The following is a 55,167-nucleotide window of genomic DNA, read 5'->3' as shown; positions in this document are numbered from 1 at the left end:
GACAGCGGCTTCGTCGCTAGATCCCGTGCTGCGTGGGAACGCGGAGGCCGCATATCCCTTGGCGTGTGCTGTTGTCAGGGTTTTTCCTTTCCAGGTGAACAGAACAGGCACTTCCGATTCGACTGTTTCGCTCGAACCGTCAGTAAATGTAGGCATCAAACCAGAACGGTTTCAAGACACGAGAAATGAATCATTCGATTTCACGCCGTTCTGGCGGATCGAAGTGCCGTCGAACTCATCGAGGAGCGCGGCCCGTGTATGAAGGTCCAGGCGGGTGCCGGGTGAAAAGCAAGGCGCCGGGCATCGTCTTCGTCGATGCGGGCATAGTCGAAAGTCTTGGCCATGCGCGAGGAGAGATAGGCAAGCGTCGAGCCCGGCCGATCGATGACGGCGATCGGAACCGTGCGGGCGATTTTCTGCCAATTCTGCCAGCGGTGAAAGCTGCGCAGGTTGTCGGCCCCCATGATCCAGACGAAGCGGATATCGCGGTTGCGGGCCTTTACCATCTCGAGCGTGCGAGCGGTATAGCTCTGCCCCAGCGCCTTTTCGAAGGCGGTCACCTTGATGCGCGGATTCGGGGCGATCTTCTCGCTGAGCGCGATGCGATCGGCAAGCGGCGCCAGATTATTGTGGTTCTTCAGCGGGTTTCCGGGGGTGACCATCCACCAGAGCTGGTTGAGGCCGAGGCGCTGGATCGCCGTTTCGGCGACCAGCACATGCCCCTGATGCGGCGGATTGAACGAGCCGCCGAACAGGCCGACCACCATGCCGCTTTCGACATGGGGCATGCGCAGATAGCGGCCGTTCACTTCGCTGGACGTCACGTCAGGGCCTGACCTGTCCGGCGCCGCGCACGCGATACTTGAACGATGTCAGCTGCTCGACGCCAACGGGGCCGCGGGCGTGCATCTTGCCGGTGGCAATGCCGATCTCGCCGCCCATGCCGAATTCGCCGCCATCGGCAAACTGGGTGGAGGCATTGTGCAGCAGGATGGCGGAATCGATTTCGGCGAAGAAGCGCTCGACGACATCGGCATCCTCGGCGATTACCGCCTCGGTATGCGCCGAGGACCAGGTGTTGATATGTTCGATCGCGCCGGAAATCCCGTCCACCAGTCGGACAGAGATGATCGCGTCGAGATATTCCGTCGACCAATCCGCGTCCGTCGCCGGCCGCAAGCCATCGATGGTTCCGGCAAGCTCTTCGGACACCCGCACTTCGCAGCCGGCTGCGAGCAGCGCCTGAAGTAGCGGCCTTGCCAGCTTGTCCGCAGCATTGCTGTCGATCAGCAGTGTCTCGGCGGCACCGCAGATACCAGTGCGGCGCATCTTGGCATTGACGACGATCTTTTCGGCCATGGCGAGATCAGCGGATGCGTCGACATAGATGTGGCAGAGGCCTTCGAGGTGGGCGAACACCGGCACGCGCGCCTCGTTCTGGACCCGTGCGACGAGGCTTTTTCCGCCGCGCGGAACGATGACGTCGATCGTGCCACCGAGGCCCGAGAGCATGGCGCCGACGGCAGCGCGATCGGCAACCGGCACCATCTGGATCGCATGCTCGGGCAGGCCAGCAGCCTTCAGGCCTTCGACGAGGCAGGCATGGATGGCGCGCGAGGAATGGAAGCTGTCGGAGCCGCCCCGCAGGATGACGGCATTGCCCGCCTTCAGGCACAGTGCACCGGCATCTGCCGTCACGTTCGGGCGGCTTTCGTAGATCACGCCGATGACGCCGAGCGGCGTACGCACGCGCTCGATGTGCAGGCCATTGGGGCGATCCCACTCGGCAATGACGTCGCCAACCGGATCCTTGAGGTCGGCAATCGCGCGAATGCCGTTGGCCATGTCGCGGATCCGGCTCTCCGTCAGCGTCAGGCGGTCGATGAAGGACGCGGCGATGCCGGACTGGCGGGCGTTTTCAAGATCGATCGCGTTGGCGGCAAGAATCTCGTCGCGGCGATTGACGATGATCTCGGCCATGGCAACGAGGGCCGCATGCTTGCGTTCGGCGGTGGCGACGGCAAGCGGCCGGCTTGCCGCCTTCGCCTGGCGGCCGATCTCCAGCATGACGCCTTCGACGTCATCCTTATTCCTGACTTCATCAAGCATGGACTTCATCCCTCCGGCCGTCCTTCTCGTCGGCGCGCTTGCCGGTCATCACCAGATCGTCGCGATGCACCATGGCGGCGCGGCCGGCATAGCCGAGGATCGCCGCGATCTCTGCGGATTTCTTGCCGGCGATCTGGCGAGCCTCGTCGGCGTCATAGCCGGCAAGACCACGGGCGATTTCGCGGCCCGCTGCGCCGAGAATGGCAATGGTGTCGCCGCGGCTGAAGGTGCCCTTCACTTCGCGCACGCCGGCAGGCAGCAGGCTCTTGCCGGAGCGCAGCGCCTCCTCGGCGCCGGCATCGATGGCGAGCGTGCCGGCCGGCAGCAGCTGCCCGGCAATCCAGGTCTTGCGTGCGGTCACCGGTGAGCCCGATGGTGCAAACCAGGACGAGCGAGCGCCTTCCTCGATGGCCGCCAGCGGATGGTTGGGTTTGCCCGAGGCGATGATCATGGAGCAGCCGGCGGTGGTTGCGATCTTGCCGGCATCAATCTTGGTGCGCATGCCGCCGCGCGACAGCTCGGAGGCAGCCCCCCCTGCCATCGCCTCGATCTCGGGCGTGATCTCCGCGATCGTGTCGAGGAAACGGGCATCGGGGTCGAGATGCGGCGGCGCCGTATAGAGGCCGTCGATGTCGGAAAGCAGCACCAGGAGGTCAGCGCCGACCATGGTGGCGACGCGGGCGGCCAGGCGGTCGTTGTCGCCATAGCGGATTTCGGTGGTCGCCACCGTATCGTTCTCGTTGATGATCGGCACGGCGCCGAGCTTCAGCAGCTGGTTGATCGTGGCGCGGGCATTCAAATAGCGTCGACGCTCCTCGGTGTCGCCGAGCGTCAGTAGCACCTGGCCGGCGACGATCGCGTCTGTCGAAAGACTTTCCGACCAGGCGCGGGCAAGCGCGATCTGGCCGACGGCCGCGGCCGCCTGGCTTTCCTCGAGTTTTAGCGCGCCAGAAGGGAGTTTCAGTACGGTGCGGCCGAGCGCGATGGCGCCGGAGGAGACGACGAGCACGTCGACGCCCTTGGCCCTGAGGGCGGCGATGTCGGCACACATGGCGTCGAGCCAGGCCTTTTTCAGCCCGGTCGCGCGATCGACCAACAGGGCCGACCCGATCTTGATGACGACCCGGCGATACTTCTGAAGCGGCTTGCGGGTCTTCGTCATGTCAGGCGGTCTCTTCTCCGGACTTTGCCGCGACAATGACGGTGCGTAGCGCCCGCAATGCCTCGGTCATGCCCTTGCTGGTGGCGGCCGAAAGCAGGAGAGGCTGCTCGCCGCAGGCCTTTGCCAGCGCCTTGGCCTTCACCTTCAATTCGTCCTCGTCGAGCACGTCGATCTGCGACAGCGCGACGATCTCGGGTTTGTCTTCGAGCCCGCCGCCATAGGCTACGAGTTCGTGTTTCACGGTCTTGTAGGCCTTGGCGACGTCTTCTTCCTGGGCCGAGACGAGGTGAAGCAGCACGCGCGTGCGCTCGACATGGCCGAGGAAACGGTCCCCGATACCAACGCCTTCATGCGCGCCTTCGATCAGGCCGGGAATGTCGGCGATGATGAACTCGTTGCCGTCGATGGTGGCGACGCCGAGGTTCGGGTGCAGCGTGGTGAAGGGGTAATTGGCGATCTTCGGCCGCGCCCGGGTGCAGGCGGCAAGGAAGGTCGATTTGCCGGCATTGGGCAGGCCGACGAGGCCGGCATCGGCGATCAGCTTCAGCCGCAGCCAGATGGTTTTTTCTTCGCCTTCGAGGCCGGGGTTGGCCCAGCTTGGCGCCTGGTTGGTGGCGGACTTGAAATGGGCATTGCCGAAGCCGCCATTGCCGCCGGCGGCAAGCCGGTAGCGCTGGCCTTCGGCGACCATGTCGACGATCAGCGTCTCGCTGTCTTCCTCGAAGATCTGGGTGCCGACCGGAACCTTCAGCGTCACGTCGGCGCCGCCGGCGCCCGTGCGGTTGCGGCCCATGCCGTGCGTGCCGGTCTTGGCCTTGAAGTGCTGCTGGTAGCGGAAGTCGATCAGGGTATTGAGGCCGTTGACCGCCTCGACCCAGACGTCGCCGCCGCGGCCGCCGTCGCCGCCATCAGGTCCACCGAATTCGATGAATTTTTCACGACGGAACGACACGGCGCCTGCGCCGCCGTCGCCGGAGCGTATGTAGACTTTCGTTTCGTCTAGAAATTTCATTGGACTGCCATCTGTTCGGTGTATTTGCGCGGTCGTATTTTGCCGCCATCGATATAGGCGGTTCATCCGGAGGTCAAAGAATATCGTGCGTTTTGCCAGCTACAACATCCAATACGGCATCGGTCTTGACGGCCAGTTTGAACCCGAGCGCATTGCTGCGTCGCTTGGCGGCGCCGACATCATCGCGCTGCAGGAAGTGACACGCGGTTTTCACCGCAACGGCCACGTCGATCTGGTTGCCCGTTTCGAAGCGCTCTTCCCCGGTCATTTCTCAGCCTTTCATGCCCCTTGCGACATCGATATCGGCTCTTCGATCGAGGGCGGCCGCGTCGTCAACCGGCGCTTCCAGTTCGGCAACATGATCCTGTCGCGCTGGCCGATCCTGTCGACCCGGTTGATATCGCTGCCGCGCACCCGGACCATCAGCCCGATGAACCTGCAGCGCGGCGCCACCGAAGCGCTGGTCGCCACGCCGGGCGGGCCGCTGCGCGTCTATTCCGTGCATCTCGACCATGTGCTTCCCGCCGAGCGCATCGCCCAGATCCGCTTCCTCAAGGAGCGGCTGCTCGGCTATCCGCTTGAGGGCGGCGGCATTACCGGGGCTGCCGATTTCGGTCTTGCTGAGCCGCCGCATCCGGAGGATTTCGTCGTCATGGGCGACTTCAACATGGAGCCGGAGACGCCGGAATATTGCGCGATGGCCGGCTCGCGCGACGCTTATTACGGACGCTCGCTTCGGCTCGAAAATCCGGTCGACGTGCTCGCCCATCTCAACCGGCTGACGCCGGAAAGCTATAGCTGGGTTCATCCCGACAATCCTCAAAAGCGCATGCATCTCGACTATGGCTTCATCAGCACCGGCCTGGTGCCGCAGCTGAAGGACGCCTGGACCGATTACGACGCCAAGGGGTCCGATCATCTTCCTGTTGGTTTTGAACTCGCTTGACGAATATCCCCGCAAAGGCATGGCTTCGCGGGGATTGTTTCTTCAGTGTGGCCGGCGCAGATCTGCCGCGCTCAGCCGGGTCTCGATATGGGCGACCATGGCATTGCGGGCGAGCGCATAGATCTGGCTGCAGCCGGTGATCTGGAAGCCGAGCTTTTCCTGGACCTTGAGCGACCCCGGATTGTCGGCGAAGACGCCGGAATGCAGGGTCGTTTCCGGCATGCGCCGGAAGAAGCGCTCGATCGCCGCATAGGCTGCTTCGCTCGCCAGGCCCTTGCCCCAGTAGAACCGGTTCAGCCAGTAGCCGACATGCCATTGGCCGTGCCTGAGCTCGATGCCGATGCAACCGATATGCACGTCGTCGCCGGTGGTGATCGCCAGCGTCCAGTCGGGGGTGAGTCCCGAGGTCTGGCTTGCCAGCCAATCGAGCGCATCCTGCTGGTCGTAAGGTGCAGGCACACGCGAGAGCATGCGCGCCACCTGGAAATCGCCCAGCGACTGAGCGATCGCCTCGGCATCGCTTCGGCTGTGGGGCCTCAGCACCAGCCGCCTGGTTTCGATGACCGGGCAGGGCCCGGGGCCGGGACGGATCGCGGTGCGCGAGCGTTCGGAGGTGAGCGCGTTCATCGCATGCCTCCCCAGCTTCTGAGCGAAACCCAGGTCTTGCGGTCGAGCCGATACCATTCGACAGAGATCGAGCCGCCGAGCGCCAGGCTGCCGACCATGCCGCTGCCCTGGAACTGGAAGCCGCACTTCTGGATGACCCGGCGCGAGGCGAGGTTCATGACCCGGCAGCGCGCATCGATCTGGTCGATGTCACGGGTGCGAAAGGCCATGTCGGTGAGCGCCTGGGCAGCCTCTGTGGCATAGCCTTGGTTCCAATAGGGTTCGCCCAGCCAGTAGCCGAGTTCCGCCGTCTTGCCATCGGGGTGCGGCTCGATACCGCAACAACCGAGGAATGCGCCATTATCCGCTTTGGTAATCGCGTAGACGCACTTGCCAATCGTGCCGGCTTTGGCGCGTCGCACGAAATCGGCGGCATCGGCCGTCGTATACGGGTGCGGCATGCGCGAGACCATGGTGGCGACATTGGCATTGTTGGCAAGATGGGCAAGGGCGTCGATATCGTCTTCATGGGGCGCGCGCAGAACGAGCCGGGGTGACAACAATATCGGGCAATCGGTCCTTGACCGTTGGGGCCTCAGCCTTTGTTCGGGAGACCGTGATTGGTCTTCCCTCAGTAGCTCGGTTTGCATGGTTCGTCCTCCAGAAACGAAAAAAAGGGGAGTTGGGTATTGCCCCATCTCCCCTTTTTAGGTCTGGCTTGGAACCGTTAGGTGCGTCAGCCGGGTCGATGAGACGCCGGCTGTTTTAGAGCGCTACCGGCTTATTCCGCTGCTTCCGCTTTCGGCATTACAGACACGTACACGCGGCCATTGGCCTTCGTACGGAAGTCCACGTTACCTGCCGTAAGCGCAAAAATCGTATGGTCCTTGCCGAGGCCGACATTGGCGCCCGGATGCCACTTGGTGCCGCGCTGACGCAGAATAATGTTGCCGGCGATGACCTTCTCGCCGCCGAACTTCTTCACGCCAAGGCGCTTGGACTCGGAATCGCGACCGTTGCGCGACGAACCGCCAGCTTTTTTGTGTGCCATTGGTGTTCTCCTTTAAACCTTCGATCCCAAAACTCAGTTTGCAGCTTCAGCGGCGGCTTCAGACTTCTTGGAAGCCTTCTTTGCCTTGCCACCGGCAGCAGCGATGTCCAGGATGCGGACGGTCGTCTGGTGCTGGCGGTGACCGCGCGAGCGCTTGGAGTTCTGGCGGCGACGCTTCTTGAAGGCGATGACCTTCTTGGCGCGGCCCTGTTCAACGACTTCGGCGCTGACAACGGCACCTTCGACAAACGGAGCGCCGATGGTTGCATCGGCGCCGACGCCGACCATCAGGATCTCGGTGAATTCAATCTTGTCGCCTGCTACGCCTTCCAGCTTTTCGATGGTTACGACGTCGTTGGCTGCCACGCGGTACTGCTTACCGCCGGTCTTGATGACTGCGAACATTCTTTATCCTTTCATGTTCGGGCCGGCTCTTTACCCCAGGGGCAAGGCCGTCTTTTTGTCAGTCGACATTTTTAGCAGAACTCCGGGATCATTCCCGAAGCCCTGCCGGTGAATGGGCGCAAATCACACCCGCTGCGGTGAGGGCAAGCCACACCACTTCATTGCGCGAATTACGGGAAACGCGCTCCTCTGTCAAGAAGAAGGCACTCGCCGCATTGGATAATCTTCACCGAGGCCCTTGCCAGCACCCGAATCTGCCGCTATGAACCCGACCGCGCCGAACAAGCGCCGACCGACTATGCGGAGAGGTGGCAGAGTGGTCGAATGCACCGCACTCGAAATGCGGCATACCTGCAAGGGTATCGTGGGTTCAAATCCCACCCTCTCCGCCATCGGGACTTCAATCCTGCTTTAGCCCGAATTCCTCCCAGCTCGCCAGAGTAGCTTCAGGCGACGAAGCGGGCATTGCCGGCGCAGCGTCAGGCGATTTTCAGCGCGGCCGATATTTCCGATAGGGTCGCTTTCTCCGCTTCGCTGACGGCGACACCGCCGAAACCCAGGAATCCACCTTCCTTGGCGGCTTCCGCTACGCGCTGGCTGATCTGATACAGCCATGCGGCGAAGGCGCTGGCATCATCCGGAGCCTTGGTTTCGACGACCGTTCGCGCCTGCTGCAACGTTTCGATGCATCTGGCCTTCATGTCCTCAGGCTTGGAGCCTTTCAGTTTCGCCTGCAGGCCGTCGCGTGCCGTCGTTCGTCCTACCGAGGTTTCGAAGTCGGCGACGAGCGCTTTGACGAGCGGATTGGCCGCGGCATCGTTTTTGCCTGCAGCAGGGCGCGGCTGTTGGCGAGGCCCTCCTTGAGCATGCCCCACAGGCCGCTCGGCTCCGCCGCGGTCACGGCTATGCCCGCCATCATCACGCTCTCCAGAAGCAACGTCCATTCCTCCGGGGTGAATGCCGATTTGTCAGCCATGGCTGACCCTCCTTCGTTCGATTTCGTGTTCATGACAGTCGTTGCCGATCCACGCGGCGCGCCGAGTGCCGACGGTTTCTCGAAACATCAGGTCGACAGGGCCGTCAGCTTCGTCTTCAATGCATCGATAGTGGGTTTCAGAATGTCCGAAACGCCGGGGATGGCCAAAACCTTGTCGAACAGCCCATTGAGCGTGGGCATCATCGGCGTGATCAGGGCCGTGAGGGCTGCCTTCTGCCCGGCTGAGAGTTGCCCGGCCACACCGCTGACCTTGTCGAGCTGGCTCGAGACATCCTCCAGCTTCGGCAAGGCCGCCGTGGCGGAGGCCGCATCGGTAACGCCCGTCAGCGCTGTCTGCAGGCTGGCCATGCCGTCCTTGACCTGCTGGCCGACATCGACCCCGCCGACCGTCAAGCTCTGCTCAGGCGTGCCGGCCTGGGGCGCGACCGGTTCCTTTGGCCTGCCGAACAGGTAGAAAAGCACGCCGGAAATCACCAGGGCGGCAATCACCCAATAAAGCCAGTTGCGCGACGAGGCTGGCGCGGCGGCCGCTGCTGCCGCTGCGCGTTGGCCGGCACCACCGACTGCGGAGGCCGAAGCGGCAGCGCTGCGGGTCGCTTGGCTGGCAGAGGCTGCAGCGGTTTGTGCCGGAGCGCCGAGCGAGCCGAGCAGGCCGGTGCCGCCGAGCAGGTCTCTGACGCCGGATGGCAATGCGGCGGCGATATTGTCCTTCTGGCTGGCGAGCAGACCGGCGATGCCGTTGGCGCTCAGGTCGCCTCCGCTCTGCTGGGCGAGGCCGCCCATGACCAGCGGAGCAAGCGTTGCCAGCAGCGAGCCGCTCGCCCTTTGATCCATGCCGGAAACCCCGCCTATGGCCGTTGCCAGCGCACTGCCGTCCTTGGCGCCAAACAGCGATGAGATGATCTGTGAGCCGTTTTGGGCAAGCGAAACCTGGTCGCCACCCGCCAGCATTCCCATGAGATTGTCGAGCGAGCCGCTCTGTTGTTTGGCGCTGTCGGCGATCTTTTGCGCGCCGCCCGGCTGCGCGGCGACGCCGGTCAGGCCCGCCAGAATTGCCGGTACGGCAGCGGCGACGGCGCTCTGCACCTTGCTGCTATCCAGGCCAAGCACTGAAGCGATGCGCGCGATCATGTCAGGGGTAAGCATCTGCGCGATGTAGGAAACAAGATTGCTGGCCATTGGCTTTTCCTCCACGTTGATGTCGTCGAACAACGACTCTGGTCATCGAGCGGGGCTCGACGGCGCGGCAATTGGCTGCAAGCAATTCGCGTTTAACTGATTATCGACTGCGAGATTTGTTCGCCAGGAACTCTACAGCGCCGCGCGTCTTGTTAGATGCGCAAAGGTCGCTGCAACACTTTGAATTGCTGCATGTTTTTAACCTTAAATCGAATTCGATTTAAGGAAACATGCAGTAGGCGCAGAAATACTAGCACCTGTAGGTGTATTGCGCCAGTTCGCAACAACCTTCGGAAATAAGCGTGTTGTGTCGCTTGTCGCCCACCCGGGCCTTGCCTCGCCTCTCCCGTTTGTCCGTCTTCTCCTTCTCTTAGAGGGCGGCCCGGACGATGCGCCGGAACATTTCTGTGCCGGATTCAGGCGTGATGACCGCCGCCTATGGACGGCATGTGCGAACGTTCCGGGAACTGAAACGCGCTGCTCAAGCGAGCCTCGACGGCCGGGAGTGATCTCGTGTCTACTGCATGTTTCCTTAAATCGAATTCGATTTAAGGAAACATGCAGTAATTCAGAGTGCTACAGCGACATTTGCGCGTGTAATAAAGACGCGCGGCGCTGTAGTCCAGGGATACCGCTGCGATGACGATGTCACTCTTCATGCGTGCGCAGCCACGCCTCCAGCCCGGCAATCACCGCGAGCCTCAGGCATGCGTTCTTGGCAAGCGCTCGGGCAAGGGACTGTCCATCGGACAAAAAACCCATCTCGTGCATGACGTCGTCGGGCTTCAGGCGTTGCTTTGCCATGATCGCCTTGATCCGGGTGATCGTGGAGGGAAGCAGGTAACGTCCGCTGGCGATGGGGGCACCTGCGGGTATGGGAGAAGGCACGGCGGCCGTGGGCGGAACTGGAGTGGCAACAGGCAACACGCCTGATATCGCCAGCCAGGTCAGGAAGCCGTCGCGCTCGCCAGGGGTGGCCTTTGCCCACGAATTCTTGAGTTTCTCAAGGCGGGTCCGCTGCGGCTTCAGGCCGGCGATGACGAGAGCCTTGCGAAGCGAGGAGATCCTGCCGGTGAGCACATCACTGTGGATGTCCGGGAACTCGGCCTTCAACCGCTGCTCATAATGCGCGTTATCGCGCTTCGGCTTTTTCGACATTTTCAGTTCCGACGTTCATCTCCTGCGTCCTCTAGCGCGCCGCGCGGGCGAGGGCGAGTAAAAAGGCGATGCCGCCAAGCCGCGTATATCGGGCCACTTGTTTCGAGAGGCCGAGCCCGATGCCAAGCCGCGACCAGAGCGTCATGCAAAGCTCTGCCCGTCAAGCTTTGCACAAGTCGGGCTTTATACCATCGCGCCAAGAGCCGGGATGTGACACGGCGAACAAAGGACGATGATATGTCAAGCGATATCGAGCATTATACCGATCCGCAGGATTCGGCCGTTGCCCTCTACCTCACGAACAATGACGGCGAAGAGCTAACCAATGTGCTGGTCGCAGCACTCGAGGATGCGTTCCGCATCCTTCGCGACGAGGTTTCCGGCGAAACGATGCACTGAGGCGAGACGGCGAGGCCCAGTTCGCTATGCAAGCACAGGCGTGGGCTTTGCAACTGGCCGCCAACTGCAAAGCCGTTCGGTTCGCTGGCCAGGCTTCATATATACGATACGGGCGCCCTCGCGTGAGCGCCCTCAACTGATTATGTGCCGGGGTTTGGTTCGGGTCGAACCGGACGCATCACCTTTCCCGTAACAGCGCCTCGACCGAGGCCGCTACCGCCAGCAGCGTCCCGTCCGTTCCGTTCCTGCCCACCAACATCAGGCCAGCCGGGCGGGTCGGCCCCGGCATCGGCAAGGTTATGGCCGTGAGATCGAACTGGTTTGCGACCTGGCAGTTGCGCAAGAGCAAGCCCTCGACGCGATCATATTCTGCCTCATTCGCCTCCACGGAGGCGATCGGCACTGCGGCGATCGGCGTCGTCGGCAAGACGATGAGATCGTAGGCGGAGAGCCGATCGTCCATGGCACTTGCTAGGCCTGCTCTCGTTTCCAACAGCGCATCTAGTGCTGCCTGCGGCGTCAGCAAACGACGTCGAAGCGTCGATGAAACCCTGATGTCGACCGGTGCGTCGTGATCCGAAAGCCAGTCGGCATGCAGACGGCTCGCCTCGAGGCCGGCGATCGAGCCGATCGCGGTCGCCTTCTTCAACCGGTCGATAAGGTCGTCGATACCGCAATCGACAAGGTCGGCGCCCGCAGCAGTGAGGCGGTCGAGACATGCCGTAAAGTGTGTGGCTATTTCGGTTGAGAGCGCGGCCAGGAGCTGGCCGCGTGGCACGCCGATCCGCAGGCCGGCAATCGGCTGGGGAACAAGCGCTGTTACCGGCTCGCCGGCCATGACGGCATCGACAGCTGCGCAGTCGCTGACCGTGTGGGCGAGCGGCCCGATAGAATCGAGACTCGGGGCAAGCGGGAAGGCGCCGTCGAGGGACACGCGGCTGGCGGTCGGTTTGAAACCGACGAGGCCGTTCAGCGCCGCCGGGATGCGCACGGAACCGCCGGTGTCGGAGCCGATGGCGATATCGCAGGTGCCTTCCGCCGCCGACACGGCCGCGCCCGAGGACGAGCCGCCGGGGATCAGGCTTTCATCGGTCGCGTTGCCGGGAACCGGATAATGGGGATTGAGGCCGACCGCGGTGAAGGCGAATTCGGTCATATGGGTCTTGCCGACGATCACGGCGCCGGCGGCGCGCAATCTCCTGACCACGACGGCGTCCTGTTGCGGCACGGCTGCCGTGCGCTTGATGATCGAGCCGGCGAGCGTCGGTTCTCCGGCAACGTCGAAAAGATCCTTGATCGAAACGATCTTGCCGTCGAGCGGTCCGAGCGTGGCGCCGGCCTGAAGGCGGCGGTCGGCGGCATCGGCCTCGATGCGGGCGCTGTCGGCATAGAGCTTGACATAGGTCTTCTCGTTCTCCCGACGGGCATCGAGCCGGCTCAGGATCTGTTCGAGGTGATCACGCACGGGAGTGTTCGAATGGGACACGATAAGGAACCTGCCGATATCTGACGTCGCCGGGCGGCGAGCTGAAGCGTTTCGTCCGTAGCGCAGCAAGGGGGGCCGCGGCCGCGGACGAGATTCTTCATAGCAGGGCTTGCGGCAAATGCCATGAGGTTGCACCCGCCGCACCGCCTCCATGCAAGTGGATATTCAGCAGGGTTTATGCGCGCAGAGAATGAACCGACGATAGACGAAAGTGCGCAGGCAGTTTCGCAGGTTTGCAGATTTGCGCTGTGCGGCGGCGATCGATTGGTGCGAGGCGCGTTCGATGGTCTCGAAGCCGGCAGCCTTCGATCCCTGGCGGATCGCCCAGGTCGAGAAACGTCCGACTGCCTTCGGCCCGGCCCAGTCGCCGTCGAAGACGAGCCACCTTCGAAGGCCCTGTATTCACCGAATTGTCGCGAAACCGTTCAAATAGTTTCACGCCACTGTTAAGATTCCATGGGGAGTGAATAGCGGCCGGCGCTCTGGCAGAGTGAGGCTGCAATAACGCACTCACCTCATAGGAGACGCCGTCATGGAAGCTGGAACTTCCCAACCGCATTCGCCGACCGCTATCCGCACTGATCTTGCCGCAATTTTCGTGTCGTTGGAACTCTCTCGCTCAACCTGGCTGATCACATCGTTGTCGCCGGGAAACGGCGAGAAGATGTCGAAGCACTCTGTGGTTGGCGGCGATGTGACGGCATTGCTGGGTCGTTTTACTCAGCTCCAGGAGAAGGTGCGATCTCGTACGGGCAATCAGGTTCCGATCGTGAGCATTCAGGAAGCCGGGCTTGACGGCTTCTGGATCGATCGTGTGCTGAAGGCGAACGGGATAGAAAGTTACGTCGTCGATCCAGCCTCGATAGCAACCTCGCGCAGGCGCCGGCGAGCGAAGACGGACAAATTGGATGGTGAGGCGCTGGTCCGAGCGCTGTTGGCCTTCAAACGCGGAGAGCCACGGGTGTGCGCCATGGTCAATGCGCCAAGCCCCGAGGAAGAAGATCGCCGTCGCCTTTGCCGGGAGCGCAAGGTTCTGATCGCCGAGCGCGTCAAACATGTCAATCGCATTAAAGGCCTGCTCTTCGGTCAGGGCATAAGTGGTTACGAGCCGCTGCGCAAGAACCGGCGCAAGCAACTGGACGAGCTTCACACGGGTGATGGCCGTCCTTTGCCGACCCACCTCAAAACTCAAATAAGCCGTGAACTTGATCGCCTTGAATTGTTGCTAGAGCAAATTACAGCGGTGGAGAACGAGCGCGATACGCTCCTGGCGGCGCAAAAGAACAGCGTGGCGGCAACGCTGATCCCAACTGGGGCGATGTTGTGCGAAGTCAAAGGCATTGGTCTGGAATTCGCGGCTGTTCTCTGGACCGAAGGGCTGTTTCGCCATTTTGACAACCGGCGACAGGTTGCTGCGTACGCGGGGCTGGCACCGACACCCTGGCAGAGTGGAACCATCGATCACGAGCAAGGCGTCTCGAAGGCGGGCAACCCGCGCCTGCGTACCACGATGATCCAACTGTCGTGGTTGTGGTTGCGCCATCAGCCGCAATCAGCGTTGAGCCAGTGGTTTACGGCCCGCGTGCAATCCAGCGGTGGGCGCGCGAAGAAGAGCGCGATCGTGGCGCTGGCACGCAAATTGTTGGTTGCTCTATGGAAATATGTGATCGCCGGCGTTGTCATCGAGGGCGCGGTGTTAAAGACGGCCTGACAATGCACACAAGCCACATTCTCTAATCTTCCAGGAGCGATCAATCCTGGCGGATCCAGGGGGACGAACCGATCCGCGACATGGCTTCAAACGCCGCTACTAAGAATGGTCTCGTCCTCCTGAGCCTTTGCCGCAACGCAAGCGGAATGATGGTGCAGCCGCTCGGCGCGGCGACCGAATGTGAGTTTGAACCGGCAATGGAAACAGGCCCGTTCACGCGAACAGGCTCAGCCTTGGATGCCGAAAGAGCGACCGAAGGAAACATGCGATGGACCTTTAAAAGTTCTTGACCCGAAGTTCCCCATGTGAGTCGCTGACATACGAACAGCTAAAGGTCCGGCACGCGAAATCCGCTTTCGCAGGGCTCGAACCGGAGGCTTGTTTGGCCGAAATCCTCACCACGCTGTCCCGCCGTTCCTTCCTTCTGTCTGCCGGTGCTGCCGGCCTCGTTGCGTCCTCCGGTCTTGCAACACCGTTCTATGCCCGCGGCTACGGCCGTCCGGAATTCATCCACGGGGTGCAGTCGGGCGATGTCGACACGAGTTCCGGCATGGTGTGGACGCGGGTCGACAGGCCGTCGCGGGTGACGCTCGACTATTCGACGACCGAAAGCTTTTCCAATCCGGTTCGTCTCGCCGAACTCACCGCAACACCGCAGACGGATTGTGCGGTCAAATGCGCGCTGGAGGATCTGCTTCCGGACCAGGACATCTTCTATCGGTTCACCGCGACCGATCTTTACGACATCAACCGGGTGTCCGAGCCGGTCGTCGGGCGGTTTCGCACCGCGCCGTTGCGCAAGCGCTCGGTCCGCTTCGTCTGGTCCGGCGACACGGCCGGCCAGGGTTGGGGCATCGACGATGTCGGCATGAAGACCTATTCGACCATGCGCCTGCACGAGCCGGACTTCTTCATCCATTCCGGCGACACGATCTACGCCGACAATCCCATTCCCGACGAGATAGCCTTGCGCGACGGCGGCATCTGGAAGAACCGGGTGGTGACGCATGAGAAGCGCGATGTGGCGCGCACGCTCGAGGAATATCGCGGCCAGTGGAAGTATAATCTGCTCGACAACCATGTGCGTGAACTCAACGCCGTCTGCCCGACCTTCTATCAGTGGGACGATCACGAGGTCCTGAACAACTGGTCGGCCTCGACAGACCTCAGCGACGATCCGCGCTATCCGGAAAAGGACGTTGCGGTCTACGCCGCGCGCGCGGGGCGCGCTTTTAACGAGATGACGCCGGTCCGCACGCCGCCGACGCAGCCCGGCCGCATCTTCCGCAAGATTGCCTACGGTCCGCTGCTCGATGTCTTCTTCGTCGACCTTCGGTCCTATCGCGGCCCCAACCAGGGGGAGGGTGATGGTGGCCTGTTCGGCTGGCGCCAGGCGGACTGGCTGAAGCGGGAGCTTGCCGCGTCGCGCGCCGTCTGGAAGGTGATCGCCTGCGATATGCCTGTTGGTCTCGTCGTCTGGGACGATTATGCCAACCGGCGTGGTTCCGATGCAATCGCCAATGGCGACAATGGTCCACCGACGGGTCGCGAAACCGAGTTTGCCGAGCTGCTCCGCTTCATCAGGGACAATGCCATCGACAACCTCGTGTGGCTGACGGCGGATGTGCATTATACGGCCGCGCATCACTACGATCCGTCGCGGGCGGCCTTCAAGGATTTCCTGCCATTCTGGGAGTTCGTTTCCGGTCCCTTGCATTCCGGTACCTATGGTCCGAAGGAGCTGGACATGACGTTCGGCCCGGACGTGCGCTTCATCAAGGCGTCCGGTGGAGGTGTGGACAGCAACCTGCCTCCATCAGCCGGGCTGCAGTTCTTCGGCATCGTCGATATCAACGGCCAGACCAAGCAGATGACCGTGCGGCTGATGGATCGGCAGGACCAGGAATTGTGGCGCGTGACGCTCGACCCGGCCGCCGTCGCATGAGCGTTTTGGCTTTGGTTGAACCCTTTCCAAACCCGGTTGGCGCGACCCTTTCCGGTTGCAAACCCATGGCCTGTCGGGACTTCGGAGCCGGGCTCTTGCGCGCGCCCCCCTTTCGCAATCGCAAAAAAACCTGTATGAGCCCGACCATTGAAAAAGCGGCGTGGCCCATTGGGGCGTGCCCTAAACCTTCCGAGACGAAAAATGAGCATTCGTAACATCGCGATTATCGCGCACGTCGACCATGGGAAAACGACCCTTGTCGACGAGCTTCTGAAGCAGTCGGGCTCGTTCCGCGAAAACCAGCGCGTTGCCGAACGCGTCATGGACTCCAACGACATCGAAAAAGAGCGCGGCATCACCATTCTTGCCAAGGCGACGTCGGTCGAGTGGAAGGGTGTGCGCATCAACATCGTCGACACCCCCGGCCACGCCGACTTCGGCGGTGAAGTCGAACGCATCCTGTCGATGGTGGACGGCGCCATCGTTCTCGTCGACGCCTCCGAAGGCCCGATGCCGCAGACGAAGTTCGTCGTCGGCAAGGCGCTGAAGGTCGGCCTGAAGCCGATCGTCGCGATCAACAAGATCGACCGTCCTGATGGACGCCACGAAGAAGTCATCAACGAAGTCTTCGACCTCTTTGCGAACCTCGACGCCACCGACGAGCAGCTCGACTTCCCGATCCTCTACGGTTCGGGTCGTGAAGGCTGGATGAACGTCGCGCCTGAAGGCCCGAAGGACCAGGGCATGGCACCGCTTCTCGACCTCGTGCTCAAGCACGTTCCCGAGCCGACGGTCGGCGAGGGCCCGTTCCGCATGATCGGCACGATCCTGGAAGCAAACCCCTTCCTCGGCCGTATCATCACCGGCCGCATCCATTCGGGTTCGCTGAAGCCGAACCAGCCGGTCAAGGTTCTCGGCCAGGACGGCAAGCTGCTTGAAAACGGCCGTATCTCGAAGATCCTCGCATTCCGCGGCATCGAGCGTCAGCCGATCGAAGAAGCCCATGCAGGCGACATCGTCGCGATCGCCGGCCTGACCAAGGGCACCGTCGCCGACACCTTCTGCGACCCGTCGGTCTCCGAAGCGCTGACCGCACAGCCGATCGACCCGCCAACCGTCACCATGTCCTTCATCGTCAACGACAGCCCGCTTGCCGGCACCGAAGGCGACAAGGTGACGAGCCGCGTCATCCGCGACCGTCTGTTCAAGGAAGCCGAAGGCAACGTCGCGCTGAAGATCGAGGAATCCTCCGAGAAGGATTCGTTCTTCGTCTCCGGTCGTGGCGAATTGCAGCTCGCGGTTCTGATCGAAACCATGCGCCGCGAAGGTTTCGAACTCGCCGTCTCGCGTCCGCGCGTCGTCATGCACAAGGATGAGAACGGCCAGCTGCTCGAGCCGATCGAAGAAGTGGTCATCGACGTCGACGAAGAGCATTCCGGCGTCGTCGTTCAGAAGATGTCCGAACGCAAGGCCGAGATGGTCGAGCTTCGTCCGTCCGGCGGCAATCGCGTCCGGCTGGTGTTCTTCGCACCGACCCGTGGCCTGATCGGCTACCAGTCGGAACTGCTGACGGATACGCGCGGCACAGCGGTCATGAACCGTCTGTTCCACGCCTACCAGCAGTACAAGGGTGAGATCGGCGGCCGCGTCAACGGCGTGCTGCTCTCCAACGACGCCGGCGAATCGGTCGCCTACGCCATGTTCAACCTGGAAGACCGCGGCCCGATGATCATCGAAGCCGGCGAGAAGGTCTATGCCGGCATGATCATCGGCATCCACACGCGCGACAACGACCTGGAAGTCAACGTGTTGAAGGGCAAGAAGCTCACCAACATGCGTGCATCCGGCAAGGACGAAGCCGTCAAGCTGACGCCGCCGATCCGCATGACGCTCGAGCGCGCGCTGTCCTGGATCCAGGACGACGAGCTGGTCGAAGTCACGCCGAAGTCGATCCGTCTGCGCAAGATGTACCTCGACTCGAACGACCGTAAGCGCTTCGAGAAGTCGCGTACGGCTGGCGCCGCTTAAGCGCCCACCGACAAAAGCGAGCGATTAGCGAAACCCCGGAGCAATCCGGGGTTTTTTGCTGTGTGTGCCAGCGGGGGGCGGCTTGCGGATAAAGTTAAAAAGGCGTTAACCTTCCATGGGATGCCGTTAAAGTTGCCTGTGGGTTAACGCGACGCGGCCCCCGGGTGGGATTCCTGTTCGCCCTGTGTGCGTTTAGAGTCGTGAGTCATGAAGACTGTTTCGATCGAGGTCAGGCCTGGAGAACCGCAAGAGGCGTCGGCGATTGCCGACGTGCATCGCGTTTCGTGGCTACAAGCCTATGGCGGCATCATTCCGCACCGCCCCCTGGTCCAGATGGTCAATCGTCGAGACGAGGTCTGGTGGCGCAAGGCGACGCGGGGTCCGGCGACCTTGCTGGTCGTCGACGTGGCCGGAACGATTGCCGGCTATGCGACCCTCGGCCTCAGCCGCGCCAAGGCGCTGCCGCAGGAAGGCGAAATCTACGAGATCTACCTGCGGCCGGAATATCAGGGCATCGGCCTTGGACGGGTTCTCTTCGGCGAAGCCAAGAGCCTGCTGCGGTCGCTCGGCTGCAGGGGACTGGTCGTCTGGTGCCTCGAAGACAGCGATAACGCCTATCAGTTCTTCCAGGGGGCTGGCGGCAGCGATATCGCCGAGGGCATGGAAGATTTCGGCGACAAGCACCTCAAGAAGATCGGCTTTGCCTGGAACTGACGCCTGCTTGCGTCTGACCTCGATGTCACCTCCTGCATAATTCCTTAAATCGGATCCGATTTAAGGACAAAATTATGCAGCAAATTTAAAGCGCTACAGCGTCCTTTGCGCCTCCTATTTGACGCGCGGCGCGGTAGGCAATTGGTGACGCGACCCGCTCGCCTTCTCACCGCGCTTGCCATGGTAGGCTGCTTCGTCGATACCGCACCGGAACCCCGGGGCAATGTCGTCGGCGATCTTGCGGGCGAGCGTGTTCGGATCCGGATTGGCGAGTGCATCGACATAGCCGGCGACGCAGCCGATCCCGTCTTCCTTCTGCGCAACCTTTGAGATCACCAGGACCTGGCCGTCATAGGCCGAGTTGCCTTCGCCGGTTTTCGGATCGCCGTTCTCGATCACCCAGCGCAGGATGGCCGATACCGGCACCTTGTCCTTGTTCAGGCGCCACTCCACCATCGTGCCGGCGTGGTTGAAGGGGCCGAAGGTTTCGAAACCTTCCTTCAGGTATCGCGCATTCAGATGCCCGAAGAAGAAGCTTTGCCGGATATCGGATTCCTTGAAGTGGGCGGGGTAGCCGTCAGGGCCAGGACAGGTCATCGACATGAAGATGCCTTCGACTTCCTCCACAATAGTGCACTTGTCGCGGCTGACATCCGAATAGACGCTGTCGTTGGCCAGAACCGGCGTGGCGGCAAGTGCTGCAGCAAGGAAACATGCGGCCTTTGCGGTCATCCAAAATCCCTCCTTACGAGAAATCCTCTGATGCAATCAACTTCAGGTCACGGCGGGTTGGCAAGGTGAATCTGCACTCCGGACGAAAGTTATGTTGCATCGCGGCATGTTTCCCTTTATCCGACGGGCAAATTTCTCAACCGACCCTGGGAGTATTCCATGCGTATCGATGCGATTTCCATCGGAAAGAATCCACCGGAAGATGTCAACGTCATCGTTGAAGTTCCTGTTGGCGGCCATCCGATCAAGTACGAGATGGACAAGGAAGCCGGCACGCTCGTCGTCGACCGTTTCCTCTACACGCCGATGACCTATCCGGGGAACTACGGCTTCGTGCCGCACACGCTTTCCGATGATGGCGATCCGATCGACGTTCTGATCTGCAACACCCGTCCGCTCGTTCCGGGCTGCGTCATCAACGTCCGCCCGATCGGCGTGATGATGATGGAAGACAATTCCGGCCAGGACGAAAAGATCATCGCGGTTCCGTCGGGTCACCTGACGCAGCGCTACGACAAGGTGCATGAATACACCGACCTGCCGGAAATCACGCTCAAGCAGATCGAGCACTTCTTCGAGCACTACAAAGATCTGGAGCCCGGCAAGTGGGTCAAGATTTTCGGCTGGAAGGATGCCTCCGTCGCCAAGCAACTGATCAAGGAAGCGGTCGAGCGCGCCAAGGGCGAAAAGAAGTAAGCATCTGGCTATTTGCCGACCAGTTCGGCAAGCCGTTTCAAAACATCCTCCGGGTCGGCGTCGATCCGGAGGATTTTTTTGCGCTGCGTTTCGCCTGAGATGAAGGAAATGCGGTTCTTGGCGACGCCGATCTCTTTGGCGAGGACGGCGATCAGGGCCTGGTTGGCCTTGCCCTTTTCCGGAATGGCGCGCACGCGGACCTTGAGATGGTCCTGCCCGTCGGCGCCGCTCTCCACCCCATCGATCCCGTCGCGTCCGCCGTTCGGTGTCAGTCGAACGGTGACGCGCACGTGATCTCCGTGGGCGGTGAACGCTTGCTGCGTCAATGGATCAGCGCAGGAGCGCCGGCGCGATCGTCGTGTTCAGGAAAAGCTGGATGAAATAGAGGATCACCAGCACGACCAGCGGCGAAAGGTCGACGCCGCCCATATTGGGCAGGACCCGGCGGATCGGACGATAGAGCGGCTCGGTCAGCTGGTAGAGCGAGCGGCCGATCATGTTGATCGCCTGGTTGTTCACGTTGATGACGTTGAACGCATAGAGCCACGAAAAGATGGCTGACGCGATGATCAGAAACCACGCGATGTTGATAATAAAGTTCAAGGTGCCGATGACAGCAATCATGCCGGTCTCCAAATCGTTATTGACAGACATGTAGACATTGAGACCTAAACGAGCAAGTACGCCGATTTACCGTGCGCGATCATGTTTAATGCGGATCGGACAAAGATCGGTACCATCGAGGAGCGTTTCCCCTATGTCTGCCGTTCATACCACCCACCGTTTTGCCGCCTTCGGGCATGTCGGTTATCGCCGCTATTTCTTCTCGCGCTTCCTTGCCTACTTTGCCATTCAGATCATTTCAGTCGCGGTCGGTTGGCAGATCTACGACCTGACGCGCGATCCGTTCGACCTCGGGCTTATCGGGCTCTTCCAGTTCCTGCCGTCGCTGGTGCTGATTCTGGTCACGGGGTCAGTTGCCGATCGCTATAACCGGCGCATGATCATGGGCATCTGCATGGCCGTCAGCACGCTGTGTGCCGTGGCGCTGCTCACGTTGACGGTCACGGGGCTTTTCTCGCCCTGGCCTGTTTATGCGATCCTGGTCGTCTTCGGCATCGAGCGGGCGTTTCTCGCCCCCGCCTCGCAGTCGCTGGCACCCAATCTCGTCCCGCCCGAAGATCTACCCAATGCGATCGCCTGGAATTCGACCTCGTGGCAGACGGCGATGATCGTCGGTCCGGTTGCAGGCGGCCTGATCTATGGCTTCGGCTCCGTTGCGCCCTATGCCGTCGGCGTCTGCTTCTTCGCCGCCGCGGCGCTGATGGTGTTTGCCATCCCCAAGCCGGCGGCGCGCTCCAAGGCACCGGTGCAGAGCTGGGAAACGATCACAGCCGGTTTCCGCTATATCAAGGCGGAGAAGGTGGTGCTCGGTGCGATCTCGCTCGATCTGTTCGCGGTGCTGCTCGGCGGCGCTGTCGCGCTGATGCCGGTCTTTGCCCGCGATATCCTTGATCTTGGCCCATGGGGCCTAGGCTTGCTGCGCGCCGCCCCCGGCGTTGGCGCCGTCGGCATGGCGGTGTGGCTTGCCGCCCACCCCATTCGCCACCGCGCCGGCTTTTACATGTTCACCGGCGTCGCGCTCTTCGGCCTCGGCACCGTCGTCTTCGGCCTGTCGGCAACGCCATGGATATCGATCGCTGCACTGGTGGTCATGGGCGCTGCCGACATGATTTCGGTCTATGTACGCGAGATCCTGATCACGCTGTGGACGCCGGACGAGCTGCGCGGCCGCGTCAATGCCGTCAACATGGTGTTCGTCGGCGCCTCCAACGAGCTCGGCGAGTTCCGGGCCGGCATGATGGCATCCGGCTTTGGCGCAATCTTTGCCGTCGCTTTCGGCGGCGCAGGCACGTTGCTGGTGTCAGCGCTCTGGGCGCTCGGCTTCCCGCAGTTGCGCAAGATCGACACGCTCGACGTGCCGGAGCATCATCGTTAGAGCCTTTCCAGGAAATGCGCGGGTTCGAGCTGCAAAGCTTGGCGTCAGGCCGCCTGCCTGGAGCCCGCCTGCACGAAAATGAGATCGAGGAAATTTTCCATCCAGGTGCGCAACGGCGCATCGTGCTGCATGCGCCCGTCGAGATGGGCCTTGCCCATCTGGGCGCCGGGCAGTTCGAAGCGGTGCGCGCCGTGCACCACCCATCGATGCATCATCGCGCGCGTCAGCTCGCCATGGAACTGGATGCCCCAGGCGTTTTCGCCATAGCGGAAGGCCTGGTTCGGATAGGTTTCGCCGGTTGCCAGCAACTCGGCACCTGCAGGCAGATCGAACCCCTCGCGATGGAAGTGATAGACCATGTCAGGCCAGTCCATCAGTGCCCGCCCGGCGTCGGTGGCGACCAGCGGGTACCAGCCGATTTCCGTCATGCCTTCATGATGCGGCGCGACCTTGCCGCCAAGGTTGCGCGCCAGCATCTGCGCGCCCAGGCAGATGCCGAGATAGGGCTTGTTTTCCTTGAGCGGCACCGATAGCCAGTCGATCTCGCGGCGGACGAAATCCTCCTCGTCATTGGCGCTCATCGGCCCGCCGAAGATGATCGTGCCGCCGTGGTGCTCGAGCGTCGGTGGCAGCTCGTCGCCAAGCGCCGGACGACGGATGTCGAGGGAAAAACCCTTCTGCGCGAGGATCTGGCCAACACGGCCGGCGCTCGATCGCTCCTGGTGCAGGACGATGAGGATGGGCTTCCTGTCGGTCTCGGCGGCTATCGGCATTTCAGCTTTCCTGTTGCGGTTCGCCTTCTTCCGCCGCATCGATCCTGGCCGCGACCTCCCGTCGCTTCAAAACCCGGTCCCGCCCGGAGACGCCGAGTAGATCGGCGATCCGCCAGATCACGTGATCTTCCATCTCGCTGCGCTCGCCATCGGCGTAGACGACCTCCCAGAGCATGCCGATCAATTCGATGCGCTGCTCTTCGGAGAGGTGGCGCTTCACTTCGGCGGTGAACTGATAGAAGTCGATGGCCTCGCTTTCGGCGGACTTGCCGGCTTCGACAAGCGCGTCGAGTGCTGCATCGTCGAGTTCATAGTGCTGCTTGATGATGGCGCGCATCTTGCGCTGCTCGGAGGCGAGGATCTTGCCGTCCGCCTCCATCACCTGAATGCAGAGCGCGATGACCGCCACGCGCGGATCACCCCTCTCGATCCGCGTCGTCGGGCCGGTCAGGCCCTCAAGAAACGTCCGGAAGCGTTCAAACATGTTTTCGCCCACAGCCCCTCAAAACTCAGAACAATCGGAAAGTGGTCTTTTCCGACACTTTTTTGCCGACAGCCGGTTCCCGCACGCCGGGATCATCCGGAGGACGGCCGAAGAACGGGTCGGCGACCGGCTCGCCATTGGAGGCGCCGTCCTTCTCGCGTGTCCTCTCGACGATCGGGGCAGGTCTTTTCGTTTCCACCACCTTGATCGGCTCGGCGCGCTCGCGCGGCGTCTCGGCTGCGGCTTCGATGATCACGGGCGTATCGACGACCGGTTTGGCCGGAGCCGTGCCGTGGCCTACGGGATGGTGCTCAGCCATGACAGGGGGCAGGCTGCGGATCGCTTCATCGGCGCTCAGGTGGCCATCCTCGACCTGTGCGGCCAGTTGCAGGGCCGGTGCCTTCCATTCGAAGGCGTCGAGCCGTCCGCTGACCGGCGAGACCGGTAGCCAGGTCGGGGAAGTCACGCCGTCGGCCGTCCAGGCCGGATCGCGCGGGCTCTTCAGGGCCTGGGCCATCCAGTGGCGGATGCGACCCTCGTCCCCGGTGTCGGCCTCCTCGATATCTGCAAGCAGCAGAAAGATGCTTTCGGTCGGCTCCAGCCGGGCTGCGGCCTCCGCCTTGGTGCGGGCAAGCAGAAGCTCGCGCGCCTCGAGTGCTGCTTCGGCGACGGCTGCCATGGCCACCGCGTTGTTCGGGCGCAGCGATTCGAGTTTTCTCGCCCGCTTCAGCCGGTCGACCGCCGTGTCGCCGCCGCGTGCCCGCACGTAGAGGCGGGCGACATCGGGATGCGGCTCATGTTTCCAGGCCTTTTCGAGGATCGATGCTCCCTTGCGCAGGTTGTCCTCGCGAAACAGCGCCTTTGCCGCCACCTGTGCGGCGGGCACCAGATTTTCGTCGAGCTTGAGTGCTGCAAGCGCGTCGTCGCGGGCCGCCTTGGCATCGCCGTCGAGGCGCGTCATGGCGCGGGCGGTCAGAAGCACGGCCTTCTTGCGGTCGGCCTCCTTGCGCTCAAGCACATGGGCTGTCCTGCTCTGGTCGAGCAAGCGCAGTGCGTCATCCCATTGTCCGGCCTGGCTCTGGCTGTCGAGCGTTGCCAGTGTCGCCCAGGGCAGGTGCGGCGCTTTTTCGGCTGCCCGCTCGGCATATTGACGCGCCGCCTCGTGTGCGCCGAGGCGTTTGGCTTCGAGATAGAGACCGCGCAGGCCGAGTTCGCGCGTTTCCGGATCGTCGGCCATCAGTTCGAACTTCTTGCGCGCGTCGTCGTATTTGCCTTCGATCAGGAACGTCTGGGCTTCGAGCAGGTGGATCAGCGGTTCCTGATCGGCGCTGATCAGGCCGCGGGTGCGGGCGGTCATCTTGCGCGCCTGGTTGGCGTCGCCGGCGCCGGCGGCGATCAGGCCAGTCGACAGTGCCTGGTAGCCCCTGTCGCGCTTTCGGGCGCGGAAATAGCGGGTGACGGTGTGTGGCGACAGCCAGATGGTGCGCACCAGCCAGATGGCGATCAGCACGGCGGCGACCAGCGAGATCAGCAGCGATGCCGCGCGCATCAGGCTCATTTCGATGAGCTGGCCCTGCCAGACGAGCGACAGTTCGCCCGGCCGATCCGCGAGCCACGCGAAGCCGAGGCCGAGACCCAGAACGATCAGGATGAAGATCAAAATGCGGATCATGTCTGTCTTCCTCAGCCCTGGGTGGTGGACTTGTTCATCGTTGCCGCGACCGCCGCATCGATGATGCCTTCGACCCGGAGACGCTGGTCAAGCTTGACCTTGAACGGTTCACCGGCGGTCTTGGCCGCAGCCGGAAGACCGTCCCATTCCAATGCCGCGCCCTTAAGATCGCCGTTGTTGAGCTTGTCCTCGATGCGGGCGACGACGGCCTCCGGCGTGTCGCCTTCGACGCTGCCGACGGGACGCACGCGAATGCCCGACATGGCGCTGGAGACGAGGCGATCGAAGATGCCCTCGTTCGGGTCCGGCTGATTAAGCGCGTCGAGCATGGTATTGGATGTGGTTGCAAAATCCCGGCGAAGGTCGGCGCGCGTTGCCACGCCCGTCGTCGCATCCTGAGCGAGGGCGGTGACGGCCGTTTCATCAGGGGCGATGCTGCGAAGCGCATCGAGTTCAGCCAGGAACGGCCCGCCACGATCGATCGCGGTCTTAAGCGCGGTGACGGCGACGGCCTTGGCAACCTGGATATCGTTGGCGGGTTCGTTGAGTTTCTGTTCGGCGGAATCGATGCGGCTTGCCAGTTCGGCTCTGGCCGTCGTTGCCGATTGCTGCGCTTCGGCAAGGCCTGATTTCAGCGCGGCGATCTCCTTGGTGAGGTTCGTCACTTCGGCCTTGAGTGCCGTCATCTCGCCGGTCGCCACTCCGCCGGCGCCCGGTTGTGCTGCCGTCTGTTCCAATGCGGCGAGGCGGTTCTCGAGCGGTGCAATGTCGACGGTTGTGGTTGGCGCCTGTATGCCGGCCACCTGATCGCGCAGGGCCTGGATCTCGCTCGAAAGCGTCAGCTCTGTGGAAGACGTGCCGCGGTCGGGGCCGAGCCCCGGCACATAGCCGGCATATTGCAGCACGCCGAAGCCGAGCAGCGTCACCAGGCCGCCGAGGATCCCGGCTGCCAGTGAACCGGAATTGGACGGCGGCTTTTGTACGGGGCTTGCTTCAGGCTCACGGCTTAAATGCGGCGGCTCCTCGTTGAAGGCGGCGGCTGCCGCATCGGCGCGCTGCTCCTCGATTTCCTCTTCGACGCGGGCTTCCGCTGCGCCATCGGCTTTGGGGATTTCGGTCGGTTCATCGGCGGTTGCCGCGGGGTTTGCCGTCGTTTCGGCATTTTCCGTCACGGTCTTTTCCGCTTCAAGGTCGATCGTCAGCGGCTCTTTCTCGGCTTTCGAGCGGCGCGGCGGGTTTTCCGATACCATGGTGACCTCTTACCGTTGTTGCCTGTCGGTTCTTGCAACAAACCTAGTCAGGCTGGCCGGTGAGGGAAAGCCCCCTTGCTTCCGTTTTTGATCGAAATAGCATTAGAGAAGGCTGAAAAGGCTTTCTTCGTCTGGTCTTGCTGCGACCTCGACTGAGGCTCCATCCGGGAGCGCTCCGGCAACGGCGGCGCTGAGGCAGAGATAGCGCGGAGAGAAAGCGGCGGTCTTGAGGCCGGCTTCGACAAGCAGCGCGGCGAAGCGTCGCGCGGTGTCGTGGGAATAGAGCAGCACCGCGTCCGGCCGGCCGGCCGATATCAGGCGCGCCAATATGTCGGGCGGATGGGCGATCGGCTGCATCCGGTAGCATTCGACCGTGACATGCTCGATGCGAAGCTGCCGTAGCGTGGCTTCAAGTCCGTCGGAGCGGGGGGAACCTGCGAGATAGAGGAGGGGCGCCCGCGATGCAGAAAGCGTGGCGGCGATCGTTTCGGCAAGGCTCCTGCCGGTTCCCTCTCCCGTGTGGAGCGAGGTAAAGCCGAGATCGCGCGCCGCCCGGGCCGTCGCTTCGCCGACGCAGAAGCAGGGTTCCGCTTTATAGGGCTCCAGATCGGCGCCAAGTTCGCCCAACGCCCGTACGGCTTCGGCACTGGTCAGCGCGACTGCGGCATGTGGTCTTTCGAGTGCTTTCCGTGCCGCCTCTGGCAAATGTTCCGCCCGCGCCAGCGGCAACAGCAGCGGCTGATGACCCATGACTTCCAGACGGCGGGCCGTAGCCTCGGCGGCGGGCTGCGGCCGGGTCACGAGCAGCCGCATGGCTCAAGTCCAGCTCGAGAAGAAGCCCGGTCCCGCCTGCGCGCGGATATCTTCGCCGGCCTTTTGCCCGAGGGCTTCGGCATCGGCAGCCTTGCCTTCGACCGTGATGCGGTGATGGGTGCTGCCATCCGGCGTCAGGATCATGCCGGAAAAACGCAGATGCGTGCCGTCCGAGACCGCCAGGCCGGCGATAGGCGTTCGACAGGAGCCGTCGAGCGTCGCAAGGAAGCCGCGTTCGCAGGCGACCGCCTCATGGGTTCTGCTATCGTCGATGGCGGCGAGCAGGTCGTTGACGCGTTTGTCGCCGATCCTGCTCTCGATACAAATCGCGCCCTGCGCCGGTGCCGGCGGAAACTCTTCCGGGTCGAGCAGTTCTGTCGGCACGTCGGCCATGCCGAGCCGCTTCAGGCCGGCATAGGCAAGCAGCGTCGCATCGACCTGGCCTTCGGCGAGCTTGCGCAGCCGCGTCTCGACCTGGCCGCGATAGGTGATGACGTTGATGTCGGGCCTGAGCCTCCGGATCAGCGCCTGCCGGCGCAGCGACGACGAGCCGACAGTCGCGCCTTCGGGCAATTCCAGGAGCCTGGGTGCGGTGCGGCCGATGAAGGCGTCGCGAATGTCCTCGCGCGGCAGGAAGGCGGAAAGAAACAGGCCATCTGGAAGCTTGGTCGGCATGTCCTTCGAGGAATGCACGGCGAAATCGAGTTCGCCCGACAGGAGCTGCTGCTCGATTTCCTCGGTGAACAGGCCCTTGCCGCCGATCTCGGCCAGCGACCGATCGGTGATGCGGTCGCCCTTGGTGGAAAGGATGACAACCTCGAACATTTCCGGCGACAGACCATGCACGGCCGCGAGGCGATCGCGCGTTTCATGGGCTTGAGCGAGCGCCAGTGGGCTGCCACGCGTGCCGATCCGGAAAGGTTTTGTTTGCATCAAAGGCTATCCATTGTTACCGGAGTTCCGTGTACCCACCTTTCGGTGCGACCGCAATCTTTGAGTAGTTCCTGATGTCTCCGCCCATGCGCATCCTCGGCATAGAAACAAGCTGCGACGAAACCGCGGCTTCCGTCGTGCTGCGCGACGAAAACGGCAGGGGAAGCATCCTCGGCGACGTCGTCCTGAGCCAGCTGGAAGAGCATAGCGCCTATGGCGGCGTGGTTCCGGAGATTGCCGCGCGCGCCCATGTCGAAGCGCTCGACACCCTGATCGAGGAGGCGCTGCTGCGGGCCGGCGTGACGCTCAACGACATCGATGCGATTGCTGCGACAAGTGGTCCCGGTCTGATTGGCGGCCTCATCGTCGGACTGATGACGGGCAAGGCGATCGCGCGGGCAACCGGCAAGCCGCTCTATGCCGTCAATCACCTGGAAGGTCACGCGCTGACCGCGCGGCTCACCGATGGTCTGAGTTTTCCCTATCTGATGCTGCTCGTTTCCGGCGGCCACACGCAGCTGATCCTGGTCAAGGGTGTCGGCGACTACGAGCGCTGGGGCACGACGATCGACGATGCGCTCGGCGAGGCCTTCGACAAGACGGCCAAGCTGCTCGGTCTTCCCTATCCCGGGGGGCCGGCCGTCGAGCGTGCCGCCCGCAATGGCAATGGCGAGCGTTTCGATTTTCCGCGCCCGTTGGTCGGCGATGCCCGGCTCGATTTCTCATTCTCCGGGCTGAAGACGGCGGTGCGCCAGGCGGCGCAGTCGCTGGAGCCGGTGACGGACCAGGATATTGCCGACATCTGCGCCTCCTTCCAGCGCGCGATCTCGCGCACGCTCAAGGATCGGATCGGGCGCGGGTTGAAGCGGTTCAAGACGGATCACGCGTCCGTGGAAAGGCCGGCGCTGGTCGTTGCCGGCGGCGTTGCCGCCAACCAGGTGCTCAGGACAACGCTCCAGGAACTCTGCAACAAGAACGGCTTCGATTTCATCGCGCCGCCGCTTGCGCTTTGTACCGACAATGCCGCGATGATCGCCTGGGCGGGTGCCGAACGGTTTGCCGCCGGTTTGCCGGCGGATGGTCTCGATGTCGCGCCGCGCTCGCGCTGGCCGCTCGACCAAAAGGCGCAGACCTTGCTTGGTTCGGGCAAGCGCGGCGCCAAGGCATGACGGAAAGCAGCCAGGGCATGATGGACAGGATATGAACACCAACCCGAAGATCGTGGTGGTCGGAGCGGGTGCCTTCGGCACGGCGCTTGCGGCCGTCGCCGCATCCGCTAACGGCAGCGATGTGACCCTTCTCGCCCGGCGCGAGGAAACCGCGGATGAATGCCGGCTGACCGGCCGCAACGAGCCGTCGCTCCCGGGCATCGACCTGCCGGCAGGGCTCAAGCACAGCGCGGATGCTGCGGTGCTTGGCGACGCTGAGATCGTGCTGTTCGTCATGCCATCGCAGGCACACCGCGATGCGGCGCGGCAATACGGTCCGTCGATCAATGCCGCGGCGACGATCGTCACCTGCGCTAAGGGCATGGAGCAGGCAACGGGGCGGCTTTTGACCGACGTGCTGGCGGAAGAATTGCCGGGCCACGGCATCGGCGTGCTCTCCGGCCCCGGCTTTGCAGCTGACATCGCCAAGGGGCTGCCGACGGCGATGGTGGTTGCTGCCGCCGACAACGACACGGCGACGCTGCTTGCGGAGGCTCTGTCAGGCCCGACCTTCCGTCTCTACCCTTCAGAAGACCGCATCGGCGTGCAACTTGGCGGCGCGCTGAAGAATGTGCTTGCCATCGCTTGCGGCATCGTCGAAGGCGCAGGTTTGGGCGACAGCGCCCGGGCGGCGTTGATCTCGCGCGGCCTTGCGGAGATGTCCCGCTTCGTCGTCGCCGAAGGCGGGGATGCCGATACCGTTCGCGGCCTCTCGGGGCTCGGCGATCTCGTGCTGACGGCAACCAGCCACCAGTCGCGCAACCTGCGCTTCGGCATTGCGCTCGGCAAGGATGGCCGCGGCAGCGGACGCCAGGGCGAACTCGTCGAGGGGGCCTTTGCAGCCTCGGTCGCCGCCCGCGTCGCCCGCGATCTTGGCGTCGAGATGCCGATCACCGAGGCGGTCGCCGCCATCATCGACGGCAAGCTCGATGTGCGCACCGCCCTTGAACAATTGATGTCCCGTCCGATCACCCAGGAATGACTTCGTCAGGAGGAAGCATGCTCTTCGCACTTCAATGCACCGACAAATCAGGCGCGCTGCAGCTTCGGCTGGACACGCGTCCGGATCACGTCGCCTATCTCAACGACCTCAATGCCAAGGGCATTCTGAAGATGGCCGGCCCCTTCCTCGGCGACGACGGCAAGCCGACCGGAAGCCTGGTGATCGTCAAGACCGAGACGATCGACGATGCGCGCGCCATCGCCGAAGCCGATCCCTACGCCAAGGCCGGCCTGTTCTCCAACGTCGAAATCAAGGCCTTCAACTGGGTCTTCAACAACCCGGAGGCTTGAGGCGCGATGGCATTCTGGCTTTACAAATCCGAGCCCTTCAAGTGGTCCTGGCAGATGCAGAAGGATGCCGGCGCGAAGGGCACCGAATGGACCGGCGTGCGCAACTACCTCGCACGCAACAACATGCGGGCGATGCAGATCGGCGACAAGGGCTTCTTCTACCACTCGAACGAAGGGCTTGAAATCGTCGGCATCACCGAGGTCTGCGCGCTTTCGCATCCGGATTCGACCGCCGAGGGCGATGCCCGCTGGGACTGCGTCGACATTCGCGCTGTTCGCGACGTGCCGCGCCCGGTGACGCTGAAGGAGATCAAGGATAACCCCAAGCTCGCCAACATGGCGCTGGTCACCAGCATGCGCCTTTCAGTCCAGCCGGTCACCGAGGACGAATGGATCGAGGTCTGCCGCATGGCCGGGTTCGACAGTCCGCCACGGTAGCTTTGTTTTTCCGCGTGATTTATCCGAAAACCGGCTCCCGCATTTCGGATCACGCTCGGAGTGTTTCTTGAAGACCGATCCCGAAAGCTTCATCCGCGCCAACACCGACGTTCTGTCGCCGCCGCATGTGCCAGAAATCCGGCTGCATCTGGCGACGGAAGCGCATGAGCTCTGGCTGAAAACCGAGGAGGAGCTGGAGGAAATCGGTCTGCCGCCGCCGTTCTGGGCCTTTGCCTGGGCCGGCGGGCAGGGGCTCGCGCGTTATATCATCGATCATCCGGAGGTCGTTCGCGGCCGACGCGTCGTCGACTTTGCCTCGGGCTCCGGGCTGGTCGCCATCGCCGCGATGAAGGCGGGGGCGGCTTCTGTTCTTGCGGCCGATATCGATCCCTGGGCCGAGACGGCGGTGCGGCTCAATGCCGAACTGAACGGCGTCGATATTGCCTACACCGCAGAGGATATTACCGGCCGCGATCTGGCCGCCGACCTCTGCCTTGCCGGCGACGTCTTCTACGACAAGTCCTTTGCCGAGCGCCTGCTGCCCTGGTTTACGGCGCTCAGCTCCGGCGGCGCGACCGTCATCGTCGGCGATCCCGGCCGCTCCTATTGTCCGCGCGACAGGATGACGGCGCTGGCGACCTACGAAGTGCCGGTCACAAGGGCGCTTGAAGACAGCGAGGTCAAGCGCACGACGGTCTGGCAGTTCGGCGCATCAACGGCTCCTTCCGTGCCCGATTGACAGCGGCAACGCATTCGCTTCCAACTTCCTAAAAACGATAAGGGGATGAGGGGAACGAAGATGGCTTTTGCGGGCATGAACTATCTGGCGGTGCTGATTGCCGCCATTGCGGCCTTCGTCATTGGCGCCGGCTATTACGGCGTTCTCGGCAAACCCTGGATGAAGGCGGCGCGCATCGACCCCGCGACGGCGCAGATGTCGCCGGTTCTTTTCGCGATTTCCTTTGTCTCAGAACTAGTGATGGCGACGATGGTCGCCGGTGTCGTCGGCCATCTCGGCCCGGCCCAGGTCACCGCTTTTAGTGGCTCGGTTTCGTCGCAACCAGCATGGTCGTCAATCACCGCTACCAGGGATTCGGCTGGAGCCTGTCGCTGATCGACGGCGTGCACTGGCTGCTGGTGCTGTCGGCGATGGGCGCCATCATCGGCGCCATGGGCGTGTGACCGCGCGCAGGCCCGGTGGCTCCTCGGTGGGAGCCGTCACCGCTATCGCCGGATCACGCAGACGCCGTGCTCCCAGGCGCAGGCGCGATTGAACGTTTTCGGCGACATCACGATGATCTTTGCGCGCTTCACCTGCGGCGGCGGCGTAAACTGGCCGTCGTCATAGTAGCTGTAGTTGCCCTCCTGGCTGAAGTAGATGCCGTTGCCGGGATCCCTATAGGCCGAAATGCCGCCGGCATAGGTGCCGATGCTACCGATCGTGTCCGGGAAGCCATCGCCGCCGTAGATATCAAGCCGTTCACCGCCGTAGCTATCCGGGCGATGATCATAGCGGTCGCCTGATGTCCAGATGTTACGCACTGCCTGGTCCCGCCCCCAGCCGTCGCGATAGCGCAGGCGTTCGCTATATTGCCTGTCGTAAGGACGATACCGGGGAAAGCGGATATGCCGGGTCCGGGTCTCGACTTCTGGCGGTCCGTTCTCGGCGGCCCACTGGTTGCGTGGCAGGCGATTGCGGCTGTACGTTGTGCCGTAGCCCATGCGGTCGAACTCGTGGCGACTGAAGGAACGATGCGAATACAGCCTGATGTGTCGGGTGCGCGTCTGCACTTCCCGTGGCCCGCCCCAGTCTCCCGCCCGCACCGGCAGGCAGGCAGTCGCGACAAGCAGGCCCGCAAGTGCTAGAACTTTGGTCGCATGGAATGCCCGCAACAGAGTCATTCTGTCCGTCCTCCGCAAAACGCTTAACAAATCGTTAACCGCACTCTGGGGCAATTCCGCTGGAAAGTCACGGATTTGGTTATGGTTTTCGCCCGTATCGTTAACTGGGCGCCACGTCTCGGTCGGACCTGAAAATGCCGCTTTTCGTCTAATCGATTAAATTGATTTTGCACTGCAAACACACTTGTCGTTAAGCAATATGGTGATTAAAGGTCCGAAGGACTGAATTGCGCACAATCAGGTGCGATACCGGACTAAAATCGTCCACTTTTTGGGCGTGAATCCGGGCATTTCCGTGAGGTTCCGATGACGGATGTCACAAGAAGCCGGCCGCTGTCGCCGCATCTTCAAATCTATAAGCCTATCCCGACAATGGTGATGTCCATTGTGCACCGCATTACCGGCGGCGCGCTCTACTTCGGCACCATCCTCGTTGCCTGGTGGCTGATCGCCGCCGCGTCCGGCGAAGCGTACTACGACTGGGTCAGCTGGCTGTTCGGCACGCTTCTCGGCAAGCTGGTGCTCTTCGGCTACACTTGGGCGCTGGTGCACCATATGCTCGGCGGCCTGCGCCACTTCACGTGGGACCTCGGCTACGGCTACGAGAAGCACTTCGCCACCAAGCTGGCCAAGGCAACGATCGTCGGGTCGGTAGCGCTTACCGTGCTGATCTGGGTGGTCGGCTATCTCGTGCGGTACTGAGGGGACAGGACCATGAACATGCGCACACCTCTCAGCAAGGTCCGCGGCTACGGCTCCGCCAAGGAAGGCACTGACCACTTCTGGCGCCAGCGCGTCACGGCAGTCGCCAACGTTCCGCTCTTGATCTTCTTCGTCATCTTCCTCGTTCGTTATGCCGGCGCTCCCCATGCGGAGGTCGTTTCGGCCCTTTCGAACCCCTTCGTCGCCGTGGTCATGGGCCTGGTCCTGCTTTCGGGACTGATCCACATGAAGCTCGGCATGCAGGTGATCATCGAGGATTACGTGCACGGTGAAGGCGCGAAGATCGCCCTTCTCATGCTCAACACATTTTTCGCGATCGTGGTTGGCGGGCTCTGTCTTTTCGCCATCCTGAAGATCGCTTTTGCAGGGTAATTTCGTCATGGCATCGAACAGTTCACCCGCTGCAAACGGCAAGGCCTACCAGTATGTCGACCACGCCTTCGACGTCGTCGTCGTTGGCGCCGGCGGCGCCGGCCTGCGCGCCACGCTGGGCATGGCGGAGCAGGGCCTGAAGACGGCCTGCATCACCAAGGTCTTCCCGACACGCTCGCACACGGTTGCCGCCCAGGGCGGCATCGCCGCCTCGCTGCAGAACATGACGCCGGACAGCTGGCAGTGGCACCTCTACGACACCGTCAAGGGCTCCGACTGGCTCGGCGACGTCGACGCCATGCAGTATCTCGCCATGGAAGCGCCGAAGGCGGTCTATGAGCTCGAGCACTACGGTGTGCCCTTCTCGCGCAACGAGGAAGGCAAGATCTACCAGCGGCCGTTCGGCGGCCACATGCAGAACTATGGCGAAGGCCCGCCGGTGCAGCGCACCTGCGCTGCCGCCGACCGCACCGGTCACGCCATCCTGCACACGCTCTATGGCCAGGCGCTGCGCAACAACGCCGAGTTCTTCATCGAGTATTTTGCGCTCGACCTGATCATGTCGGACGACGGCCGCTGCACCGGCGTCGTCGCCTGGAACCTCGACGACGGCACCATCCACCGCTTCTCCGCCAAGATGGTGGTGCTTGCGACCGGTGGTTACGGCCGCGCCTACTTCTCGGCAACCTCCGCTCATACCTGCACCGGTGACGGCGGCGGCATGATCGCACGCGCCGGCCTGCCGCTGCAGGACATGGAATTCGTCCAGTTCCACCCGACCGGCATCTACGGCGCAGGCTGCCTGATCACCGAGGGTGCGCGCGGCGAAGGCGGCTATCTCGTCAACTCCGAAGGCGAGCGCTTCATGGAGCGCTATGCGCCGTCGGCCAAGGACCTTGCTTCGCGCGACGTCGTTTCGCGCTGCATGACGATGGAAATCCGTGAAGGCCGCGGCGTCGGCAAGAACAAGGATCACATCTTCCTGCATCTCGACCATCTCGATCCGGCCGTGCTGCACGAACGCCTGCCCGGTATCTCGGAATCGGCAAAGATCTTCGCCGGCGTCGATGTGACCCGCGAGCCGATCCCGGTCCTGCCGACCGTGCATTACAACATGGGCGGCGTGCCGACCAACTACTGGGGCGAAGTCTTGAACGCCGACAGCCAGAACCCGGAGCGCACCGCGCCCGGCCTGATGGCCGTGGGCGAGGCCGGCTGCGCCTCGGTGCACGGTGCCAACCGTCTCGGCTCCAACTCGCTGATCGACCTGGTGGTCTTCGGCCGCGCCGCCGCCATCCGCGCCGGCCAGGTCATCGACCGCAACGAAGCGATCCCGGCGATCAACGTTGCCGCCTGCGACAAGATCATGGCCCGCTTCGACGCCCAGCGTTTCGCCAACGGCTCGACGCCGACGGCGGTGCTGCGCGAAAAGATGCAGCGCGCCATGCAGGAAGATGCGGCCGTGTTCCGCACGCAGGAATCGCTGGAATCGGGCTGCAAGCGCATCTCGGCGATCTGGAAGGAACTGCCCGACGTCAAGGTCACGGACCGGTCGATGATCTGGAACTCCGATCTCGTCGAGACGCTGGAACTGCAGAACCTGATGGCCAACGCCATCACCACGATCTATGGCGCCGAAGCGCGCAAGGAGAGCCGTGGCTCGCACGCCCGCGAAGACTATACCGGCGGGGCGCTTGGCGGCCGTGACGACGTCAACTGGCGCAAGCACACGCTCGCTTGGGTCAACGAGGCCGGCGACGTCAAGCTCGACTATCGCCCTGTTCATACCGACCTGATCGCCGAAGGCATCGATCCGAAAAAGATCGAGCCCAAGGCTCGCGTCTACTGATCTTGAGGAATTAGGCACATGGTTGAACTCGCTCTCCCCAAGAACTCGCAGATGACCGAAGGCAAGGTCTGGCCGAAGCCGGAAGGCGCGACCAATGTTCGCGAATACCGCATCTACCGCTGGAACCCGGATGACGGCGCCAATCCGCGCATCGATACCTTCTATATCGATATCGACGATTGCGGCCCGATGGTGCTCGACGGTCTGCTCTACATCAAGAACAAGATCGATCCGACACTGACGCTGCGCCGCTCCTGCCGCGAAGGCATCTGCGGCTCCTGCGCGATGAACATCGACGGCACCAACACGCTTGCCTGCACCAAGGGCATGGATGAGGTCAACGGCACGGTGAAGGTCTATCCGCTGCCGCATATGCCCGTGGTCAAGGACCTGGTGCCGGATCTCACCCACTTCTATGCCCAGCACCGCTCGATCGAGCCCTGGCTGAAGACGGTCACGCCGACGCCGGCCAAGGAATGGAAGCAGAGCCATGAGGACCGTCTGAAGCTCGACGGCCTCTACGAATGTATCCTGTGCGCCTGCTGCTCGACCTCCTGTCCGAGCTATTGGTGGAACGGCGACCGTTACCTCGGTCCGGCTGTTCTGCTGCAGGCCTATCGCTGGCTGATCGACAGCCGCGATGAAGCGACCGGCGAGCGCCTCGACAATCTCGAGGATCCGTTCCGCCTCTATCGCTGCCACACGATCATGAACTGCGCGCAGGCCTGTCCGAAGGGTCTCAACCCGGCCAAGGCGATCGGCGAGATCAAGAAGATGCTGGTCGAGCGTCGGGTCTGATCCGAGGTAATCGACGCGCTATCGCATGTTGCGGCGGGCCCTGTGCCCGCCGTTTGCGTTTTTTCTTCGCCGGGTGAAGGAGCTTCCTCGAACGGCCTTGTTTGTCCGTCCGGCAATCGTTGATTGTGCCGGCGCAAGACAGTCATTTCGGTCACCTGAAGCAACATGCTGCCGGGCCAGAAGTCGTCATTGTCCCGTTCGCGCAGACGTTTCAATCCTGCAACAGGTAGACATGAATCGTCGTCCCTTGATTTGACAGGTGGATTTGCTGTATTTCGGCCTATATTATCGCGTTGCATCATGGTTCGCGGAACACATCGGGAGTAAAGATATGCGGGTTATTCATGCGGCGGCGGGGCTGGCGGTTGTGCTTGCGCTGACCGGATGCCAGCGGACATCCATGGGTGGCTTCAGCTCCCAGGATTCTTCACCTGCTCCCCTCCAGGCCCAGCCCGTACCGTCGGTCTCGTCGAACCAACTCCCTGATCCCACCGGCAACACGTCACAATTCCCGGCTGCACCGACGGCGGGAACGGCAATGGCCGGTGCCGCTCAACCTGGTACCCAGGTAGCAGCAGCCACCAACGCGCTCGATGTGACCAAGGAATCGATGGTCGGCAACTGGCGCGTTTCGAGCGCCGGCAGCTCCTGCGACATGTTCCTGACGCTGACCAACCTCGGCAGCGGTTCGCGCGGCGGCACGCGTGGTTGCGCCGGCGAGCTGACGGCTATGGGTTCCTGGGAAGTGGCCGGCAAGCAGGTCGTCCTCAAGGACCGCACCGGCAACGCCATCGCTCGCCTTTACAAGACGGCCGATGCGCGCTTCGACGGCTCCACCAATGGCGGCCAGCCGGTCAGCCTCAGCCGCTAATGACCTGGTCCAGCCCGGCTAATCGCCGGGCTTCTTGTTTTCCGGTCCACCTCGGGTGAGACGTGCTCAATCCTGACGACAGCATCTACCGCAAGCTCGAAACACTCGTTCAGAGCGGCGAGCGAAAACGCGATCCGGCCCAGTTCGCGATCGCCCGGCGATTCGATCATCTTTCGGCCGAGCTCCTGGCAAGCAGGCCATCGCGCAAGACCAATGCGCTCGGCTGGCTCTTTGCCTCGCGCAAGAAGGATCATCCCCCGGTCAAGGGGCTCTACATCCATGGCGGTGTCGGTCGCGGCAAGACCATGCTGATGGACATGTTCTTCGAGGCGGTGCCGATCCAGCGCAAGCGCCGGGCGCATTTTCACGAGTTCATGGCCGACGTGCATGAGCGGATCTACAGGCACCGCCAGAAGCTGAAGAACGGCGAGACGAAGCAGGCCGATCCCATTCCGCCGGTTGCCTCCGACCTCTTCGGCGAGGCGCGGCTCCTCTGCTTCGACGAATTCACGGTGACAGACATTGCCGATGCGATGATCCTCGCCCGGCTTTTCAGCGAACTCTTCGCCAAGGGCTGCGTGTTGATCGCAACCTCCAATGTGGCGCCTGACAATCTCTACCGCGACGGTCTCAATCGCGGGCTCTTCCTGCCGTTCATCGATCTCCTGAAGGCGAATGCCGAGATCATCTCGCTCGACACCGATACCGACTACCGCCTGATGAAGACGGACGGCAGCCCGGTGTGGATCTCACCGCTCGGACCCGAGGCCGACGCGGCGATGGCGCAGGCCTGGAACAGGCAAACGGCAGGGGCCGCCGTCGCGCCCGCCGAGGTGCCGCGCAAGGGCCGCAAGATTCCGGTGCCGGCAGCAGCCGGAAAGGCGGCCCGTTTCAGCTTCACCGACCTTTGCCAGCAGCCGCTCGGTGCTGCCGACTATCTTGCGATCCTCGAGCGCTATTCCACCCTCTTCGTCGATCACGTGCCGCATCTCGGGCCGCATGTGCGCAACGAAACCAAGCGCTTCATCCTGCTGGTCGACACGCTCTACGACAACGGCGCCCGCCTCTTTGCCTCGGCCGCTGCCGAACCGCAGAACCTTTTGACGCTGAAGAAGGGCACGGAAGGCTTCGAGTTCGACCGGACCGTTTCGCGGCTGATCGAGATGCAGAGCGCGGAATATGCGGCAGAACATCCTGAAAATATTGCGGTTTCGTGACGCGCGAATGACGATAATTTTTACGTTTACGTAAGAATTTTATGATCTAACCGATTGAAATTGTTCCATCCAAAAGTATCGATTGATATTTTAACGATTGCCGTTTAATGGCTTCCGGCGAAGGTTTGGCGTTTGCGGCGTTTCAGGCCTCGATCAGTTTGGGATCACAAAGGAAGCACTTTCATGGCGCGCAACAAGATCGCACTTATCGGTTCAGGGATGATTGGTGGCACGCTGGCGCATCTCGCCGGCCTGAAGGAACTGGGCGACATCGTCCTCTTCGACATTGCCGACGGCATCCCCCAGGGCAAGGGCCTCGACATCGGCCAGTCCTCCCCGGTCGAAGGCTTCGACGTGAACCTGACGGGTGCCAGCGACTATTCCGCCATCGAAGGCGCCGATGTCTGCATCGTCACCGCCGGTGTCGCCCGCAAGCCGGGCATGAGCCGCGACGATCTGATCGGCATCAACCTCAAGGTCATGGAACAGGTTGGCGCGGGCATCAAGAAGTACGCCCCGAACGCCTTCGTGATCTGCATCACCAACCCGCTCGACGCCATGGTCTGGGCGCTGCAGAAGTTCTCCGGCCTGCCGAAGAACAAGGTCGTCGGCATGGCCGGCGTTCTCGATAGCGCCCGCTTCCGCCTGTTCCTCGCCCAGGAATTCAACGTTTCGGTTCAGGACGTCACCGCCTTCGTTCTCGGCGGCCACGGCGACACCATGGTGCCGCTCGCCCGCTATTCGACCGTTGCCGGCATTCCTTTGACCGACCTCATCCAGATGGGCTGGGTCACCAAGGAACGCCTCGAAGAAATCATCCAGCGCACCCGTGACGGCGGCGCCGAAATCGTCGGCCTGCTCAAGACCGGCTCTGCCTACTACGCACCGGCCGCCTCCGCGATCGAAATGGCTGAAGCCTACCTCAAGGACAAGAAGCGCGTTCTGCCTTGCGCGGCACACCTGACCGGTCAGTACGGCGTCAAGGACATGTATGTCGGCGTTCCCACCGTCATCGGTGCCGGCGGCGTCGAGCGCATCATCGAGATCGACCTCAACAAGGCCGAGAAGGAAGCTTTCGACAAGTCGGTCGCTTCGGTCGCCGGCCTTTGCGAAGCCTGCATCGGCATTGCGCCGAGCCTGAAGCAGTAATCGCGTCCCGTTGAGCGGATGCCTGCATTCGCTCGACCTTTTGTTTTTGCCGCATTTTCGCGGGCGGGTATTTCCCCCGCCTGCAAAATGCTCCAGACAGGAAAAACACCATGAACATTCATGAATATCAGGCCAAGGCTCTCCTGAAGAGCTACGGCGCGCCGGTCGCGGAAGGTGTCGCGATCTTCTCCGCCGACGAAGCAGAAGCGGCTGCCAAGAAGCTCCCGGGCCCGCTCTACGTCGTCAAGAGCCAGATCCATGCCGGCGGTCGCGGCAAAGGCAAGTTCAAGGAACTCTCCGCCGACGCCAAGGGCGGCGTTCGTCTTGCTTTCTCGATCGATGAAGCCAAGGCTCATGCCAAGGACATGCTCGGCAATACGCTCGTCACGGCGCAGACCGGCCCTGCCGGCAAGCAGGTGAACCGCCTCTACATCGAGGACGGCGCCGACATCGATCGCGAACTCTATCTTTCGCTGCTCGTTGACCGCTCGGTCGGCCAGGTTGCCTTCGTCGTTTCGACGGAAGGCGGCATGGACATCGAGGCTGTTGCGCACGACACGCCGGAAAAGATCGTCAACGTCGCGATCAATCCGGAAGCTGGCGTCACCGCCGCTGATCTCGCCAAGCTCACCTCGGCCCTGAAGCTCGAAGGCGAAGCCAAGGCCGACGCCGAAAAGCTCTTCCCGATCCTCTACAAGGCCTTTGTCGAGAAGGACATGAGCCTGCTTGAGATCAACCCGCTGATCGTCATGAAGAACGGCCGCGTGCGCGTTCTCGATGCCAAGGTCTCGTTCGACGGCAACGCCCTGTTCCGCCACGACGACATCAAGGCGCTGCGCGACGAAACCGAAGAAGACGCCAAGGAAATCGAGGCCTCCAAGTGGGACCTCGCCTATGTGGCGCTCGACGGCAACATCGGCTGCATGGTCAACGGCGCGGGTCTTGCCATGGCGACGATGGACATCATCAAGCTCTACGGCAAGGAGCCGGCGAACTTCTGCGACGTCGGCGGCGGCGCCGGCAAGGAGAAGGTCGCGGCAGCCTTCAAGATCATCACGGCCGACCCGAAGGTCGAGGGTATCCTCGTCAACATCTTCGGCGGCATCATGAAGTGCGATGTCATCGCTGAAGGTGTCGTTGCGGCCGTGCAGGAAGTCGGCCTCAAGGTTCCGCTGGTCGTGCGTCTCGAAGGCACCAATGTCGAGCTTGGCAAGAAGATCCTGAACGAATCCGGCCTGGCGATCACCGCCGCCGACGATCTGGACGACGCTGCCAAGAAGATCGTTGCCGCGATCAACGGCTAACTGAAGGACCAGACCTCATGTCGATTCTCGTTAACAAGAACACCAAGGTCCTCGTTCAGGGCCTGACCGGCAAGACCGGCACCTTCCATACCGAACAGGCGCTTGCCTACTATGGCACGCAGATGGTCGGCGGCATTCACCCGAAGAAGGGTGGCGAAACCTGGACCGGTTCCAAGGGCGAAACCCTGCCGATCTTCGCGTCGGTTGCCGAAGGCCGTGAGAAGACCGGTGCGGACGCATCCGTGATCTATGTTCCGCCGGCAGGCGCCGCGGACGCGATCATCGAGGCGATCGATGCGGAAATCCCGTTCATCACCTGCATTACCGAAGGCATCCCGGTTGCCGACATGGTGCGCGTCAAGGCTCGTCTCGACCGCTCCAAGTCGCGCCTGCTCGGCCCGAACTGCCCCGGTATCCTGACGCCGGAAGAATGCAAGATCGGCATCATGCCGGGCTCGATCTTCCGCAAGGGTTCGGTTGGCATCGTCTCGCGCTCCGGTACGCTGACCTATGAAGCCGTGTTCCAGACCTCCAACGAAGGCCTCGGCCAGACGACGGCCGTCGGCATCGGCGGCGACCCGGTCAAGGGCACCGAGTTCATCGACGTGCTCGAGATGTTCCTCGCCGACGAGGCCACGACCTCGATCATCATGATCGGCGAAATCGGCGGCTCGGCCGAAGAGGATGCGGCGCAGTTCCTCATCGACGAGGCCAACAAGGGTCGCAAGAAGCCGATGGCCGGCTTCATCGCGGGCCGTACCGCGCCGAAGGGCCGCACCATGGGTCACGCCGGTGCCGTCGTTTCCGGCGGCAAGGGCGATGCGGAATCCAAGATCGCTGCGATGGAATCGGCAGGCATCCGCGTGTCGCCATCGCCGGCTCGCCTCGGCAAGACGCTGGTCGAAGTCCTCAAGGGCTGACCTCAGAATTGCGTCATCGGGGCCGGCCATCAAAGCCGGCCCCGATGACCGCACTGCCTGCACAAGTCCTTCGGTCGGCATCGATTTAAGGACAAGATCATGCAGCAGGTTGAAAGTGTTACAGCGCCCTTCGCGCGTCCTGATCGACGCACGGCGCTGCAAGGACCCAAAAGCAGGGCGCACTGGATGCGTCTGACAATGATGAACGACCGGGAAAACCCGGCATCCCAACTTAAGTCAGGAGGCGGACCAAAACGTCCGCGAGAACCCATGGCAAGGCAAGAGGCCAACGAGCAATTCCAGCTCACATCGTTTCTGGACGGCGCGAACGCCGCCTATATCGAGCAGCTCTATGCACGCTACGAAACGGATCCGTCGTCCGTCTCGGCTGAATGGCAGGCCTTCTTCAAGGCGCTGGCCGACAAGCCGGAAGACGTGGTGAAGGCCGCCAAGGGCGCCTCCTGGAAGAAGCCCAACTGGCCGATCGTCGCTAATGGCGAACTCGTCTCGGCGCTCGATGGCGACTGGGGTAGGGTCGAAAAGGTCATCGAGAAGAAGGTCAAGGCGAAGGCGGAAGAAGCCGCTGCCGTCACCGGCACCGCCGTGAGCGCGGCAGATATCCATCAGGCGACGCGCGATTCCGTTCGCGCCATCATGATGATCCGCGCCTATCGTGCGCGTGGCCACCTGCATGCCAAGCTCGATCCGCTCGGCCTTGCTGCCCCGGTCGATGACTACAACGAGCTTTCGCCCTCGAACTACGGGTTTGAGGAGAAGGATCTCGACCGCAAGATCTTCATCGACAACGTGCTCGGCCTCGAATACGCGAGCATTCGCGAAATGGTCGAAATCCTCGAGCGCACTTATTGCTCGACGATCGGCGTCGAATTCATGCACATGTCAAACCCGGAAGAGAAAGCCTGGATCCAGGAACGCATCGAAGGTCCGGACAAGGGCGTCGAGTTCACGCCCGAGGGCAAGAAGGCGATCCTGCAGAAGCTGATCGAGTCGGAAGGCTTCGAGCAGTTCATCGACGTCAAGTACAAGGGCACCAAGCGCTTCGGTCTCGACGGCGGCGAATCGCTCATTCCGGCGCTCGAGCAGATCATCAAGCGCGGCGGCCAGGAAGGCCTGAAGGAAATCGTTCTCGGCATGGCCCACCGCGGCCGCCTGAACGTGCTTTCCCAGGTGATGGCAAAGCCGCACCGCGCCATTTTCCACGAATTCAAGGGCGGCTCCTACGCTCCTGATGACGTCGAAGGTTCGGGCGACGTGAAGTACCACCTCGGCGCTTCCTCCGACCGCGAATTCGACGGCAACAAGGTTCACCTGTCGCTGACGGCGAACCCGTCGCACCTGGAAATCGTCAACCCTGTCGTCATGGGCAAGGCCCGCGCCAAGCAGGACCAGATGGCGACAGTGTTCGAAGGCGACATCATCCCGTTGCGCGAACGCTCAAAGGTCATGCCGCTCTTGCTGCACGGCGATGCGGCGTTTGCCGGCCAAGGCGTCATTGCCGAAATCCTCGGCCTGTCCGGCCTGCGCGGTCACCGCGTTGCCGGCACGGTCCACTTCATCATCAACAACCAGATCGGCTTCACCACGAACCCGGCCTTCTCGCGTTCGTCGCCCTATCCGTCGGATGTGGCCAAGATGATCGAGGCGCCGATCTTCCACGTCAACGGCGACGATCCGGAAGCGGTCGTCTACGCTGCCAAGATCGCCACCGAATTCCGGATGAAGTTCCACAAGCCTGTCGTCATCGACATGTTCTGCTACCGCCGCTTCGGTCACAACGAAGGCGACGAGCCTGCGTTCACGCAGCCGAAGATGTACAAGGTCATCCGCGCCCACAAGACCGTCGTCCAGCTCTACTCCGACCGCCTGGTCGCCGAAGGCCTGATGAGCGAAGGCGAAGTCGAGAAGATGAAGGCCGATTGGCGCGCCCATCTCGAGCAGGAGTTCGAGGCTGGCCAGTCCTACAAGCCCAACAAGGCCGACTGGCTGGATGGTGTCTGGTCGGGCCTGCGTTCGGCCGACAACCAGGACGAACAGCGTCGCGGCAAGACCTCCGTGCCGATGAAGCAGCTCAAGGAAATCGGCCGCAAGATCGCCGAGATCCCGGCCGGCTTCAATGCGCACCGCACGATCCAGCGCTTCATGGAAAACCGCGCCAACATGGTTTCGACCGGCGAGGGGATCGACTGGGCGATGGCAGAAGCGCTTGCGTTCGGTACGCTCGTCACGGAAGGCACGAAGATCCGCCTTTCGGGCCAGGACTGCGAACGCGGCACCTTCTCGCAGCGTCACTCGGTTCTCTACGATCAGCAGACCGAAGACCGTTACATCCCGCTTGCCAACCTCACGCCGACCCAGGCCCGCTACGAAGTCATCAACTCGATGCTTTCGGAAGAGGCCGTGCTCGGTTTCGAATACGGCTACTCGCTGGCCCGTCCGAACGCGCTGACACTCTGGGAAGCCCAGTTCGGCGACTTCGCCAACGGCGCACAGGTCGTGTTCGACCAGTTCGTCTCGTCGGGCGAACGCAAGTGGCTGCGTATGTCGGGCCTCGTCTGCCTGCTGCCGCACGGCTATGAAGGTCAGGGTCCGGAGCACTCCTCCGCCCGCCTCGAACGCTTCCTGCAGCTCTGCGCGGAAGACAACATGCAGGTCGCCAACGTCACGACGCCGGCGAACTACTTCCACATCCTGCGCCGCCAGGTGAAGCGCGACTTCCGCAAGCCGCTGATCCTGATGACGCCGAAGTCGCTGCTGCGCCACAAGCGTGCGGTTTCGAGCCTGTCGGAAATGGCCGGCGAAAGCTCGTTCCACCGTCTGCTGTGGGATGACGCCGAGGTCATCAAGGACGGCCCGATCAAGCTGCAGAAGGATTCGAAGATCCGCCGCGTCGTGCTCTGCTCCGGCAAGGTCTACTACGATCTGCTCGAAGAGCGCGAGAAGCGCGGCATCGACGATGTCTACCTGCTGCGCGTCGAACAGCTCTATCCGTTCCCGGCCAAGGCGCTGATCAACGAGCTCAGCCGTTTCCGCAACGCGGAGATGGTCTGGTGCCAGGAAGAGCCGAAGAACATGGGCGCCTGGTCGTTCATCGACCCGTACCTGGAATGGGTGCTGGCTCATATCGACGCCAAGTATCAGCGCGTGCGCTACACCGGCCGTCCGGCTGCGGCATCGCCGGCAACGGGCCTGATGTCGAAGCACATGGCGCAGCTGGCCGCCTTCCTCGAGGACGCGCTGGGGGGCTGATCCTGCCCCCTTGGCGCCGAGCCAATCGATAGAAACAGATATCTGATCAACGGAACAAAAATCATGGCAACAGAAATCCGCGTTCCCACCCTTGGCGAATCCGTCAGTGAAGCGACCGTCGGCACCTGGTTCAAGAAGGTCGGCGATGCCATCAAGGCAGACGAGCCGCTGCTCGAACTCGAAACCGACAAGGTGACGATCGAAGTTCCGGCTCCCTCGGCCGGCGTTCTCTCCGAAATCGTTGCCCTGGCCGGCGAAACCGTCGGTCTCGGTGCGCTGCTTGGCCAGATCGCTGCTGGTTCCGGTGCTGCGGCCGCGCCAGTCGCTGCTGCCGAGAAGAAGGCCGAGCCGGCTGCTGCCGCTCCGGCTGCCCAGCCCGCCGTTGCCGCTGCCGCACCGGCTGCATCGTCGATGCCGCCGGCTCCGTCCGCCGGCAAGCTGCTTGCCGAAAACAACCTCTCGGCCGACCAGGTCGATGGTTCGGGCAAGCGCGGCCAGGTCCTGAAGGGTGATGTGCTCGCCGCGGTCGCCAAGGGCATTTCGGCACCGGCCGCTTCCGAGCCGGTCAAGGTCCAGGCCCGCGCGCCGTCGACTACCGAGGACGTCGTTCGTGAAGAGCGTGTCAAGATGACCCGCCTGCGCCAGACGATCGCCCGTCGCCTCAAGGATGCGCAGAACACCGCCGCCATGCTCACTACCTATAACGAGGTGGACATGAGCGCGGTCATGAGCCTGCGCAACAAGTACAAGGACATCTTCGAGAAGAAGCATGGTGTGAAGCTCGGCTTCATGGGCTTCTTCACCAAGGCCGTCACCCATGCGCTGAAGGAAATCCCTGCCGTCAACGCCGAGATCGACGGCACCGACGTCATCTACAAGAACTTCTGCCACATCGGCGTCGCCGTCGGCACGGACAAGGGTCTTGTCGTACCGGTCGTTCGCGATGCCGACCAGATGTCGATCGCCGAGATCGAGAAGGACATCGGCCGCCTGGGCAAGCTTGCTCGCGATGGCCAGCTCTCCATGGCCGACATGCAGGGCGGCACCTTCACCATCTCCAATGGCGGCGTCTACGGTTCGCTGATGTCTTCGCCGATCCTGAATGCGCCGCAGTCGGGCATTCTCGGCATGCACAAGATCCAGGACCGTCCGGTCGTGGTCGGCGGTCAGATCGTCATCCGTCCGATGATGTACCTGGCGCTGTCCTATGACCACCGCATGGTCGACGGCAAGGAAGCGGTTACCTTCCTCGTCCGCGTCAAGGACAGCCTCGAGGATCCGGAACGTCTGGTTCTCGATCTCTAAGGCAATGACGGGGGCGCAATCGCAGCCCCCGTTTCCTTCTCCGGCCCGTTCTTTCCGGATCCCCTGATGTCGCTGGAACTGACCTACCTGCTCTGGAGTGCCGTCCTCGCCTTCGTCTATGTAATGGCGCAGGCGGGAACCTATAGGCTGCAGAACGGCATCATCGAAGCCGACACCAATCGGGATATGGCGCCCGAGCCGAACGTCCTCACGGGAAGGGCCACCCGGGCGCTGCGCAACTTCCATGAAACCTATCCGGTCTTCATTGCGCTTGCCGTCGTGATCGAGTTTTCGGGTCGAAGCGACGCGCTCAGCCAATGGGGCGCGATGATCTGGTTCTGGGCAAGGGTCGCCTATCTGCCGATCTATATCGGCGGTCTCGGGCTTGTCCGCTCGGCTGTGTGGACGGTGTCTGCCGCCGGGCTCATACTGATGCTGGCAGGTATTCTCGTCTAGAGCGTTTCCGTTTTTCAACGGAGTCTTGGAAACGCTCTATCTATTTGTTTTTACGCATTTCCTGACGGAATCGCTTCGTACTTTTCCTGGAAATGCTCTAGACGGAGGAGCACGACATGGCATTCGGATCCGACGTACCGCCTATCCAGGCACACATCTGCGTCAGGGACGGGTTGGCGGCAATCGCCTTCTACGAGAAGGCATTCGGTGCGGTGAACACGTTCCATCAGATGGCCGAAGACGGCAAGCGCGTGATGCACGCCAACCTGGCGCTGTTCGGCGGCGAGGTCATGATGCATGACGAGTTTCCCGAATTCGGCGGCAGCGTGCTGTCGCCGCTGACCGTCGGCGGCACCGGCGTGGCGATCAGCATCAACCTGCCTCAAGCGGGCGATGTCGATGCGGCCTATGTCCGGGCCATGGCGGCCGGGGCATCGACAGTTCTGGAGCCGCAGGATACGTTCTGGCAGGCGCGTTATGCGCGCATCAGGGATCCCTTCGGCCACGTCTGGGCCTTCAACGCACCGGTCGCACAATCATGAGCCAATATCTTTTCGAACTCGCATCGCTGATGGCGATCTTCACCTTCGCCATCGTCTCGCCCGGCGCCGATCTGGCGATGGTCATGCGCCAGTCGATCGTCCATGGCCGCCGTCAGGCGATCATCACATCCTTCGGTATCGGCAGCTCGCTGATGTTCCACGTGACCTATACGATCCTCGGTCTCGGGCTGATCATTTCGCAGTCGATCTATCTGTTCAACATCGTCAAATGGTGCGGTGTGGCTTACCTGATCTATATCGGGATCAAGGCGCTGCGGGCCGGCCAGACGGAGATTTCGGTCGACGCCGCACCATCAGGCGAACCGGCAAGGAGCCAGTCCGCGATCAAGGCGTTCGGCCTCGGCTTTGCGGCCAATGCGCTCAATCCGAAAGCGGTGTTCTTCTTCCTGTCGATCTTCTCGACGGTCGTTGGCGCCCACACGCCGATCATGATCAAGTTTGGCTACGGGCTGGTGATGGCAACCTGCCTCATCCTGTGGTTCGTCGGCGTCAGCCTGTTCATGACCACGCCGCGCATGCGCACCGCCTTCACCCGCGCCAGCAAGTGGATCGACCGCACCAGCGGCCTGGTGTTCATCGCGCTCGGCCTGAAGCTCGCGACCGAGAAGGCCGTCTGATCATGGTCATTGTCCGCTCTCTGCTCGTCGCTGCACTCGGCGCCGTGGTCGCCACGCCGGCGCTTGGCCAGGAATGCAGCCAGGCGCGCGCCATCTATGGCGACCGCGACGGCGCCTATGAACTGCGCTTCGAGCCGGTGGGATCGGAAAGTGCGGTGACGAGCAATCTTTTCAAGATCGCGGTTCTGAAACCGGGCCTGTTGCTCGACGGTGTCGTCATGCCTTCCGGCGAGCCGGAACGCGCGACCGGCATCGTCATGCACAAGTGCCCCACCGGTGACGTCACCGGCGAAGAGCTTCGCAAATGCACCGTCTGGCAGGGGCCTGTCTATTCCGTCGGCAAGACGGGTGCGATCGACGCGATTCCGGCCGAAACCGCGCCGGCTGCACACCAGATCCTGCTGCCGGATTTCGGCCCCGCCCTTCGCGCGTCGAGCGCCTGGGGCAAGGGCAAGGCCGAAACAGACAGCTGGGACGCCTTCACTCTCAAGGGGTGCGCCGCATGAGTGCTGCGCCCGTTGTTCTCGTCACCGGCGGCAGCCGTGGCATCGGGGCAGCTGTCTGCCTCGGCGCCGCCAGAGCCGGCTGGTCCGTCGTCGTGAACTACGCATCGAACGCCGAGGCGGCAGATGCGGTCGTGGCCACGATCCGGAAGGGCGGCGGCTCGGCGGTCGCGGTCAGGGGCGACGTCGGGTCCGATGCGGACATCAAATCGATGTTCGCCGCCGTCGACAAGGCTTTCGGCCGGCTCGACGGGCTGGTCAACAATGCCGGAATCGTCGGCCCGACCCAGCGCATCGACGAAATGTCGGTTGAGCGGCTCGAGCGGATGTTCCGCATCAACGTGACCGGTTCGATCCTGTGCGCCGCAGAAGCCGTTCGCCGCATGTCGACGCGTCACGGCGGCAAGGGCGGCGTGATCGTCAATATCTCGTCGGTTGCGGCCGAACTCGGCTCCCCGGCGCAATATGTCGACTATGCCGCCTCGAAGGGCGCGATCGACACGTTCACGATCGGTCTTGCGCGCGAAGTCGCCACCGAGAACGTGCGCGTCAACGCGGTTCGCCCCGGCATCATCGACACCGAAATCCACGCGTCCGGCGGCCTGCCGGACCGGGCACGCGATCTCGCGTCAACCATCCCCGTCCAGCGACCCGGCACGGCCGAGGAAGTGGCGGATGCGGTTCTTTACCTCCTGTCCGATAAGGCGACTTACGTGACGGGAGCCATTCTCAATGTCAGCGGCGGACGGTAACCGTCCCTGAAGGAAGGATAATCCAATGGCTTATGATCTCATCGTTATCGGCAGCGGCCCGGGCGGCTATGTCTGCGCTATCAAGGCGGCACAGCTCGGCCTGAAGGTTGGCGTCGTTGAAAAGCGCGCCACCTATGGCGGCACCTGCCTCAACATCGGCTGCATTCCGTCGAAGGCCCTGCTGCACGCTTCGGAAATGTTCCACCAGGCCGGCCACGGCCTGGATACGCTCGGCGTCGAAGTCGGCGCGCCGAAGCTCAACCTCGAAAAGATGATGGCGCACAAGGACGCGACGGTTAAGTCCAACGTCGAGGGCGTTTCCTTCCTGTTCAAGAAGAACAAGATCGACGGCATCCAGGGCACCGGCAAGGTGCTCGGCCAGGGTAAGGTCTCGGTGACCAACGACAAGGGCGAAGAGCAGGTCCTGGAGACGAAGAACATCGTCATCGCCACCGGCTCCGACGTTGCTGGCATCCCGGGCGTGTCGGTCGAGATCGACGAGAAGGTGATCATCTCGTCGACCGGCGGCATCGCGCTCGAAAAGGTGCCGGCGAACATGATCGTCGTCGGCGGCGGTGTCATCGGCCTCGAGCTCGGCTCGGTCTGGGCCCGTCTCGGCTCCAAGGTGACCGTGGTCGAATATCTCGACGCGATCCTCGGCGGCATGGACGGCGAAGTCTCCAAGCAGTTCCAGCGCATGCTCGCGAAGCAGGGCATGGAGTTCAAGCTCGGTGCCAAGGTGACCGGCGTCGTCAAGGACGGCAAGGGCGCCAAGGTGACGTACGAGCCTGTCAAGGGCGGTGACGCCGTGACGCTCGATGCCGATGTCGTTCTGATTGCCACCGGCCGCAAGCCCTACACCGACGGTCTTGGCCTTGCCAAAGCCGGTGTCGTCATGGACAAGCACGGCCGCGTCGAGATCGACAACCATTTCCAGACGAGCGTTGTCGGCGTCTACGCCATCGGCGACGTCGTGCGCGGCCCGATGCTGGCGCACAAGGCCGAAGACGAAGGCGTTGCGGTTGCCGAGATCCTCGCAGGTCAGGCCGGCCACGTGAACTACGACGTCATCCCCAGCGTCGTCTACACCCAGCCGGAAGTCGCTTCCGTGGGCAAGACCGAGGAAGAACTGAAGGCAGCGGGCGTCGCCTACAAGGTCGGCAAGTTCCCGTTCACGGCAAATGGCCGTGCGCGGGCGATGCAGGCGACCGATGGTTTCGTCAAGATCCTCGCCGACAAGGAAACCGACCGGGTTCTCGGCGGCCACATCGTCGGCTTCGGCGCCGGCGAGATGATCCACGAGATTGCCGTTCTGATGGAATTCGGTGGCTCGTCGGAAGATCTCGGCCGCACCTGCCATGCGCATCCGACCATGTCGGAAGCGGTCAAGGAAGCGGCGCTGTCGACCTTCTTCAAGCCGATCCATATGTGACGATTTGGCAGGGGGCTGCGACAAGCGGCCCCCTGTCTTGCGCCGACATTAGGCGCGATCATCGACCCCATGCGCTTGCGACGGAAAGCCGTCGCTCTTGGCAATTGCGCAATTCCCGGGAAAACCGTTTCACACGTTTCCTGGAATTGCTCTGGCTGCCGCCACGAGGGATCATGAAACCTAGACCCGCCACCGTTCTTTTGCCGAGCCCGCATCTGCCGGATGCCGATTGGGCTGATCGTTTCGAGCTTGCCCTGAACGGAAAGGGGCTGACGGCGATCGAGGTGGCCGAGCGCTCGCTCGGCAATTCGCCCGCCTGGGTCCGCACCCTGCTTAAGCTTCGCAACCGGGTGGTATCGGTGGTCGGCCTCAAGTCGGAGGCGCCTTCACCGGGCAAGTTTGGCCTTATCGGCCCGTTTCCGGTTCTGTCTCGAAGCGACGATGAGGTCGTGCTCGGCTTCAACGATGCCCATCTCGATTTTCGCATCGTCGTTGACGTCAGGGCGGGATCGGCCGTCAACCAGATCATCGGCATGACGACACTGATCCGGCGTCACAACACGCTCGGGCGCGTCTACCTGGCGGCCGTCATGCCGTTTCACAAGGTCATCGTGCCGACGCTGCTGGCAGGCGCAGCGAGCCCGCCTGGCTGAGCGGCAACACCGCCGCGCCTGTCGAGGATAGAGACCGATCATGCCGCGGCGGCAGACTTGGGGACCGGCTCTTGTGTCAACACCACAGCGCCGCGCGTCTTATTAGACGCGCAAAGGTCGCTGTAGCACTTTGAATTTCTGCATGTTTCCTTAAATCGAATAGGATTTAAGGAAACATTCAGGAGCTTGAAGACGGAACGCGCCCGTGGCCGGCATCCCTGCCGGCCGGTCCGTCAGTTGGCGCGGGTGACGGAGAAGCCCTGGCGCTTAAGCAGTTCGACCAGGCCCTCGTCGCCGGCAAGATGCAGGGCACCGACCGCCATGAAGGCGTTGCCGTTGCCGAGGATCGGTTCGGCGCGCGTCGCCATCGTCTTGTTGCGATCGATAATGATGCGCTGTTCGAAGTCGGCGTAGCTGGCGTCTTCGCTTGCCACATCTTCAGAAACGGCCTTCATCATCGGCATGATCATGCCGGTGTCGCCGGAGAGGTAGAGGTCGGTGGTGGTGGCGAGCACGTCGTCGATCGTCTTGCCAAGGGCGAGCGTCTCGATGAGGGCGCGCAGGTGCAGTTCGGTCGGCAGCGAATCCATTGCGGCCAACTGCTCGATGAGGGTTTCAAGCCCCTTCAGCGTCTTGCCGTGGCTGACGGCGTCTTCGGCAAGCTTCTTGTCGAGGAAGGATGCGCCGGCGGCCTTGCGGGTCATCTCGCAGGCGGGCAGCGCGACGAAGCTCGCAATCATCCAGGGCTTCATCTTGGCAACCAGCGTCAGCGGTATGCCGCGCTCCTTGAGGCCGCGTTCGAGCCGCTCGCGGTCTTCAGGGTTGAGAAAATCGTTGATGGTCTTGTTATCGGCAAACATGGTGAGGTCGGGCCGCATCAGGATGGCGGCGGCCGACTTTTTCTCGTCGATGATCTCGTCCGATTCGATGATGACGGTCGATGCCGTGGCGAAGGCATCGGCGGCACCCGTTGGCATCGCCAGTACGCGCGGATCGGTGACATGCATGGTGCCGAGCAGCCAGGAGGGGGCGATGCCATCCTTCTCGATCTTCCAGAATATGCCCTTGCCGTTCGGGATGGCGTCGGCTTCGGCTTTCAGCCTGGCGAGTTTTGCGGGGTCGGTTTTTTCGAGACCGGTGATGATGTTCGTACCGCCGCAGATGGCTTCGGTCGCGGCGTGCGCCTGCGAGATCGAGGCGACCATCGCAATGAGGCTGGCCGCGAGCAGCAGATGGATAAGCGCGATCAGCCAGAGGGCCATATCGGCGGCCCTGGCCGCGAGGTTACGGGCGGGCTTGGCGATCGAATACATGATCACTTCCTAATGTTCTGCCGAGTCTAGCGGACCCTACGCTTCGTTGGTCACGGCTTCCTTAATAGGTATGGTTAACCTGCCCCTCCGCCCAAATTCAGGCGCGCGGATGAGCCCGGTCGTAGATCTCCAGCAGCCGCGTCGAGTCGACGCCGGTATAGACCTGTGTCGTTGACAGGCTGGCGTGGCCCAGCAGTTCCTGGATGGTTCTGAGATCGCCGCCGCCGGCCAGCAGATGCGTGGCGAAGGAGTGGCGCAGCGCATGCGGCGTGGCCGTGTCGGGCAGGCCGAGGGCGCCGCGCAGCTTCTGCATCTCGCGCTGGATGATGGCCGGCTGAAGTTTCGCCCCGCGCGTGCCGCGGAACATCGGCTCGCCGGCGCCGGCATGGTAGGGGCAGAGCTTGAGATAGGTCGCGACCGCGTCGCGCGCCACAGCCATGAGCGGCACGATGCGGGTCTTGCCGCCCTTGCCGGTGACGCGCAGCGAGGATGGCGTGCCGGCGAAATCGCCCGGCGTCAGATCGAGCGCCTCGGAAATGCGCAAGCCGCAGCCGTAGAGCAGCGTCAGCACGGCGGCGTTGCGCGCGGCCACCCACGGCTCTTCGGCAAGCTGCGCGTCCGTCGTGACGACATTGAGTGCCTCGCGGTCCGTCAGCGGCTTAGGCAGCGATTTCGGCTGCTTCGGCGAACGGACGGCCGCGGCACCGGCGGCATTGGCAAGTCCGATGCGTTCGAGATAGCGCAGAAAGGAGCGCAGGCCGGCTAGGCCCCGGCCGAGCGTGCGCGCGCCCGCACCGCCCTTGCGACGCTGGGCGAGAAAGCCGCGAAGGTCGGCCGGCCGCAATGTGCTGATGTCTGAAAGACGGGGCGGGCCGGCGAGATGGCCGGTGAGGAATGTGAGGAATTGTCGCGTGTCGCGCTCATAGGCGTCGACGGTATTGTCGGACAGGCGGCGCTCCTGCAAGAGCCCTTGCAGCCATCTCTGGCGCTCTGCAAGCAGGTCTGGATGGCCGATGACGAGCAGCTCGTTCATTGTCGCTTTCCAAGGTGGTCGGTCATCGACAATGCCCTGAAGCCTCTTATGTTTTTGCTAACGTAGCCTTGGATTTTGTCATCCTTCGATCATATTGAGTTGCGATGTTCAGCCGCAAAGAATCGGATGAAACCATGGCGGGACGGGATTCGGTGAACGGATTCGCGCATTTTGCTGAAGTGATCGCCCTGGTCTCGCAAGGGCAGCCCGGCCACATCGTCGATACACTCATTGCCGAACGCGGCCAGAGGATCGTCAGGAGCCCGATGTGGCCCGTTATCCGGCCCTTTCTCTACACGCTTCTGAACTACCGAAAGGCGCTGGAATTCGCCGACGCCGTGGCCAACGTGCCGGGCTTCCATGCCTTCGAGCATCTGAGTTTGCTTCTCTCACTCGACGTGCGTGTCGATAGGGCCGAGCGCATTCCTGCCAAGGGCGGGTTCCTGCTGGTCAGCAATCATCCGACCGGGATTGCCGACGGCATCGCCGTCTTCGATCTCCTGAAGACGCGGCGGCCGGACATGATGTTCTTCGCCAACCGCGACGCGATCCGCGTCAACCCGCGTTTCGTTGAGATGGTCATTCCGGTCGAATGGCGCGAAGAGCACAAGAGCAAGCTCAAGGCCCGTGAAACGCTGCAGGTGACCAACCGAGCGATCGGCGAGGGCAAGGCGACGGTGCTGTTTCCCTCCGGCCGCATCGCCTACTGGGCCGATGGCCGTCTCAACGAGCGGCCGTGGAAGACGTCGGCGGTCGGCTTTGCGCGCAAATACGGCCTGCCGATCCTGCCGGTTCATATGAGCGCGCGCAACTCCGGCCTGTTCTACTGGTTTGCCAAGTGGTCGACCGAACTGCGCGACATGACGGTGTTCCACGAGTTGCTCAACAAGAAGGGTGACCTCTTCGATTTCCGCATCGGCAACCTCATTGCGCCAGAGGCGCTGGACGGGGACGCTGTCGACGTGACGA

Annotated in this window: 60 protein-coding genes and 1 tRNA gene (2 of these 61 running past the window's edge); 35 read left to right on the top strand and 26 right to left on the bottom strand. The window is 62.6% G+C overall.

Features of this window, described 5'->3' with window-relative positions; all coding sequences use genetic code 11:
• The 5 genes in view from rsfS to obgE are tightly spaced (at most 44 nt apart) and all read right to left on the bottom strand, a layout consistent with a single transcriptional unit that may run on beyond the window.
• A protein-coding gene (gene rsfS, locus J3R84_RS16820) for a ribosome silencing factor (RefSeq protein ID WP_025425127.1) crosses the window boundary here: on the bottom strand, window positions 1-156 show its start. The gene continues 336 nt to the left of window position 1, outside the view; 156 of the gene's 492 nt are visible here — the first part of the coding sequence; its start codon is at window positions 154-156; its stop codon lies beyond the left edge, outside the window.
• Window positions 157-200: 44 nt separating this feature from the next.
• The gene (locus tag J3R84_RS16815) at window positions 201-809 is read right to left on the bottom strand and encodes a nicotinate-nucleotide adenylyltransferase (protein ID WP_025425126.1); all 609 of its coding nucleotides are present in this window, start codon (window positions 807-809) and stop codon (window positions 201-203) included.
• A 16-nt stretch (window positions 810-825) separates the two neighbouring features.
• Window positions 826-2,109, bottom strand: a complete 1,284-nt coding sequence (locus J3R84_RS16810; protein ID WP_025425125.1) for a glutamate-5-semialdehyde dehydrogenase — start codon at window positions 2,107-2,109, stop codon at window positions 826-828.
• Window positions 2,102-3,271 carry a glutamate 5-kinase gene (gene proB / locus J3R84_RS16805; protein ID WP_025425124.1) on the bottom strand — a complete coding sequence of 390 codons (1,170 nt, stop codon included), beginning with the start codon at window positions 3,269-3,271 and terminating at the stop codon, window positions 2,102-2,104. Before proB ends, J3R84_RS16810 begins: the two co-directional genes overlap by 8 nt.
• Window position 3,272: 1 nt before the next feature.
• Window positions 3,273-4,283 (bottom strand): GTPase ObgE, encoded by a 1,011-nt coding sequence (obgE, locus tag J3R84_RS16800; RefSeq protein WP_057210849.1) that lies wholly within the window; start codon window positions 4,281-4,283, stop codon window positions 3,273-3,275.
• 85 nt (window positions 4,284-4,368) lie between these two features.
• On the opposite strand from obgE, the gene J3R84_RS16795 reads away from it, so the two are divergent.
• Window positions 4,369-5,229 (top strand): endonuclease/exonuclease/phosphatase family protein, encoded by an 861-nt coding sequence (locus tag J3R84_RS16795; protein WP_203529678.1) that lies wholly within the window; start codon window positions 4,369-4,371, stop codon window positions 5,227-5,229.
• Window positions 5,230-5,271: 42 nt separating this feature from the next.
• Here J3R84_RS16795 and J3R84_RS16790 read toward each other — a convergent pair whose 3' ends face one another.
• The 4 genes from J3R84_RS16790 to rplU all read right to left on the bottom strand — a co-directional run bounded on the left by J3R84_RS16790 (window position 5,272) and on the right by rplU (window position 7,291).
• Window positions 5,272-5,856 (bottom strand): GNAT family N-acetyltransferase, encoded by a 585-nt coding sequence (locus J3R84_RS16790; protein WP_025425121.1) that lies wholly within the window; start codon window positions 5,854-5,856, stop codon window positions 5,272-5,274.
• The gene (locus tag J3R84_RS16785; RefSeq protein ID WP_025425120.1) at window positions 5,853-6,485 is read right to left on the bottom strand and encodes a GNAT family N-acetyltransferase; all 633 of its coding nucleotides are present in this window, start codon (window positions 6,483-6,485) and stop codon (window positions 5,853-5,855) included. The genes J3R84_RS16790 and J3R84_RS16785 overlap by 4 nt, the downstream gene beginning before the upstream one ends.
• 131 nt (window positions 6,486-6,616) lie before the next feature.
• On the bottom strand, window positions 6,617-6,886 hold the full coding sequence (rpmA, locus tag J3R84_RS16780) for a 50S ribosomal protein L27 (protein WP_025425119.1): 270 nt from the start codon (window positions 6,884-6,886) through the stop codon (window positions 6,617-6,619).
• Window positions 6,887-6,919: 33 nt separating this feature from the next.
• A complete protein-coding gene (rplU, locus tag J3R84_RS16775) occupies window positions 6,920-7,291 on the bottom strand; it encodes a 50S ribosomal protein L21 (protein ID WP_025425118.1) in 372 nt (123 codons plus the stop codon).
• Window positions 7,292-7,593: 302 nt separating this feature from the next.
• Here rplU and J3R84_RS16770 point away from each other — a divergent pair.
• Window positions 7,594-7,683 (top strand) — tRNA-Ser (locus tag J3R84_RS16770).
• An 87-nt stretch (window positions 7,684-7,770) separates the two neighbouring features.
• On the opposite strand, the gene J3R84_RS16765 is transcribed toward J3R84_RS16770, so the two are convergent.
• The 4 genes from J3R84_RS16765 to J3R84_RS16750 form a co-directional block, all read right to left on the bottom strand.
• Window positions 7,771-7,992: a hypothetical protein gene (locus J3R84_RS16765; RefSeq protein ID WP_225906505.1), complete on the bottom strand. Its 222-nt coding sequence runs from the start codon at window positions 7,990-7,992 to the stop codon at window positions 7,771-7,773.
• 59 nt (window positions 7,993-8,051) lie between these two features.
• Entirely contained in the window at window positions 8,052-8,267 is a 216-nt protein-coding gene (locus tag J3R84_RS16760) for a hypothetical protein (RefSeq protein ID WP_225906506.1), read from the bottom strand.
• Between the two features lie 87 nt (window positions 8,268-8,354).
• Complete coding sequence (locus tag J3R84_RS16755; protein ID WP_203529679.1) at window positions 8,355-9,467, bottom strand: DUF937 domain-containing protein; 1,113 nt, start codon at window positions 9,465-9,467, stop codon at window positions 8,355-8,357.
• Between the two features lie 648 nt (window positions 9,468-10,115).
• Window positions 10,116-10,625, bottom strand: coding sequence for a hypothetical protein (locus J3R84_RS16750; RefSeq protein ID WP_203529681.1), 510 nt, complete (start codon window positions 10,623-10,625; stop codon window positions 10,116-10,118).
• A 237-nt stretch (window positions 10,626-10,862) separates the two neighbouring features.
• Between J3R84_RS16750 and J3R84_RS16745 the strand changes: the two genes are divergently transcribed.
• Entirely contained in the window at window positions 10,863-11,024 is a 162-nt protein-coding gene (locus J3R84_RS16745) for a hypothetical protein (protein WP_164474930.1), read from the top strand.
• 178 nt (window positions 11,025-11,202) lie between these two features.
• Here the strand turns inward: J3R84_RS16745 and J3R84_RS16740 are convergent, their stop codons facing one another.
• Window positions 11,203-12,510, bottom strand: coding sequence for an amidase (locus J3R84_RS16740; RefSeq protein ID WP_025425115.1), 1,308 nt, complete (start codon window positions 12,508-12,510; stop codon window positions 11,203-11,205).
• 532 nt (window positions 12,511-13,042) lie between these two features.
• Here J3R84_RS16740 and J3R84_RS16735 point away from each other — a divergent pair.
• From J3R84_RS16735 to J3R84_RS16720, 4 genes are all read left to right on the top strand, one after another.
• Entirely contained in the window at window positions 13,043-14,221 is a 1,179-nt protein-coding gene (locus J3R84_RS16735; RefSeq protein ID WP_025429639.1) for an IS110 family RNA-guided transposase, read from the top strand.
• 382 nt (window positions 14,222-14,603) lie between these two features.
• Window positions 14,604-16,166: an alkaline phosphatase D family protein gene (locus J3R84_RS16730; protein ID WP_025425113.1), complete on the top strand. Its 1,563-nt coding sequence runs from the start codon at window positions 14,604-14,606 to the stop codon at window positions 16,164-16,166.
• Window positions 16,167-16,367: 201 nt separating this feature from the next.
• The gene (gene typA, locus J3R84_RS16725) at window positions 16,368-18,194 is read left to right on the top strand and encodes a translational GTPase TypA (protein WP_025425112.1); all 1,827 of its coding nucleotides are present in this window, start codon (window positions 16,368-16,370) and stop codon (window positions 18,192-18,194) included.
• Window positions 18,195-18,401: 207 nt separating this feature from the next.
• On the top strand, window positions 18,402-18,908 hold the full coding sequence (locus J3R84_RS16720) for a GNAT family N-acetyltransferase (protein ID WP_025425111.1): 507 nt from the start codon (window positions 18,402-18,404) through the stop codon (window positions 18,906-18,908).
• 114 nt (window positions 18,909-19,022) lie between these two features.
• On the opposite strand, the gene J3R84_RS16715 is transcribed toward J3R84_RS16720, so the two are convergent.
• Entirely contained in the window at window positions 19,023-19,640 is a 618-nt protein-coding gene (locus J3R84_RS16715) for a hypothetical protein (RefSeq protein ID WP_025425110.1), read from the bottom strand.
• Between the two features lie 159 nt (window positions 19,641-19,799).
• On the opposite strand from J3R84_RS16715, the gene ppa reads away from it, so the two are divergent.
• Window positions 19,800-20,336: an inorganic diphosphatase gene (ppa, locus tag J3R84_RS16710; protein WP_025425109.1), complete on the top strand. Its 537-nt coding sequence runs from the start codon at window positions 19,800-19,802 to the stop codon at window positions 20,334-20,336.
• Window positions 20,337-20,344: 8 nt separating this feature from the next.
• Here the strand turns inward: ppa and J3R84_RS16705 are convergent, their stop codons facing one another.
• Together J3R84_RS16705 and J3R84_RS16700 are read right to left on the bottom strand one after the other, a co-directional pair.
• Window positions 20,345-20,662, bottom strand: a complete 318-nt coding sequence (locus J3R84_RS16705; RefSeq protein ID WP_025425108.1) for a DUF167 domain-containing protein — start codon at window positions 20,660-20,662, stop codon at window positions 20,345-20,347.
• 4 nt (window positions 20,663-20,666) lie between these two features.
• Window positions 20,667-20,960, bottom strand: coding sequence for a YggT family protein (locus tag J3R84_RS16700; protein ID WP_025425107.1), 294 nt, complete (start codon window positions 20,958-20,960; stop codon window positions 20,667-20,669).
• 133 nt (window positions 20,961-21,093) lie between these two features.
• Here J3R84_RS16700 and J3R84_RS16695 point away from each other — a divergent pair, with 133 nt between their 5' ends.
• Complete coding sequence (locus tag J3R84_RS16695) at window positions 21,094-22,335, top strand: MFS transporter (protein WP_025425106.1); 1,242 nt, start codon at window positions 21,094-21,096, stop codon at window positions 22,333-22,335.
• A 44-nt stretch (window positions 22,336-22,379) separates the two neighbouring features.
• Here the strand turns inward: J3R84_RS16695 and J3R84_RS16690 are convergent, their stop codons facing one another.
• The 6 genes from J3R84_RS16690 to hemC form a co-directional block, all read right to left on the bottom strand.
• Complete coding sequence (locus J3R84_RS16690; protein WP_025425105.1) at window positions 22,380-23,108, bottom strand: glutamine amidotransferase; 729 nt, start codon at window positions 23,106-23,108, stop codon at window positions 22,380-22,382.
• Between the two features lies 1 nt (window position 23,109).
• Window positions 23,110-23,592 carry a tellurite resistance TerB family protein gene (locus tag J3R84_RS16685; protein WP_025425104.1) on the bottom strand — a complete coding sequence of 161 codons (483 nt, stop codon included), beginning with the start codon at window positions 23,590-23,592 and terminating at the stop codon, window positions 23,110-23,112.
• 25 nt (window positions 23,593-23,617) lie between these two features.
• On the bottom strand, window positions 23,618-25,264 hold the full coding sequence (locus J3R84_RS16680) for a heme biosynthesis protein HemY (protein ID WP_025425103.1): 1,647 nt from the start codon (window positions 25,262-25,264) through the stop codon (window positions 23,618-23,620).
• Window positions 25,265-25,275: 11 nt separating this feature from the next.
• Window positions 25,276-26,514, bottom strand: a complete 1,239-nt coding sequence (locus tag J3R84_RS16675) for a COG4223 family protein (RefSeq protein ID WP_203528598.1) — start codon at window positions 26,512-26,514, stop codon at window positions 25,276-25,278.
• A 102-nt stretch (window positions 26,515-26,616) separates the two neighbouring features.
• A complete protein-coding gene (locus J3R84_RS16670; protein WP_025425101.1) occupies window positions 26,617-27,327 on the bottom strand; it encodes a uroporphyrinogen-III synthase in 711 nt (236 codons plus the stop codon).
• Window positions 27,328-27,330: 3 nt separating this feature from the next.
• Entirely contained in the window at window positions 27,331-28,260 is a 930-nt protein-coding gene (gene hemC, locus J3R84_RS16665) for a hydroxymethylbilane synthase (RefSeq protein ID WP_025425100.1), read from the bottom strand.
• Between the two features lie 74 nt (window positions 28,261-28,334).
• Here hemC and tsaD point away from each other — a divergent pair, with 74 nt between their 5' ends.
• From tsaD to J3R84_RS38760, 7 genes are all read left to right on the top strand, one after another.
• Window positions 28,335-29,429: a tRNA (adenosine(37)-N6)-threonylcarbamoyltransferase complex transferase subunit TsaD gene (gene tsaD / locus J3R84_RS16660; RefSeq protein ID WP_025425099.1), complete on the top strand. Its 1,095-nt coding sequence runs from the start codon at window positions 28,335-28,337 to the stop codon at window positions 29,427-29,429.
• A 31-nt stretch (window positions 29,430-29,460) separates the two neighbouring features.
• Window positions 29,461-30,450, top strand: coding sequence for an NAD(P)H-dependent glycerol-3-phosphate dehydrogenase (locus J3R84_RS16655; RefSeq protein ID WP_025425098.1), 990 nt, complete (start codon window positions 29,461-29,463; stop codon window positions 30,448-30,450).
• A 17-nt stretch (window positions 30,451-30,467) separates the two neighbouring features.
• Entirely contained in the window at window positions 30,468-30,761 is a 294-nt protein-coding gene (locus tag J3R84_RS16650; protein WP_025425097.1) for a YciI-like protein, read from the top strand.
• A 6-nt stretch (window positions 30,762-30,767) separates the two neighbouring features.
• Entirely contained in the window at window positions 30,768-31,199 is a 432-nt protein-coding gene (locus J3R84_RS16645; RefSeq protein ID WP_025425096.1) for an EVE domain-containing protein, read from the top strand.
• A 67-nt stretch (window positions 31,200-31,266) separates the two neighbouring features.
• Complete coding sequence (locus tag J3R84_RS16640; RefSeq protein ID WP_025425095.1) at window positions 31,267-31,938, top strand: class I SAM-dependent methyltransferase; 672 nt, start codon at window positions 31,267-31,269, stop codon at window positions 31,936-31,938.
• 60 nt (window positions 31,939-31,998) lie between these two features.
• Window positions 31,999-32,313: a DUF1761 domain-containing protein gene (locus tag J3R84_RS16635; protein WP_309239158.1), complete on the top strand. Its 315-nt coding sequence runs from the start codon at window positions 31,999-32,001 to the stop codon at window positions 32,311-32,313.
• Window positions 32,265-32,381 (top strand): hypothetical protein, encoded by a 117-nt coding sequence (locus J3R84_RS38760; protein ID WP_309239157.1) that lies wholly within the window; start codon window positions 32,265-32,267, stop codon window positions 32,379-32,381. Before J3R84_RS16635 ends, J3R84_RS38760 begins: the two co-directional genes overlap by 49 nt.
• Window positions 32,382-32,423: 42 nt before the next feature.
• On the opposite strand, the gene J3R84_RS16630 is transcribed toward J3R84_RS38760, so the two are convergent.
• A complete protein-coding gene (locus tag J3R84_RS16630) occupies window positions 32,424-33,101 on the bottom strand; it encodes a hypothetical protein (protein ID WP_025425093.1) in 678 nt (225 codons plus the stop codon).
• Between the two features lie 306 nt (window positions 33,102-33,407).
• Here J3R84_RS16630 and sdhC point away from each other — a divergent pair, with 306 nt between their 5' ends.
• The 18 genes from sdhC (at window position 33,408) to J3R84_RS16540 (ending at window position 51,852) form a co-directional block, all read left to right on the top strand.
• Complete coding sequence (sdhC, locus tag J3R84_RS16625; RefSeq protein ID WP_203528596.1) at window positions 33,408-33,803, top strand: succinate dehydrogenase, cytochrome b556 subunit; 396 nt, start codon at window positions 33,408-33,410, stop codon at window positions 33,801-33,803.
• Between the two features lie 12 nt (window positions 33,804-33,815).
• On the top strand, window positions 33,816-34,196 hold the full coding sequence (gene sdhD, locus J3R84_RS16620; RefSeq protein WP_025425091.1) for a succinate dehydrogenase, hydrophobic membrane anchor protein: 381 nt from the start codon (window positions 33,816-33,818) through the stop codon (window positions 34,194-34,196).
• Between the two features lie 7 nt (window positions 34,197-34,203).
• On the top strand, window positions 34,204-36,045 hold the full coding sequence (gene sdhA / locus J3R84_RS16615) for a succinate dehydrogenase flavoprotein subunit (protein ID WP_025425090.1): 1,842 nt from the start codon (window positions 34,204-34,206) through the stop codon (window positions 36,043-36,045).
• A gap of 18 nt (window positions 36,046-36,063) precedes the next feature.
• Window positions 36,064-36,843 carry a succinate dehydrogenase iron-sulfur subunit gene (locus J3R84_RS16610; protein WP_025425089.1) on the top strand — a complete coding sequence of 260 codons (780 nt, stop codon included), beginning with the start codon at window positions 36,064-36,066 and terminating at the stop codon, window positions 36,841-36,843.
• 331 nt (window positions 36,844-37,174) lie between these two features.
• Window positions 37,175-37,714: a protease inhibitor Inh/omp19 family protein gene (locus J3R84_RS16605; protein WP_025425088.1), complete on the top strand. Its 540-nt coding sequence runs from the start codon at window positions 37,175-37,177 to the stop codon at window positions 37,712-37,714.
• 62 nt (window positions 37,715-37,776) lie between these two features.
• Window positions 37,777-38,931 carry a cell division protein ZapE gene (zapE, locus tag J3R84_RS16600; RefSeq protein ID WP_025425087.1) on the top strand — a complete coding sequence of 385 codons (1,155 nt, stop codon included), beginning with the start codon at window positions 37,777-37,779 and terminating at the stop codon, window positions 38,929-38,931.
• Between the two features lie 183 nt (window positions 38,932-39,114).
• Window positions 39,115-40,080: a malate dehydrogenase gene (gene mdh, locus J3R84_RS16595; RefSeq protein ID WP_025425086.1), complete on the top strand. Its 966-nt coding sequence runs from the start codon at window positions 39,115-39,117 to the stop codon at window positions 40,078-40,080.
• A gap of 110 nt (window positions 40,081-40,190) precedes the next feature.
• On the top strand, window positions 40,191-41,384 hold the full coding sequence (sucC, locus tag J3R84_RS16590; protein ID WP_025425085.1) for an ADP-forming succinate--CoA ligase subunit beta: 1,194 nt from the start codon (window positions 40,191-40,193) through the stop codon (window positions 41,382-41,384).
• Window positions 41,385-41,401: 17 nt separating this feature from the next.
• Window positions 41,402-42,304, top strand: a complete 903-nt coding sequence (sucD, locus tag J3R84_RS16585) for a succinate--CoA ligase subunit alpha (protein ID WP_025425084.1) — start codon at window positions 41,402-41,404, stop codon at window positions 42,302-42,304.
• A gap of 270 nt (window positions 42,305-42,574) precedes the next feature.
• On the top strand, window positions 42,575-45,571 hold the full coding sequence (locus J3R84_RS16580) for a 2-oxoglutarate dehydrogenase E1 component (protein WP_025425083.1): 2,997 nt from the start codon (window positions 42,575-42,577) through the stop codon (window positions 45,569-45,571).
• A gap of 63 nt (window positions 45,572-45,634) precedes the next feature.
• Window positions 45,635-46,876, top strand: a complete 1,242-nt coding sequence (odhB, locus tag J3R84_RS16575; RefSeq protein ID WP_025425082.1) for a 2-oxoglutarate dehydrogenase complex dihydrolipoyllysine-residue succinyltransferase — start codon at window positions 45,635-45,637, stop codon at window positions 46,874-46,876.
• A 66-nt stretch (window positions 46,877-46,942) separates the two neighbouring features.
• Window positions 46,943-47,332 carry an MAPEG family protein gene (locus J3R84_RS16570; protein WP_025425081.1) on the top strand — a complete coding sequence of 130 codons (390 nt, stop codon included), beginning with the start codon at window positions 46,943-46,945 and terminating at the stop codon, window positions 47,330-47,332.
• 116 nt (window positions 47,333-47,448) lie between these two features.
• Window positions 47,449-47,874, top strand: a complete 426-nt coding sequence (locus J3R84_RS16565) for a VOC family protein (protein WP_025425080.1) — start codon at window positions 47,449-47,451, stop codon at window positions 47,872-47,874.
• Window positions 47,871-48,512: a LysE family translocator gene (locus J3R84_RS16560; RefSeq protein WP_025425079.1), complete on the top strand. Its 642-nt coding sequence runs from the start codon at window positions 47,871-47,873 to the stop codon at window positions 48,510-48,512. Before J3R84_RS16565 ends, J3R84_RS16560 begins: the two co-directional genes overlap by 4 nt.
• 2 nt (window positions 48,513-48,514) lie before the next feature.
• Window positions 48,515-49,018, top strand: a complete 504-nt coding sequence (locus tag J3R84_RS16555) for a hypothetical protein (protein WP_025425078.1) — start codon at window positions 48,515-48,517, stop codon at window positions 49,016-49,018.
• On the top strand, window positions 49,015-49,767 hold the full coding sequence (locus J3R84_RS16550) for an SDR family oxidoreductase (protein WP_025425077.1): 753 nt from the start codon (window positions 49,015-49,017) through the stop codon (window positions 49,765-49,767). Before J3R84_RS16555 ends, J3R84_RS16550 begins: the two co-directional genes overlap by 4 nt.
• Window positions 49,768-49,792: 25 nt before the next feature.
• Complete coding sequence (lpdA, locus tag J3R84_RS16545; RefSeq protein ID WP_025425076.1) at window positions 49,793-51,199, top strand: dihydrolipoyl dehydrogenase; 1,407 nt, start codon at window positions 49,793-49,795, stop codon at window positions 51,197-51,199.
• Between the two features lie 173 nt (window positions 51,200-51,372).
• Window positions 51,373-51,852, top strand: a complete 480-nt coding sequence (locus J3R84_RS16540) for a DUF2867 domain-containing protein (RefSeq protein WP_025425075.1) — start codon at window positions 51,373-51,375, stop codon at window positions 51,850-51,852.
• A gap of 233 nt (window positions 51,853-52,085) precedes the next feature.
• Here J3R84_RS16540 and J3R84_RS16535 read toward each other — a convergent pair whose 3' ends face one another.
• Window positions 52,086-53,165, bottom strand: coding sequence for a TraB/GumN family protein (locus J3R84_RS16535; protein WP_025425074.1), 1,080 nt, complete (start codon window positions 53,163-53,165; stop codon window positions 52,086-52,088).
• Window positions 53,166-53,262: 97 nt separating this feature from the next.
• Entirely contained in the window at window positions 53,263-54,198 is a 936-nt protein-coding gene (locus J3R84_RS16530; RefSeq protein WP_025425073.1) for a tyrosine recombinase XerC, read from the bottom strand.
• 134 nt (window positions 54,199-54,332) lie between these two features.
• On the opposite strand from J3R84_RS16530, the gene J3R84_RS16525 reads away from it, so the two are divergent.
• A protein-coding gene (locus J3R84_RS16525) for a GNAT family N-acetyltransferase (protein WP_203528594.1) crosses the window boundary here: on the top strand, window positions 54,333-55,167 show its 5' portion. The gene runs 89 nt beyond the window's last position; only the first 835 of its 924 coding nucleotides appear in the window; the start codon lies at window positions 54,333-54,335; its stop codon lies off the right edge, out of view.

The organism is Ensifer canadensis (genome assembly GCF_017488845.2).
Taxonomy (GTDB): Bacteria; Pseudomonadota; Alphaproteobacteria; order Rhizobiales; family Rhizobiaceae; genus Ensifer; species Ensifer canadensis.
This window is presented reverse-complemented; position numbering and strand designations above follow the sequence as displayed.

Excerpts from the sequence above, each read along its gene's own strand:
- proB (WP_025425124.1), bottom strand. The coding sequence starts at position 3,271 with ATGACGAAGACCCGCAAGCCGCTTCAGAAGTATCGCCGGGTCGTCATC.
- J3R84_RS16655 (WP_025425098.1), top strand. The coding sequence starts at position 29,461 with ATGAACACCAACCCGAAGATCGTGGTGGTCGGAGCGGGTGCCTTCGGC.
- J3R84_RS16555 (WP_025425078.1), top strand. The coding sequence starts at position 48,515 with ATGGTCATTGTCCGCTCTCTGCTCGTCGCTGCACTCGGCGCCGTGGTC.
- J3R84_RS16630 (WP_025425093.1), bottom strand. The coding sequence starts at position 33,101 with ATGACTCTGTTGCGGGCATTCCATGCGACCAAAGTTCTAGCACTTGCG.
- J3R84_RS16560 (WP_025425079.1), top strand. The coding sequence starts at position 47,871 with ATGAGCCAATATCTTTTCGAACTCGCATCGCTGATGGCGATCTTCACC.
- J3R84_RS16650 (WP_025425097.1), top strand. The coding sequence starts at position 30,468 with ATGCTCTTCGCACTTCAATGCACCGACAAATCAGGCGCGCTGCAGCTT.
- sdhD (WP_025425091.1), top strand. The coding sequence starts at position 33,816 with ATGAACATGCGCACACCTCTCAGCAAGGTCCGCGGCTACGGCTCCGCC.
- J3R84_RS16720 (WP_025425111.1), top strand. The coding sequence starts at position 18,402 with ATGAAGACTGTTTCGATCGAGGTCAGGCCTGGAGAACCGCAAGAGGCG.
- J3R84_RS16700 (WP_025425107.1), bottom strand. The coding sequence starts at position 20,960 with ATGATTGCTGTCATCGGCACCTTGAACTTTATTATCAACATCGCGTGG.
- J3R84_RS16605 (WP_025425088.1), top strand. The coding sequence starts at position 37,175 with ATGCGGGTTATTCATGCGGCGGCGGGGCTGGCGGTTGTGCTTGCGCTG.
- J3R84_RS16550 (WP_025425077.1), top strand. The coding sequence starts at position 49,015 with ATGAGTGCTGCGCCCGTTGTTCTCGTCACCGGCGGCAGCCGTGGCATC.
- J3R84_RS16690 (WP_025425105.1), bottom strand. The coding sequence starts at position 23,108 with ATGCCGATAGCCGCCGAGACCGACAGGAAGCCCATCCTCATCGTCCTG.
- sdhC (WP_203528596.1), top strand. The coding sequence starts at position 33,408 with ATGACGGATGTCACAAGAAGCCGGCCGCTGTCGCCGCATCTTCAAATC.
- J3R84_RS16685 (WP_025425104.1), bottom strand. The coding sequence starts at position 23,592 with ATGTTTGAACGCTTCCGGACGTTTCTTGAGGGCCTGACCGGCCCGACG.
- J3R84_RS16715 (WP_025425110.1), bottom strand. The coding sequence starts at position 19,640 with ATGACCGCAAAGGCCGCATGTTTCCTTGCTGCAGCACTTGCCGCCACG.
- J3R84_RS16745 (WP_164474930.1), top strand. The coding sequence starts at position 10,863 with ATGTCAAGCGATATCGAGCATTATACCGATCCGCAGGATTCGGCCGTT.
- J3R84_RS16670 (WP_025425101.1), bottom strand. The coding sequence starts at position 27,327 with ATGCGGCTGCTCGTGACCCGGCCGCAGCCCGCCGCCGAGGCTACGGCC.
- obgE (WP_057210849.1), bottom strand. The coding sequence starts at position 4,283 with ATGAAATTTCTAGACGAAACGAAAGTCTACATACGCTCCGGCGACGGC.
- J3R84_RS16785 (WP_025425120.1), bottom strand. The coding sequence starts at position 6,485 with ATGCAAACCGAGCTACTGAGGGAAGACCAATCACGGTCTCCCGAACAA.
- J3R84_RS16645 (WP_025425096.1), top strand. The coding sequence starts at position 30,768 with ATGGCATTCTGGCTTTACAAATCCGAGCCCTTCAAGTGGTCCTGGCAG.
- J3R84_RS16535 (WP_025425074.1), bottom strand. The coding sequence starts at position 53,165 with ATGTATTCGATCGCCAAGCCCGCCCGTAACCTCGCGGCCAGGGCCGCC.
- J3R84_RS16790 (WP_025425121.1), bottom strand. The coding sequence starts at position 5,856 with ATGAACGCGCTCACCTCCGAACGCTCGCGCACCGCGATCCGTCCCGGC.
- J3R84_RS16735 (WP_025429639.1), top strand. The coding sequence starts at position 13,043 with ATGGAAGCTGGAACTTCCCAACCGCATTCGCCGACCGCTATCCGCACT.
- ppa (WP_025425109.1), top strand. The coding sequence starts at position 19,800 with ATGCGTATCGATGCGATTTCCATCGGAAAGAATCCACCGGAAGATGTC.
- typA (WP_025425112.1), top strand. The coding sequence starts at position 16,368 with ATGAGCATTCGTAACATCGCGATTATCGCGCACGTCGACCATGGGAAA.
- hemC (WP_025425100.1), bottom strand. The coding sequence starts at position 28,260 with ATGCAAACAAAACCTTTCCGGATCGGCACGCGTGGCAGCCCACTGGCG.
- J3R84_RS16675 (WP_203528598.1), bottom strand. The coding sequence starts at position 26,514 with ATGGTATCGGAAAACCCGCCGCGCCGCTCGAAAGCCGAGAAAGAGCCG.
- J3R84_RS16760 (WP_225906506.1), bottom strand. The coding sequence starts at position 8,267 with ATGGCTGACAAATCGGCATTCACCCCGGAGGAATGGACGTTGCTTCTG.
- tsaD (WP_025425099.1), top strand. The coding sequence starts at position 28,335 with ATGTCTCCGCCCATGCGCATCCTCGGCATAGAAACAAGCTGCGACGAA.
- lpdA (WP_025425076.1), top strand. The coding sequence starts at position 49,793 with ATGGCTTATGATCTCATCGTTATCGGCAGCGGCCCGGGCGGCTATGTC.
- J3R84_RS16540 (WP_025425075.1), top strand. The coding sequence starts at position 51,373 with ATGAAACCTAGACCCGCCACCGTTCTTTTGCCGAGCCCGCATCTGCCG.
- rpmA (WP_025425119.1), bottom strand. The coding sequence starts at position 6,886 with ATGGCACACAAAAAAGCTGGCGGTTCGTCGCGCAACGGTCGCGATTCC.
- J3R84_RS16530 (WP_025425073.1), bottom strand. The coding sequence starts at position 54,198 with ATGAACGAGCTGCTCGTCATCGGCCATCCAGACCTGCTTGCAGAGCGC.
- mdh (WP_025425086.1), top strand. The coding sequence starts at position 39,115 with ATGGCGCGCAACAAGATCGCACTTATCGGTTCAGGGATGATTGGTGGC.
- J3R84_RS16695 (WP_025425106.1), top strand. The coding sequence starts at position 21,094 with ATGTCTGCCGTTCATACCACCCACCGTTTTGCCGCCTTCGGGCATGTC.
- odhB (WP_025425082.1), top strand. The coding sequence starts at position 45,635 with ATGGCAACAGAAATCCGCGTTCCCACCCTTGGCGAATCCGTCAGTGAA.
- J3R84_RS16580 (WP_025425083.1), top strand. The coding sequence starts at position 42,575 with ATGGCAAGGCAAGAGGCCAACGAGCAATTCCAGCTCACATCGTTTCTG.
- J3R84_RS38760 (WP_309239157.1), top strand. The coding sequence starts at position 32,265 with ATGGTCGTCAATCACCGCTACCAGGGATTCGGCTGGAGCCTGTCGCTG.
- J3R84_RS16765 (WP_225906505.1), bottom strand. The coding sequence starts at position 7,992 with ATGAAGGCCAGATGCATCGAAACGTTGCAGCAGGCGCGAACGGTCGTC.
- sucD (WP_025425084.1), top strand. The coding sequence starts at position 41,402 with ATGTCGATTCTCGTTAACAAGAACACCAAGGTCCTCGTTCAGGGCCTG.
- rplU (WP_025425118.1), bottom strand. The coding sequence starts at position 7,291 with ATGTTCGCAGTCATCAAGACCGGCGGTAAGCAGTACCGCGTGGCAGCC.
- J3R84_RS16810 (WP_025425125.1), bottom strand. The coding sequence starts at position 2,109 with ATGCTTGATGAAGTCAGGAATAAGGATGACGTCGAAGGCGTCATGCTG.
- J3R84_RS16680 (WP_025425103.1), bottom strand. The coding sequence starts at position 25,264 with ATGATCCGCATTTTGATCTTCATCCTGATCGTTCTGGGTCTCGGCCTC.
- J3R84_RS16750 (WP_203529681.1), bottom strand. The coding sequence starts at position 10,625 with ATGTCGAAAAAGCCGAAGCGCGATAACGCGCATTATGAGCAGCGGTTG.
- J3R84_RS16755 (WP_203529679.1), bottom strand. The coding sequence starts at position 9,467 with ATGGCCAGCAATCTTGTTTCCTACATCGCGCAGATGCTTACCCCTGAC.
- J3R84_RS16610 (WP_025425089.1), top strand. The coding sequence starts at position 36,064 with ATGGTTGAACTCGCTCTCCCCAAGAACTCGCAGATGACCGAAGGCAAG.
- J3R84_RS16635 (WP_309239158.1), top strand. The coding sequence starts at position 31,999 with ATGGCTTTTGCGGGCATGAACTATCTGGCGGTGCTGATTGCCGCCATT.
- sdhA (WP_025425090.1), top strand. The coding sequence starts at position 34,204 with ATGGCATCGAACAGTTCACCCGCTGCAAACGGCAAGGCCTACCAGTAT.
- J3R84_RS16570 (WP_025425081.1), top strand. The coding sequence starts at position 46,943 with ATGTCGCTGGAACTGACCTACCTGCTCTGGAGTGCCGTCCTCGCCTTC.
- J3R84_RS16565 (WP_025425080.1), top strand. The coding sequence starts at position 47,449 with ATGGCATTCGGATCCGACGTACCGCCTATCCAGGCACACATCTGCGTC.
- sucC (WP_025425085.1), top strand. The coding sequence starts at position 40,191 with ATGAACATTCATGAATATCAGGCCAAGGCTCTCCTGAAGAGCTACGGC.